A 55,896-nucleotide genomic window follows, 5' to 3' on the forward strand; every position below is an offset into this window, starting at 1 on the left:
GCACGCGGCATGTGTGGCGGGTGCGCTTCTACAATTCGCAGGACATGCTCATCCTCGACACCATCGAGGTGAGCGAGGTGCCGGAAGTCGCCTGCGCCGCCCGCGAGGATATCGCCGATTCCGCCGAGCGCCTCACCGAGGTGCTGGCGGCCATGCGGTGAGGTTCAACATGTCCCAGCACAGCTTCTTCGACGGCTCCTATCTCGGCGATCGCGCACGGCTCGCCCCCACCGCGCGGCTGGAATGCAAGGTCTGCTGGCACGTCTACGACCCCGCCGAGGGGTGCGAGGCGTGGCAGGTTCCCCCCGGCACGCCGTTCAACGCGCTGCCCGATCACTGGCGCTGCCCGGTCTGCGACGGCGCCCGCGACGCCTTCATGGTGCTGGACGGCGGCACGCCCGATTTGCCGGCCGTGATGCGCCCCGCCCCGGTCGATCCGGCGCTGGAGCGCCAGCTCGCCGAGGCCCCAAGCCTGTTCGAGGCGGTGTTCCGCGAGATCCATGCGGCGAAGATGAAGGGCGTGCCCTTCGTCAACGGCACCCTCGGCGTGAAGGCGGTGGGCTTCCGCATCCATGCGGGGCGGGTGATGGGCGTGCTGGTGACGCCCTGGTTCATGAACATCGTGCTCCTGCCCAATGCTTCCGACGACTGGTCGCAGCTCAAGACCGGCGAGCGCGAATTCATCGATTTTCCCTCGGGCACCTACGAATTCCTCGCCGCCAACCGGCCCGAGACCGGCCCCTACAAGGCCTGCTCGCTCTTTTCCCCCATGTTCGATTTCTCCTCCATGCTGCAGGCGGTGGAGACGGCCGAGGCGGTGATGCCCGGCCTGCTCGATGCAGCCAACCGGGAGGACGGCACCCGCTCCGGCGAAATCCGCCGCCGGGCGGAAGCGGAAGAAGCCGCGCGCATCGCCGCTGAGACGGCGGCGCTGACGCCCGAGGCCGAGGCGCCCGCCCGCCGCGAGGCGCCGGCGGAACTCTCCCGCCGCTCGCTCCTCCTCGGCCCGCGCGCTGGTGCCGAAGGATTGCGCGCCGAAGATCTGCGGGACGGCGCGGCATGACCGGCTCCCGCGCGCTCCGCAGCCTCACCCTCACGCCTGACGGGCGCGCGGGCGGCTGGCGCGTGGCGCGGGAGGAGGGGCCGGACCCCGCCGCGGCCCTGATCGGCCGCACGCCGGAGGAGGCGGCCCGTCTTGCTCCTCTGGTCTTCAACCTGTGCGGCGCCGCCCACGCCTTCGCCGCCCGCTCTGCCCTCGGCATGCCGGTGGCGGCAGATGCCGAAACGATGGCGCGCGAGACGGTGCGCGACCACGCGCTCGCGCTGCTCCACACCGTGCCCGTGGCGCTGGGCATGACGCCGGACCGCGCCGCCCTCGCGCTCCTCGCCCGGCCGGACGGCGCTGCCTTCCATGCCGCCCTTGTGGGCGACGCCAGCGATCTTTCCGCCTTCTCCCCCTCCGAGCTGGAAGCCTGGCTCACCGAAGCGCCCACCCCCACCGCCCGCGCCTTCGCCCGCATCCGCGAGGCCGATCCGGCGGAAGGGCGCGTGCATCTGCCGGAGCTGAGCGCGGATGTCCTCGCCGCTACCCTCGCGCGGCCGCCAGCCGCCATCGGCTCCCACCGCGAGACCGGCGCGCTCGGCCGCGTCTCTGGGACGCCGCTGATCTCAGCGTTGCTGAGTTCGGAGGGACCGAGCCTGTTCGTGCGGCTGCTGGCGCGGCTGGTGGATGGCCTTGCCCATCTCGCCCCACGCCCCGCCCCGCCCCTTCCGGCCGGCATCGCGCCGGCCGCGCGCGGGCTGCTGGGGCATCGGGCGGAGGTGGAGGCGGGGCGCGTCGTCGCCTATCGCATCCTCTCCCCCAGCGCCTGGAACCTTGCCCCCGGCGGGCTATTGGAACGGGCGTTCGCCGCCCTCTCGCCGGGCTGGCGGACGCGGTGGCTTGCGCCGCTGCTCGTTTGCGCCATCAATCCCTGCGTGCCCGTCACCCTCTCCTTCGCCACGGAGCCCGCCTATGCATGAGATGGCTGTGTGCGAGAGCCTGCTCTCGGCGATGGAAGAGGCGGCGAAGGCGCAGAGTTTCTCCCGCGTCACCCGCGTGCGCCTCGCCATCGGGCGCTTCGCCGGCATCGAGGTGGAGGCGCTGCGCTTCGGGTTCGACGTGGTGACGAAGGGCTCTCTGGCGGACGGCGCCGAGCTGGTGGTGATGGAGGAGAAGGGCACCGCCTGGTGCTTCGACTGCTCTGACACCGTGCCGCTCGATCACCGCCTCGCCCCCTGCCCGAAGTGCGGCGGGGAACGGCTCGTGCCCAATGGCGGCACGGAGATGAAGATCAAAGACCTGGAGGTGATGTGATGTGCACGGTCTGCGGCTGCAGCGGCGACGGCGCCACCATTTCCGAGGCGCACGGCCATTCCCATTCCCAAGGGCACGGCCATTCCCACGCCCATGGTGATGACCATCCGCACACCCACACCCATGCGGACGGCACCACCCACAGCCATGCCCATGATCGCGGCCATGATCACGCCCACGGGCATGACCACGACCATGGGCATCACCATCATCACCACGACGATCACCACCACTCCGCCCCCGATGCCGGCACGCTCGACTACGGCGCCGGCCCCGCCCGCGCCCATGCGCCCGGACTGACGCAGGCGCGCATGGTGGAGATCGAGACCTCCATCCTCGCCAAGAATGACGATTATGCCGGCCGCAACCGCACCCGGCTGAACACCGCGGGCGTGCTGGCGCTGAACCTCCTCTCCGGGCCCGGTGCCGGCAAGACCACGCTTCTGGTGGAGACGCTGAAGGCGCTGTCCGGCCGCATCCCCTGCGCCGTCATCGAGGGCGACCAGCAGACCGACAACGACGCCGCCCGCATCCGCGCCGTAGGCACCCCCGCGGTGCAGATCAACACCGGCAAGGGCTGCCACCTCGACGCCCACATGGTCGGTCACGCGCTGGAAAAGCTGCCCTTGCCGCCCGGCGGCGTGCTGTTCATCGAGAATGTGGGCAACCTCGTCTGCCCCGCCGCCTTCGACCTCGGCGAGACGAAGCGCGTCACGCTCATCTCGGTGGCGGAGGGCGAGGACAAGCCGCTCAAATATCCCGACATCTTCGAGGGCGCCGACCTCGTCCTCATCACCAAGGCCGACCTTGCCCCGCACGTGGATGCGGACATGGCGCTGCTGGAAGCCAACATCCGCCGCATCAATCCGACGGCGGACATCCTCACCACGTCTTCGCGTGGCGAGATCGGGCTCGCCCGCTGGATCGGCTGGCTGGAAGCCGCCCGCGCCGCGCGCCTGAACGAGCTTGCGAGCGCCCGGGAGGCGGAAGCCTCGGCCCTGCGCGCAGCGGCGGGAGGGGCGCGATGAACCGGCGCCCGGCCATTCTGGTGGTGGATGACGAGCCGCGCTCGGTGGAGGTCATCGCCCGCGTGCTCGACGAGGAGTTCGACGTCTTCACCGCCCTCAATGCGGAGGAGGCGCGGCGCATCCTCGAAAACGAGTGGATCCAGGTGATCTTCTGCGACCAGCGGATGCCGCAGACCTCCGGCGTCGCGCTGCTCACCGAAGTGCGCGAGCGCTGGCCGGACATCCTGCGCATCATCGTCACCGGCTATACCGAGCCGGAGGACATGATCGGCGCCATCAACGACGCCGGCATCTACCAGTTCATCCCCAAGCCCTGGCACCCGGACCAGTTGCTGCTGGCCGCGCGCAACGCCGCGCACCTGTTCCAGCTCCAGCGCGATCATGAGCGGCTGAACCTGGAAATGAAGCTCACCGCCGGCAATGCCGAGGCCCGCCTCGGCGCGCTGGAAGCGCGGGTGAAGCAGAATTTCCACTTCGACACCCTGGTGCGCGCCCCCGGCAGCCCGCTCTCGCAGGTCTGCACCCGCGCCGCGCAGGTGGCGACCTTCGACGTGCCGGTGCTGATCCATGGCGAGACGGGCACCGGCAAGGAATTGCTCGCCCGCGCCATCCATTATTCCAGCCTGCGCTCGGACCGGCCGTTCTTCGCGGTGAATTGCGGGGCGATCCCGGACGAGCTTCTGGAGTCCGAGCTGTTCGGCCACAAGAAGGGGTCGTTCACCGGCGCCCATGTGACCCGCATCGGCCTCCTCGACCAGGCGGACGGCGGCACCATCTTCCTTGACGAGATCGGCGATGTCTCCCCCGCCTTCCAGGTGAAGCTGCTGCGCTTCCTGCAGGAGGGCGAGATCCGCTCCGTGGGCTCCAACGAGGCGAAGCGGGTCAACGTGCGCGTGCTCGCCGCCACCCATCGCGATCTCAAGGGCGAGGTGGCCCGCGCCCGCTTCCGGGAAGACCTCTACTATCGTCTCTCGGCCATGGTGCTGACGCTGCCGGCCCTGCGCGAGCGGCGGGCGGACATTCCGGTGCTGGCCCAGAGCGTGCTCGATGCCCTCTCCAGCCAGCACGGCAAGCGGGTGCGCGGCTTCAGCGACGAAACGCTCGCCTGCATGTCCGCCTATGACTGGCCGGGCAATGTGCGCGAATTGCAGAACGAGGTGACGCGGATGCTCGTGCTCGCCGAGCGCGACACCCTCTCCGCCGATCTCCTCTCCCCCCACGTCGTGCGCGCCGCCGCCGCCGAGACGCGGGCGCCGGAGACCTTGGCCAATTCCTCCATCGCCCTGCCCGACAGCGGGCCGCTGAAGGACCGCATCGAGCGGATGGAAGCCACCATCCTCACCGAGACGCTGGTGCGCTGCCGCTGGAACAAGAGCCGCGCGGCGGAGGAACTCGGCCTTTCCCGCGTGGGCCTCAGAGCCAAGCTCGACCGCTACGGCATCGCCCGTGGCGGCGCGTTTGGCCAGCATTGAGGGGATGGGGGATGCGCCGTTTGAGCCAAGAGCCGGCCGATCTCCCCTCTCCCCTTGCGGGAGAGGGGTTGGGGGTGAGGGGTGAGCGGCGTTCGTTACTCTCACCAGCATCTGGACAGCCGGAGGGAACACCCCTCACCCCGACCCTCTCCCGCAAGGGGAGAGGGGGTTTCTTTCGCAGGTAGGAGCCCCGCCATGTGCCTCGGCATTCCCGGACAGATCGTCGCCGTCGCGGACGCGGAGGCCATGCTGTGCGTGGTGGACGTCTCCGGTGTCCGCCGCACCGTGGACGTGGTGTGCGTGGCCGAGCCCGGCGCGCCGCTGGATGACCTCGTGGGCGCCTGGGTGCTGGTCCATGTGGGCTTCGCCATGAGCCGCATCGACGAGGAAGAAGCCGCCGCCACCCTCAAGGTGCTTTCCGAGATCGGCGAGGCGGCGGTCGAGATGGAAGCCCTCACCCAAGGCAGCGTCGAGCTGCTGTCCACCCCGCGCTGAGGAGCCGGACATGCGCTTCGTCGACGAATTCCGCGACCCCGCCCTCGCAAGCGCCCTCGTGAAGGAGATCGGCGCCATCGCCGCGCGGCTGGAGCGCGGGCGGGATCGGCCCTTCGCCATCATGGAGGTGTGCGGCGGGCACACCCACGCCATCTTCCGCTACGGGCTGGAGGGTCTGCTGCCGGACCTCGTGGAATTCGTCCACGGCCCCGGCTGCCCGGTGTGCGTGCTGCCCATGGGGCGGGTGGACGACTGCGTCGCCATCGCCGAGCGGCCCGAGGTGATCTTCACCACCTTCGGCGACGCCATGCGCGTGCCGGGCTCGAAGAAAAGCCTCCTCCAGGCGAAGGCGGACGGCGCGGACGTGCGCATGGTCTATTCGCCGCTGGATGCGCTCACGCTGGCGAAGCGCAATCCCGACCGCGAGGTGGTGTTCTTCGGTCTCGGCTTCGAGACCACCATGCCCTCCACCGCGCTCACCGTGCAGCGGGCGGCGCGGGAGGGGGTGAGCAACTTCTCTCTCTTCTGCAACCACATCACCATCATCCCCACGCTGCGGGCGCTGCTGGAGCAGCCGGACCTCGGCATCGACGGCTTCATCGGGCCGGGGCATGTGTCCATGGTCATCGGCACGGCGCCCTATCGCTTCATCGCGGAAGAGTTCGGCCGGCCGCTGGTGGTGTCGGGCTTCGAGCCCATCGACCTGCTGCAATCCCTGCTCATGGTGCTGCGGCAGATCGAGACCCGGAAGGCGCTCATCGAGAACCAGTATGCCCGCGTGGTCCCGGAGCATGGCAACCCGGCGGCCCTGCGGGCCGTTCAGGAAGTGTATGAGCCGCGCGAGACGTTCGAGTGGCGCGGCCTCGGCTCCATCGCCGGCTCGGGCGTGCGGCTGACGGCGCCCTATGCGGCCTTCGATGCGGAAAAGCGCTTCGCCGTGCCTGATATCAAGGTGGCCGATCCCGCCCAGTGCCGCTGCGGCGAAGTGCTCACCGGCGCCGCCAAGCCGTGGGCCTGCCCCGAGTTCGGCAAGGGCTGCACGCCGGAGACGCCGCTTGGCGCGCTGATGGTGTCTTCCGAAGGTTCTTGCGCGGCTTACTATCAATATGGCGGTATACGGGGAGAGGCCGCATGAACATCCCGTTCTCCACCCCTACCGCCGCGCGCCGGCGGCCACTGACGCAAAAGACGGTGACGCTCGCCCATGGCGGCGGCGGCAGCGCCATGCGCGATCTCATCGACGACGTGTTCCTCTCCGCCTTTTCCGGCGAGGGCCGCGCCGCGCCGGAGGATCAGGCCCGCTTCGACCTCGCCGCCCTGATGGCGCGGGGCGACCGGCTGGCCTTCACCACCGACGGCTTCGTGGTGGACCCCCTGTTCTTCCCCGGCGGCGACATCGGCAAGCTCGCCGTGTGCGGCACGGTGAACGACCTTGCGGTGGGCGGGGCGACCCCGGTGGCCCTCTCCTGCGCCATCATCATCGAGGAGGGGCTGGAGGTGGAGACACTGCGCCGCGTCGTCCAGTCCATGGCCGAGACGGCGCACGCGGCGGGCGTTTCTATCGCCACCGGCGACACCAAGGTCGTGGCGCGGGGCGCCTGCGACAAGCTCTTCATCACCACCACCGGCATCGGTGTCATCCGCGCGGGCATCGACGTGGGCGTGACCAAGGCGCGGCCCGGCGACAAGGTGATCGTCAACGGCCTCCTCGGCGACCACGGCGCCGCCATCCTCAATGCCCGCGGTGACCTCGCCCTCGACACCGCCATCGAGAGCGACTGCGCCCCCCTCAACGGCCTGATCGACACTCTGATCGCCGCCGCCCCCGGCCTACGCATGATGCGCGATGCCACGCGCGGCGGCATTGCGGCGGTGGTGAACGAGCTGGCCGAGGCGAGCAAGGTCGGCATTCGCCTCGACGAGCTGAGCTTGCCCATGCGGCCGGAGGTGATGGGCTTCTGCGAGATCCTGGGCCTCGACCCGCTCTATCTCGCCAACGAGGGCAAGATCCTCGCCGTGGTGCCCGCCGAGGAGACCGAGGCCGCGCTGGCCGCGCTGCGTGCCCATCCGCTGGGGCGCGAGGCCGCGGTGATCGGCGAGGTCACGTCCGAGCGGCCCGGCCGGGTCGTCATGAGAACGCGCTTCGGGGGCGAGCGCATCGTCGACATGCTGGTCGGCGATCAACTGCCCCGCATCTGCTGACCCTTTTTTCGAACCTTCAAACACCGGGGAGAACTTCATGCACCGCACGATCCGCACGGCAGCCGCCGCTGCCGCCCTCACCCTCCTGCCGCAGCTCGCCTTCGCCCATACCGGCGTCGGCGACGTGCACGGCTTCAGCCACGGCTTCGCCCATCCCCTCGGCGGCCTCGATCATCTGCTCGCCATGGTCACGGTGGGCATCTTCGCCTGGCAGCTGGGCGGTCGCGCCGTGTGGGCAGTGCCGGCCACCTTCGTCGGTCTGATGGCCGTGGGCGGCGCCCTCGGCATCTCCGGCATCGACGTGCCGTTCGTGGAGCTGGGCATCGCCCTGTCGGTGATCGTGCTGGGCGGCGTGGTGGCCTTCGGTGTCAAGGCGCCGCTGGCGGCGGCCATGGCCATGGTCGGCTTCTTCGCCATCTTCCACGGCCACGCCCACGGTGCGGAAATGCCGGCGGATGCCTCGGGCGTCGCCTATGGCCTCGGCTTCATGTCGGCGACCGCCCTCCTCCATGTCGCGGGCCTCGGCCTCGGCATGGCCATCGGCCGCTTCGGCGAGCTGCATGGCGAGAAGTTCGTGCGCGGCGCGGGCGCGGCGGTGGCGGTGGCCGGCGTCGGCATCCTCGCCGGGCTCGTCTGAGCCCTCCAACATGCTATAGCGCCCGTCCGACACGCGTGAGAGGCCGGACGGGTGCTGTACGACGAGGCGTATCTGGCGCGGACCGAAGAGATGGTCCGGGCCCATCTGCCGGACTGGGGCCTGCCGCCGGATGCGGCGCTCCAGCTCCTCTCCATCTCCGAGAACGCCACCTTCCGCGCCACCGCGGGCGCGCAGGATATCGTCGTCCGCGTCTACCGGCCGGGCTATCACGCAGCGGCGGAAATCCGCTCCGAGCTCGCCTGGATCGAGGCGCTGCGCGCCAACGCCGTGGTGCCCACCCCCGCCATCATCCCCACACGCGACGACCGCCTCCTCAATGAGGTGAGCGCGGACGCCGCCCCGCGCCGGCTGGCCGCCTTCGCCTTCGTGCCCGGCGTCGAACCGCAGGAAAGCGCGGACCTGCCCGGCTGGTTCCGGCGCCTCGGCGCCTTCCATGCCCGCCTCCACGCCCATGCGAAGGGTTGGCGGCGGCCGGAGGGCTTCACCCGCAAGGTGTGGGATTTCGAGAGCATGCTCGGCGAACGCCCGCTCTGGGGGGACTTCCGCGCCGCGCTGGGCCTCGATGCGCCCGGCCGCGCGCTGCTGGAGCGCACGGCGCTCGCCTTGAGGGACAGCCTCGCGCCGCTGACGACGCCGGAGAGCTTCGGCCTCATTCACGCGGACCTGCGCCTTGCCAATCTGCTGGCGGACGGGGACAGCCTGACACTGATCGATTTCGACGATTGCGGCTTCTCCTGGTACCTTTACGACTTCGCCTCAGCCGTCTCCTTCATGGAGCATTCGCCGCTGGTGCCGGCAGTGAAGGATGCGTGGATGACCGGCTACCGCACCCTCGCGCCACTGCCGTCGGACGCCGATGCGCAGCTCGACGTGTTCGTGATGCTGCGGCGGATGCTGCTCACCGCCTGGGTCGCCTCCCACGCCGAGACGCCGACCGCACAGGCCATGGGCGCGCCCTATACCGGCGGGACGCTGGCGCTGGCCGAGGATTTCCTCAGCCGGCGAGGGTAGGCAATCTTGGCCCCTTGAACCGCCGTCATGGCCCGGCTCGTCCGGGCCATCCACGGCTGGACGGGTTCGGGTTTCCGGACAGCGTGCAGGCGGATGGGTGGATCGCCCGGACACGCCGGGCGATGACAGATAACAATGAGGGGTCGACGGACGAGGGCACGTGAACGGCGCTTTCCCCAGCCGCAACGTGACAGCGCCCCATTGCTCGGCTATGGGCGTGCCCCCGTCACCGCAGGAGAGGATGAGACAACATGGCCGCCGCACCGCAGGGCAACGCAGACGCCATCGCCCGCCTCATCGCCGCCGAGATCAACGCCCGCCCAGCGCAGGTCACGGCCGCCGTCTCCCTCATCGACGAAGGCGCGACCGTCCCCTTCATCGCCCGCTACCGCAAGGAGGTGACGGGCGGCCTCGACGACACCCAGCTGCGCACGCTGGAAGAGCGCCTCTCCTATCTGCGCGAGCTGGAAAGCCGCCGCGCCGCCGTGCTCTCCTCCATCGACGGGCAGGGCAAACTTTCCGACGAACTGCGCGGCAAGATCGAGGCGGCCACCACCAAGGCCGAGCTGGAAGACCTCTACCTCCCCTACAAGCCCAAGCGCCGCACCAAGGCGGAGATCGCCCGCGAGAAGGGCCTCGGGCCGCTGGCCGAGGCGATCCTCGCCGACCGCTCCATCGCCCCGGCCGACCGCGCGGCGGCGTTCCTGAATGAGCAGGTGGCGGACATCAAGGCGGCGCTGGATGGCGCGCGCGACATCCTCGTGGAGACCTTCGCCGAGAATGCCGAGCTGGTGGGCCGCCTGCGTGGACACCTGAAGGCCAACGCCATGCTCAAGGCCAAGGTGGCCGAGGGCAAAGAGGAGGCCGGCGCCAAGTTCCGCGACTATTTCGACCATGCCGAGAAGTGGGCCACCGCCCCGAGCCACCGCGTGCTCGCCATGCTGCGCGGGCGCAACGAGGAGATGTTGACTCTCGACCTCGTGGTGGACGAGGACGCCACCACGCCGGTGAAGCCCGCCGAGCGCATCGTCGCCGAGGCCTACGACATCCCCCTCGCCAACGGCGCGCCGGCGGATTCCTTCCTGCTGGAGGTGGCGCGCTGGGCGTGGCGGGTGAAGCTCTCGCTGCACCTCACCGTGGAGCTGATGGGCGAGATGCGCGAGCGCGCGGAGGAGGAAGCCATCCGGGTCTTCGCCCGCAACCTCAAGGATCTGCTGCTCGCCGCGCCCGCCGGCTCGCGCGCCACCATGGGGCTTGATCCCGGCATCCGTACCGGCGTGAAGGTCGCGGTGGTGGACGGCACGGGCAAGCTCATCGCCACGAGCACGGTCTATCCCTTCCAGCCGCGCAACGACGTGCAGGGCGCCATGGCGGAGCTGGCGCACCTCATCCGCCGGCACAATGTGGAGCTGATCGCCATCGGCAACGGCACGGCGAGCCGCGAGACGGACAAGCTCGCCGCCGACCTCATCGCCGCGCTGCCGCCGGACGCTTCGGGCAAGAAGCCCATCAAGGTGGTGGTGAGCGAAGCTGGCGCCTCGGTCTATTCCGCCTCAGCGACCGCCGCCGCCGAGATGCCTGATATCGACGTGTCCATCCGCGGCGCCGTCTCCATCGCCCGCCGCCTGCAAGACCCGCTGGCGGAGCTGGTGAAGATCGAGCCCAAGGCCATCGGCGTCGGCCAGTATCAGCACGACGTGGATCAGGCCCGCCTCGCAAAGGCCCTCGACGCGGTGGTGGAGGACGCGGTGAATGCGGTGGGCGTGGATCTCAACACCGCCTCCGCCTCGCTGCTCGCCCGCGTCTCCGGCCTCGGCGCCTCACTGGCGGAGGCCATCGTGGCGCATCGCAATTCGGTGGGCGCGTTCAAGACCCGCAAGGAACTCTTGAAGGTCTCCCGCCTCGGCCCGCGCACCTTCGAGCTGGCCGCCGGCTTCCTGCGCATCCCGGACGGTGCCGAGCCGCTGGATGCGTCGGCCGTGCATCCGGAAGCCTATGAGGTGGCGAAGAAGATCGTCGCCGCCTGCGGGCGCGACGTGCGCCAGATCATGGGCGACACGGCGGCGCTGAAGGCGCTGGACCCGCGCGCCTTCGTGGACGAGCGCTTCGGCCTGCCCACCGTGCGCGACATCCTCACCGAGCTGGAGAAGCCCGGCCGCGACCCCCGTCCCGCCTTCAAGACCGCCACGTTCGCGGAGGGCGTTCACGAGATGAGCGACCTCAAGCCCGGCATGGTGCTGGAAGGCACGGTGACCAATGTCGCCGCCTTCGGCGCCTTCGTGGACATCGGCGTCCATCAGGACGGGCTGGTCCACGTCTCGGCGCTGGCCGACCGCTTCGTGAAGGACCCGCACGAGGTGGTGAAGGCGGGCGACGTGGTGAAGGTGCGCGTGGTGGAGGTGGACGTGAAGCGCAAGCGCATCGCCCTCTCCATGCGCAAGGACGACGCCGGCACGCGGCCCTCGGGCGGGCGGCCGGAGCAGCCGCGCCAAGATGGACGCAGCAACGACGGGCGAGGCAACGACTTCCGGGGCAACGACGCCCGACGCCCGCAGCAGGGCAAGCCGGCCGACAAGGCCGGCGACAGGGGCGGCAATGGCGCCTTCGGCGCGGCTCTGGCCGAGGCCATGCGGCGCAAGGGGCAATAGGCCCTCGAACGAAAACGGCCGGGCGTCAGGCCCGGCCGCATTCAAAACGAGGAAGCGTCAGCGCCGGGCGTGGACCCGCGCGAGCTTCGGCACGAGGCGCGTCAGGCGGGCGCGGCGGCCGGAGGGCGGGCCATCCTCGTCGTCCATCAGCATGACGGCAAAGCCCATCTGCACACTGCCGAAGGTAATGCCCAGCGCCACCGTGAGCACGCCGAGGGCCAGCAGCCCATCCGGCGAATGCGCGAACAGGCTGGCGAGGTGCGCCACATCGAACGCGACCAGAAGCGCCACGAACACGGCAGCGACGCCGATGCCGATGGCGGCGTGACGGAGAAGGAAGCGGACCAGGAACGGCATGGCGGTATCCTCGGCAGGGCTGGGGCGCGTTCCGGCGATGCGACAGCACCATTACGCAGCGACATCTGGCGCCGATCACCTCAAGGATCGCCATCAGCCACTACCCTCAACGGAAGCGTCTCACGCCGGTTCCCGTGCGACAAGCGCCCGCTCCGTCGTCAGATGGTCGCAGATGACACGCGCGCGGTTTGTCTCTGGACAAAGCCCCGTCCCCTCCCATGTGACACAAGGACATGACCACCGGTCCGAAGAACGCTCAAGCCGGCGCTTCCGGTGCCGCGCGATCAGGGAGACAGGGACATGACAAAGCCCGACAAGATGAACCGCCTCGTGGTGGTGTGCGACGGCGCCAAGGCCGTCCTGCTCGCCGATGCCGGCATCGCCCCGGCGCCGCGCCTGTCGGTGCTGGAAAGCTTCAGCGAGCCCCATCCCGGCACCGCCGCCCTCGGCACCGACCGGCCGGGGCGCGTACACGAATCCGCGACCGTCGCTCGCAGCGCCGTCGAGACCACCGATCTGCATGCCGAGGCCGAGGCCGCGTTCATCGCCCGCGTCGCCAAGCGGCTCGATGCGCTGGTGGGAGCCGGCGAGGCCCCTGCCCGTATCCTGCTCGTCGCCCCGCCCAAGGCGCTGGGGGTGCTGCGGGAGGCGCTGACCCACCGCGTGAAGCCGCTGGTGGACGGCGAGATCGCCAAGGATCTGGTGAAGCTGCCGGTGGACGAGATCACGAGCCACATCGCCACCTGAGAGATCCCCGCCCCTACCGAGGTCGCGAAACGATCCATCGGGCGGTGGCGTTCGGATAAGGACAAACCGCCGCCCGCATGGACGGCGGTGGAAAGGTGTTGCCAAATGTCCGTGACTTCCACCCGTTCGCTCTCGCCCTGCGCCGTGTCGCGCCTGCGGCTGCTCGGCTGCCTCGTGCTGATGCTGGGCGTCGGCGGGGTCGGCGGGGCGGTGACCTCGCCGGCCATCCCTGCATGGTATCAAGGTCTGGTGAAGCCCGGCTGGACGCCGCCCAACGCCGCCTTCCCCATCGTCTGGACCCTGCTATATCTGATGATGGCGGTGAGCCTCTGGCGGCTGTGGGACAAGGTGCCTCCCTCCTCCGCGCGCACCGTAGCCATCGGCCTCTTCCTGGCGCAGCTGGCGCTCAACTTCCTGTGGTCGCCGGTCTTCTTCGGCCTGCACGCAATCCATGCGGGCCTCGTCATCATCATCGGCCTCGTGGTGCTACTGGTGCTGACGCTCCGCGCCACCTTCCCCCTGGACCGAACGGCGGGCTGGCTGCTGGTGCCCTATCTCGTCTGGGTGTGCTACGCCTCGACGCTCAATGCCGGCATCGCCGTGCTCAACTGAGCGCCAGGAGGATCAAGAGATGGTGCACTGGTCGATCTATCTGTTCATCCCGCTGGCGCTGGCGCTGGTGGCGGGCGTGCTCTTTCTGGGCCTCTTCAACTTCGCCTCGGGCGGATCGCCCCAGCGTTCGCAGAAGCTGATGCAGATGCGGGTGCTGTTCCAGTTTCTCGCCATCATCATTGTCATGGCCACCATCTTCGCCATGGGCCGCTGACGATTATGGTCAAGCTGAACAAGATCTACACCCGCACCGGGGACGACGGCACCACCGGGCTCGGCACCGGAAGGCGCGTCGCCAAGTACGACCTGCGCGTCGAGGCCTATGGCGCGGTGGACGAGACCAATGCCACCCTCGGCATCGCCCGCCTGCACCTGTCGGGCGAAACCCTGCTGGATGGCATTCTGGTGCGCATCCAGAACGATCTGTTCGATCTCGGCGCGGATCTGTGCGTGCCGCCCGCCGCCAATGAGGAGGACGGCGCGAGCCTCCGCATCGTGCCGGCGCAGGTGACGCGGCTGGAGGACGACATCGACCTCCTGAACGCCGAATTGTCCCCCCTCACCTCCTTCGTGCTGCCGGCCGGCACCGCCGCATCCGCCCACCTTCATCTCGCGCGCACCGTGTGCCGGCGGGCCGAGCGCATCATGGTCGCATTGTCGCACCAGGGTGAAGGCTCGGTGGGGGCGCCCGCGCTGCATTACGTGAACCGGCTCTCCGACCTCCTGTTCGTCGCGGGCCGCTATGCCAACGCCCGCGGCGCGGCGGACGTGCTGTGGGTGCCGGGCAAAAGCCGCACCTGAAAGAGCCGCGCCTGAAAGAGCCGCATCTGACGCTGGGTCCGTTGCGGGGGCGCTCCGCCCTGCTCTAAGCTTGCCCTAACGGGACAGGACGTACGCAGGCGGCGGACGGGTCCCCGGGACCCTCTGATGTTCGTTCCGATCGCCGACGCCAATCCGCTGGAGCATGTGCGCCGCCCCTACGTCACCTGGGGGCTGGTCGCGCTCAACCTCTTCGTCTTCGTCGCCCTCCAGCACGGCGCGTTCGGACCGGTGAGCGAGGCCGGCGTGCTGGGCTTCGGCGCCATCCCCGCCGTGGTGAGCGGCGTCGCCATTCTGCCCGAGGGCTACGAGCGGCTGCCGCCGGCCCTGACCCTCGTCAGCTACATGTTCCTGCACGGCGGCTGGCTGCACCTCATCGGCAACATGGCCTTCCTTTTGGTGTTCGCCGACAATGTGGAGGACGCCATGGGCCATGCCCGCTTCCTCCTGTTCTACCTACTGTGCGGGGTCATCGCCGGGCTGGTCCATGTGGTGGCCGAGCCGGGGTCGGAGGCGCCGCTGGTGGGGGCGTCCGGCGCCGTGGCCGGGGTGATCGCGGCTTATCTCGTGCTCCACCCCAACATCCGCCTGTGGGCGCTGGTGCTGATGAAGATCCCGCTGCGGGTACCAGCCTACTGGGCGATCGGCGCCTGGTTCGGCCTCCAGGTGTGGCAGATCCTGTCGAGTTCGGACCAGGAGACCGCATGGTGGGCGCACGTGGGCGGCTTCCTCGCCGGAGCCGTGCTGGTGGCGCTGATGCGCCGGCCGGGCGTCGCCCTGTTCGATCGCGATCCCTCCGGCGTACCGAGCGTCCGCGCACAGGGCGTCCGAACGCCGCGCCGGAGCGAGCGTTGACACACTTTCTGGCCCCTCCTACGTTGCCCGCCCGCAAGAAATGCTGCAATGCAGGGATAAGAGCGGAAGTCACGACCATCGGTGGATTTTGCGACCGTCGGTCGAGATTTCGGGAACGGGGAGCGTGTGTCGATGAAGATCCTGGTGCCCGTTAAGCGGGTGGTGGATTACAACGTTAAGGTCCGGGTGAAGTCTGACGGTTCGGGCGTGGAGCTTGCGAACGTCAAGATGTCCATGAACCCGTTCGACGAGATCGCGGTGGAAGAGGCGCTGCGCCTCAAGGAAGCCGGCAAGGCGACCGAGGTGATTGCGGTGTCCATCGGACCGGCCCAGGCCTCCGAGACGCTCCGCACGGCCCTGGCCATGGGCGCCGACCGCGGCATCCTGGTGAAGACTGACGGCGTGGTCGAGCCGCTCGCGGTCGCCAAGATCCTCAAGGGCGTGGTGGGCGAGGAAGCCCCCGGCCTGGTGATCCTCGGCAAGCAGGCCATCGACGACGACTGCAACCAGACCGGCCAGATGCTGGCGGCGCTTCTCTCCTGGCCTCAGGCCACCTTCGCCTCCAAGGTCGTGGTGGAGGACGGCGGCGTGGTCGTCACCCGCGAGATCGACGGCGGCCTGCAGACCATCAAGCTCAACGGCCCGGCCATCGTCACGACGGACCTGCGCCTGAACGAGCCGCGCTACGCCTCGCTCCCCAACATCATGAAGGCGAAGAAGAAGCCCATCGCCGAGAAGACGCCGGCCGATTACGGCGTGGACGTCGCCCCCAGGCTCGAGGTGCTGAAGACCGCCGAGCCGGCCGGCCGCAAGGCAGGCGTGAAGGTGGGCTCGGTTGCCGAGCTGGTGGCGAAGCTCAAGGATGAGGCGGGGGTGATCTGATGGCCGTTCTGCTCATTGCCGAACACGACAATTCGGCCCTCAACGGCGTCACCGCCAAGGCCCTCACCGCCGCCGCCGCGCTCGGCTCGCCCGTGCACGTGCTGGTCGCCGGCCAGAACGCCAAGGGCGTGGCCGAGGCCGCCGCGAAGCTCTCGGGCGTCGAGAAGGTGCTGCTCGCCGACGATGCGCTCTATGCGCACCGTCTCGCCGAGCCGCTGGCTGCGCTGGTCGTCTCGCTGGCGCCCGGCTACGACGCCATCGTCGGTCCCTCCACGGCCAGCGCCAAGAACGTGCTGCCGCGCGTCGCCGCCCTCCTGGACGTGATGCAGGTGTCCGACATCGTCAAGGTGGTCTCGCCCGACACGTTCGAGCGGCCCATCTATGCCGGCAACGCCATCCAGACCGTGAAGTCCAACGACGCCAAGAAGGTGGTGACGGTGCGCACCGCCTCCTTCGCCGCCACCGGCGAGGGCGGCTCGGCCGCCATCGAGACCGTGGGCGCGGCGTCCGACCCGGCGCTCTCCACCTTCGTGGAAGAGAGCATCGCCGCCTCGGACCGTCCCGAGCTGACCGCCGCGAAGATCATCGTGTCCGGCGGCCGCGCGGTGGGCTCGCGGGAGAAGTTCGCCGAGCTGATCGAGCCGCTGGCCGACGCGCTGGGCGCGGCGGTGGGCGCCTCGCGCGCCGCGGTGGACGCGGGCTATGCCCCGAACGACTGGCAGGTGGGCCAGACCGGCAAGGTCGTCGCCCCCGAGCTTTACGTCGCCCTCGGCATCTCCGGCGCCATCCAGCATCTCGCCGGCATGAAGGACTCCAAGGTCATCGTCGCCGTCAACAAGGACGAGGAAGCCCCCATCTTCCAGGTGGCGGACTACGGCCTCGTCGGCGATATCAACACCGTCATCCCCGAACTGAAGGCGGAAATCGCCAAGGTTAAGGGATAAGATCACTCTGACTGCGGCCGGATTACCCCCGGCCGCAGTTTCGGGGAGGCCCGCCCCGGTCACCGGCAACAAGGCGAAACGAGAGAATCATGCCGCTCGAGATCAAGAAGGTCGGGGTCATCGGCGCAGGCCAGATGGGCAACGGCATCGCGCACGTGTGCGCGCTCGCCGGCTATGACGTCGCGCTGCACGATGCGGACGCGGACCGCATCCGCTCCGGCCTCGCCACCATCAACGGCAACATGGCCAAGCAGGTGTCCAAGGGCGTCGTGTCCGAGACCGACCGGCAGGAAGCCCTCACCCGCATCGCCGTCGCCGAGAAGACCGAGGATCTCGCCGACTGCGACCTCGTGATCGAATCCGCCACCGAGCGGGAAGAGGTGAAGCGCAAGATCTTCTCCGCGCTCTGCCAGACGGTGAAGCCGGAGGCGATCCTCGCCTCGAACACCTCCTCCATCTCCATCACCCGCCTCGCCGCCGCCACCGACCGGCCGGAGCGCTTCATCGGCATTCACTTCATGAATCCGGTGCCGCTGATGGAGCTGGTCGAGCTGGTGCGCGGCATCGCCACCGACGACGAGACCTTCGAGGCCTCCAAGACCTTCGTCACCCGTCTGCACAAGACCTATGCGGTGGCCGAGGACTTCCCCGCCTTCATCGTCAACCGCATCCTGCTGCCGATGATCAACGAGGCCATCTACACCCTTTATGAGGGCGTGGGCTCGGTGGATTCCATCGATCGCGCCATGAAGCTTGGCGCCAATCATCCCATGGGTCCGCTGCAGCTGGCCGACTTCATCGGCCTCGATACCTGCCTCGCGGTAATGCAGGTGCTGCACGAGGGCCTCGCCGATTCCAAGTACCGGCCCTGCCCGCTGCTGGTGAAGTATGTCGAGGCCGGCTGGCTCGGCCGCAAGACGCAGCGCGGCTTCTACGACTACCGCGGCGAGAAGCCCGTCCCCACCCGCTGAGGCATCGGGCGGAGAGGCCGACAACCCGGCCTCTCCGCCGGTCAGCCCAGCCGAAGGGCGCCGGGCTCGTCACCCTCGCCGGCTGCAGCGGCCGGCAGTTCCACCTTTTGCAGCAGGCCGCCCCCCGGGCGGTTCGAGAGGGTGAGCCGCCCGCCGTGGCGGCTGATGATCTCGTTGGCGATGGCAAGGCCGAGGCCCGCACCCGGGATCTTCACATGCCGCGCCGGATCGACCCGGAAGAACGGCTCGAACACCTGCCCCATCAGCGCCTCGGGAATGCCGGGGCCGTCATCCTCGATCACCAGCACCACCCGCGTCGCATCGGCGCTGACGGCCAGCCGCGCGCCGCCGCCGAGGCTCGCGCCATGGGTGGCGGCATTGACCGCGAGGTTGCGTACCGCCCGCTTGAGCGAGAGCGGACGCCCCGCGACGCACGCTGGCGACGCTGCGAAAATGGCGACGCTGAGCCCGATCTCCCTCAATTCCATCGCCACGTCGGCCGCCAGGCGGTCGAGCCGCACCGTCTCCAGCGCGCCCCCTTCCACTTCCTCGCGCACGAGGCGGATGGCGCTGTCGGCGATGCGGTCCAGCTCGGCGAGATCGGAGAGCCACTGGGTGCGGTCCTCCCCATCGGGGATGAATTCCGCGCGCAGCCGCATCCGGGTGAGCGGGGTACGCAGGTCGTGGGCGGCGCCGGCAACGATGCGCATGCGGCTGTCCATGGAGGCCTTCACCCGCGCCGACAGCCGGTTGATGGCGGCCGCCGCGGCGCGCACCTCGGCCGGTCCCCGCTCCGGCAGCACGGGCAGCTCGCCGTCGGGGCCGATGCGCCGCGCCGCCTCCTCCACCAGGGCCAGCGGACGGGTGAGGCGGTGGACGGCGAGGATAACGACCCCGGTGACGCCGAGGATCATGAAGGCAAGCCACACCGCAAAGCCCACCGCGCCGCCTGGCGGGCCGGGCGGCGGTCGCGGCTGCCGGCGGCCGTCCACCACCAGCCAGCGCCCGTCCGGCAACCGCAGCGCCGTGATCCCCGTGATCTCGCCGGGGCCCCCCGGCGGTTCCGGGGCGGCCGAACCTGGTCCGCCGGGCGGCGGCGGGCGGCGCAGGACCTGAACGGGCAAAGTGGAGCCGAGCCTTGCCAAGGCTTCGGTCAGGAGACGCGTCTCTTCCGGATCGATCTCGCCCGCCGGCGGTTCCGGCCGTAGCAGTGGCCCCCCGACCTGCGACCGGACCTCGGTGCCCTGCGGAACGGCTGCCGCCAGATCGGCCATGAGGAGCAGGTCGGCGGCATGGGTGCCATGATCGCCGAAGGGCGGCCATTGGGGACGGACGATGAAGAAGGACGCTCCGTTGGCCAGCGCGATCACCACCAGTACGGCCACCACGAGGATGGCCGTGACCTGGGCGCGCAGGGTCCTCACGGCGCCTCCTCCATGTCCACCCGCACGGAGAGCTGGTAGCCGCCGTTGCGCAGGGTCTTGAGGATCTGGAACGCCCCCTGGTCACCGAGCTTGCGCCGGAGGCGGCTGACCAGCACGTCCACCGAGCGGTCGAACGGGCCGGCCTCCCGCCCGCGGGTGATGTCGAGCAGCTGGTCGCGGGAGAGGATGCGGCCGGGCCGCTCGAGAAAGGCCATCAGCAGGTCGAACTCGGCTCCGGTCAGCGCCACTTCCGAGCCATCGGCCGCCGTGACGCGGCGCAGGTCCGGCTCGGCGCGGAAGCCGGCGAAGCCGTAGGCGCGCACAGGGGAGGACGCCGGCTCGGTGGCGCTGGTGCGCCTGAGGACCGCGCGGATGCGGGCCACCAGCTCGCGCGGATTGAACGGCTTGCCGAGATAATCGTCCGCGCCGATCTCAAGGCCGATGATGCGGTCCACATCCTCCTTCAGGGCGGTGAGCAGGATCACCGGCACCCGCGAGCGGGCGCGCAGGGCGCGGCACAGGTCGAGGCCGGACGCGTCGGGCAGCATCAGGTCCAGCACCACGAAGTCGATGCGCTGGGTGGTGAGCTTGTCCTCCATCTCCCGCCCGTCGCCGGCGGCGGTCACGCGGAAGCCCTGCGCGGCGAGATAGCGGCTGAGCAGCTTGCGGATTTCGAGATCGTCGTCGACGACGAGAATGTGGGGTCCGTCCTGTTGCACCGGTTCCTCCGTTCGGGCCGATGCTAGCCCCTGGGCCCGGCCACCGCACGCTTGCATGCTTCCCAGCATTGCCATGCGGTGGCCGGCAACATTCAGTCACAAAATCCGCCCGGGGGGACATCTAGCGATACCTCCCCGACCTCTTTTGGCTACGAGCCGCCGCCATCCTCGCGTCAACCTGATGGACAGGAGGCGCGCCATGCCGTGCGAAGAGCCGATGCGGAAGACACCCCGCCAGAGTTTCCGGGCCCTCATTCTCGCTGGGGCGAGCGTGACCATCCTGGCGATTGCCGGGTTCATCGTGTCGTCTCCGGGATACGCCAAGGTGGACGATAACCCGATCCCGCAGGACCAGCACACCGCCGCAGCCGACGCTCCCCCGCCGCCCTTCGGCCCGCCGGGGCCGCCGCGCGGACCGGGTGGCGGACCGGCCGGCTTTCCCGGCGGCGGTCTTGCCGGTGGTCCCCCCCCGGGTGGCCCTGCAGGTGGCCCTCTCGCCGGCCCCATGGGCCTCGCCCGCAACCTTGCCGCCGCCGAGGCCGCCCTCGGCATCCGCGCCAACCAGCTCGACGCGTGGCGCGACTTCACCGATGCGCTGCAGGAGGCCTTGCCCTCCCCGCCGCCGCCCCCTCAGCCAGGCGCCGCGCCGCTCTCCCTCGTCACCGCGTTCGGTGCGCGCAGCGAGGAGGCCGGCAAGGCAGGAACCCGGCTCCTCAAGGCCGTGGACACCCTGAAAGCGCGCCTTTCGCCGGACCAGATCGAGAAGCTGGGCCGGCTCGAGTTCGCCCTTCTGCCGCCGCCCCCGCCGCCTCCGGGCGTGCCTTTCGGCGGCCACCCCGATCGCCCCACGCCGCCCCCCGCGCGTCCGTGAGGCCACGAGAAGGAAGGGAATCTCGCCGCCCTTGATCTTCCCTTCCCCGCAGCGGGCGTGCCTCGGCACGCCCGCTGTCCGCATTTCGACCCCGCGCCTACCCGCCCCCGTCACACGCCTGTCGCGCGCCCCCTTTACTGATCCTGAAAACGGTTTCACGCTCGAGTGAAGCCATTCGGGGTCGCACGTGCCGCGCATCGTCACCATCAGGACCGTCGCCGAGCGGGCGGGCTGCTCGATCGCAACGGTCAGCCGCGTCATCAACCGCTCGGCGCCCACCAGCGCCGACGTGGAAGCGCGGGTCCGCGCGGCCATCGACGAACTGGGCTTCCGCCCGAGCGAGATCGGCCGGGCGCTGAAGACGCTCAAGACCCGCACCGTTGGCGTCCTGATCCCGAGCCTGACCAATCCGGTGTTCGCCGCCTCGGTGGCGGGCATGCAGGCGGCCGCCCGCGAGCGCCGGCACACCCTCCTCCTCACCGCCACAGATTACGATCCCTCCGCGGAGGCGGAGCTGGTGGAAACGCTGGTGGCGCAGAACGTTGCCGGCCTGGTGCTCACCGTCGCCTGCGCCAGCCACAATGCCACCCTCGATCTGCTGGAGGCGGAGAGCATCCCCTTCGTCCTCGTCCACAACGAGCCGGAGGGCGATGCCCGCGCCGCCGTCTGCGTGGACAATGGCGCCGCCACGTCCGCCTTGACCGGGGCGATGATCGCCGCCGGGCACCGGCGCATCGCCTATCTCGCCGGCCGCTTCGCCACCTCCGACCGCTCGCTGAAGCGCTACGAGGGCTATCGCGCGGCCATGGAGAAGGCCGGGCTGGTGGCTGCGCCACCGCTGGAACTCGACTATCTCGGCGACGCCCCGAGCCATGCCGCGGCGCTCGCCGGACTGTTCGGCGCCATGTCCCCCCCAACCGCAGCGCTCTGCTCCAACGATCTGCTCGCCCTTTCCGTGACCGGCGCGCTGCGCGACCTCGGCATCCGCGTGCCGGACGATGTGTCCGTCGCCGGCTTCGACGGCATCGCCCTCGGCCGGGCCATGAGCCCGAGCCTCGCCACCGTGGACACCCCCACCCGCCGCATGGGCGAGCAGGCGGTGGAACTGCTGTTCGAGATGATCGAGACCGGCGCCGCACCTCGCGTGGAGCGCCTGGCTTTCAGCCTGCGGCCCGGCGGCACCCTCGCCGCCGCATCGAAGCGTACCCCCCGTCAAGACCCCACCCTGCCGACCCCACCCAACCCGTGAGGCCCGCCATGCGTCCCCTCAAGACCCTTTCCGCCGTGACGCTTTCCGCTCTCGCGCTCGCCGCCGTCGCGGCCATCGCCCCCGCCCGTCCGGCCGCGGCGGCCGACGCCATCTGCTACAATTGCCCGCCCGAATGGGCCGACTGGGGCGCCATGCTGAAGGCCATCAAGGCCGACACCGGCATCGACGTGCCGCAGGACAACAAGAATTCCGGCCAGTCCCTCGCCCAGATCCTCGCCGAGAAGGCGAGCCCGGTTGCGGACGTGGCCTATCTCGGCGTCACCTTCGGCATCAAGGCCAAGGATTCCGGCGTCACCCAGCCCTACGAGCCCAAGGGCTTCGCCGACATTCCGGACGGCCTGAAGGACAAGGACGGCAACTGGTTCACCATCCATTCCGGCACGCTCGGCCTGTTCGTGAACAAGGATGCGCTCGGCGGCGCCCCGGTGCCGGCCTGCTGGGCGGACCTGCTGAAGCCCGAATACAAGGGCCTCGTCGGCTATCTCGACCCCACCTCCGCCTTCGTCGGCTATGTGGGCGCGGTGGCGGTGAACGGCGCGCTGGGGGGCTCGTTCGACGACTTCAAGCCGGGCATCGAATACTTCAGGAAGCTCCAGGCCAACCAGCCCATCGTGCCCAAGCAGACGTCCTACGCCCGCGTGGTCTCCGGCGAGATCCCGATCCTGTTCGACTACGATTTCAACGCCTATCGCGCCAAGTACAACGAGAAGGGCAACTTCGCCTTCGTCATCCCCTGCGAGGGCTCCGTCGTCGTCCCCTACGTGATGACCATGGTGAAGGGCGCGCCGCACCCCGAGGCGGCCAAGAAGGTGCTCGACTACGTGCTCTCCGACAAGGGACAGGCCATGTGGGCCAAGGCCTACCTGCGCCCCGCCCGAAACATCACGCTGCCGCCGGAGATCGCCAGCCGCTTCCTGCCGGCCTCGGACTATGCCCGCGCCAAGCCCGTGGACTATGCCCGCATGGAGACGGCGCAGAAGGCCTTCTCCGACGCCTACCTCAACAATGTGAAGTGAGGCGGGCTCACCCTGACGCCATGCACAGCGCCGATCGCCTAGCCCGCCTGTTCCTGCTGCCGCTGTTCCTGTTCGTGGCGGCCTTCTTCCTGCTGCCCATGGTGCGGCTGATCGGCGTCGCGGGGTCCGGCCCCAACGGGATGGCGGAATATGTCGCCATCCTCCTCAACCCGCGCTACTTCGCAACGCTGGTCGCGACGCTGCTGCTGTCCGCGGCGGTGACGGCGGCGACCCTCGCCATCGGCACCGTCGTCGCCCTGTTCCTCGCCCGCAACCGCTTCTGGGGCCGGCCGCTGCTGGTCTCCTGCCTGACCCTGCCGCTGGCCTTTCCCGGCGTGGTGGTGGGCTTCATGGTCATCCTGCTGGCGGGGCGGCAGGGGCTGCTTGCCAGCCTTTCCATGGGTCTCGGCATGGGGCGGTGGGTGTTCGCCTATTCCATGGCCGGTCTGTTCGCGGGCTATGTCTATTTCTCTTTGCCGCGCGTGCTCGTGACCCTCATGGCCGCCGTGGAGAAGCTCGATCCCGCGCTGGAGGAGGCCGCCCGCTCGCTCGGGGCCGGGCGCTTCGAGGTGCTGCGGGACGTGACGCTGCCCGGCATCGCGCCGGCGCTGATGGCGTCGGGCGCCATCGCCTTCGCCACCGCCATGGGGGCCTTCGGCACCGCCTTCACGCTGGCGACGCGCATCGATGTGCTGGCGATGACGATCTATACGGAGTTCACCCTCAACGCGAACTTCGCCACGGCGGCGGCGCTCTCCATCGCCCTCGGCCTCATCACCTGGGCGGTGCTCGCCCTCTCGCGCAACCTCGCCGGCTCCGGCGTGGCGGCGGCCGGCTGAGGCGCGCCATGAAAACCCACCGCCTCACCTTCGCCTTCCAGCTGTTCGTGACGCTGCTGGCCGCCGCGTTCCTGATGGTGCCGGCCGGCGCCTCCATCCTCGCCGGCTTCACCGCCAATTACTTCCGCGGCGTCTCCTCCGGCCTCACGCTGGACTGGGTGAAGCAGGTGCTGGCGCTTTATTCCGACACCATCTGGCTTTCCATCGGCATTGCGCTCGGCACGCTCGCGGCAACCCTCGTCGTCGCCGTGCCCGCCGCCTGGGCGCTGGTGCGGCGGCCCTCGCGGCTCGCGCGCATCGTGGAAGAGGTGGTGACGCTGCCGGTGGCGGTGCCCGGCCTGGCGCTGGCGCTGGCGCTCATCCTCGCCTATGGCGCGATCCGCGAATTCCGCATGAGTCCGGCCTTCATCCTCACCGGCCACGTGCTTTACACTTTGCCCTTCATGCTGCGCTCGGTGATGGCGGTGCTCGCCGCCGTGGACATCCGCTCGCTGGAGGAAGGCGCGGCCTCCCTCGGCGCCTCGCCGCTGCAGCGCTTCTTCCATGTGGTGCTGCCCAATGCGAAGGGCGGCATCCTCGCGGGCTCGCTGATGGTGGTGACGCTCTCCATCGGCGAGTTCAACCTCACCTGGATGCTGCACACGCCGCTGACCAAAACGCTGCCGGTGGGCCTTGCCGACAGCTACGCCTCCATGCGCCTCGAAATCGCGAGCGCCTACACGCTGGTCTTCTTCGTCATGATCGTTCCCCTGCTCCTCGCCCTCCAGCTGTTCGGCCGCACCACGGGGAGCGCGCGATGACCAATCCCACAGGCGCCGCCATTTCCATCGCCGGCTGCGGCAAGACCTATCCGGACGGCACGCGCGCGCTCTCGCCCGTGGATCTGGAGGTGAAGGCCGGTGAGACGCTGGTGCTGCTCGGCCCCTCCGGCTGCGGCAAGACCACCCTGCTGCGTCTCATCGCCGGGCTGGAGACGCCCGACGCGGGCGGTCGCATCGCCTTCGACGGGGCGGACGTGACGGCCCTGCCGATCGAGAAGCGCAACGTGGGCATGGTGTTCCAGTCCTATGCCCTGTTCCCCAACATGAGCGTCATCGACAACGTGGCCTACGGCCTGCGCGTGCGCGGCGTGGGGACGGCCGCGCGGCGGACGCAGGCGGCCTCCGTGCTCACCATGATGCGCATCGAGGCGCTGGCGGAGCGGTCCATCGACCAGCTTTCCGGCGGCCAGCGCCAGCGCGTGGCCCTTGCCAGGGCGCTGGCCGTCCGGCCGCGCGTACTGCTGCTGGACGAGCCGTTGACCGCACTCGACGCTGCCCTGCGCGAGCATCTGCGCAGCGAGATCGACGCCCTGCTGCGCCGCCTCGCCATTACCGCCGTCTATGTCACCCACGATCAGGCCGAGGCGCTGGCGCTGGGAGACCGCATCGTGGTGATGAAGAACGGCGCCATCGCCCAGGTGGGCACGCCGCGCGAGGTCTATTTCCAGCCAGCGGACGATTACGTCGCCGGCTTCGTCGGCATCACCAACCGGCTGGAGGGCATCGTGCGCAACGGCCGATTCGAGACCGCCGCCGGCATCCTGCCCGTCGCGGCGCCGGACCAGTGCAAGGCGCGGCTGCTGTTCCGGCCCGAAGCGGTGCGCCTCGTGAGCCCAGCTGACGCGACGCTGGTATTCCAGGTGGCGCAGGTCGAGTTTCAGGGCCCGCGCCAGCGGGTGACGCTGAACGCCGGCGACGGGACCCGTATCATCGCCGAGGCCCCCGCCGACATGCCTCTTGCTGCCGGGGCGGCCATCGGCCTTGCCCTCGACGCCAACCGCTACTCTCTGGCCTGACCCATGCTGATCGCCCAGCTCACCGACACCCACATCCGCCGTCCCGGCACGCTGGCCTACGGGGTCGTGGATACCGCGACCTACCTGGAGGCGGTGGTGGCGCATATCCTTGCGCTCGATCCGAAGCCCGACGCGGTGATCGTCACCGGCGACCTGACCGATTTCGATGACCCGGAGGAATTCGCCCGCTTCCGTGCCATCGTCGCCCCCCTCGACCTGCCGCTGTTTCCCGTGCCCGGCAATCACGACAGCTCCGCCGGGCTGCTGGCCGCCTTTCCGGAAATTGCGGCGCGCTGCGCGGGCGGGCGGGTGAACTATGTGGTGGAGGATTTCCCGCTGCGGCTGGTGATGCTCGATTCCACCGTCTACGGCCGTCCCCACGGCACGCTGGGCGACGAGGGCCTCTCCTTCCTCGATGCGACGCTGGCGGCGGCGCCCGACAGGCCGGCGCTGGTGTGTGCCCACCACCCGCCGTTCCTCACCGGCATCCGCCACATGGACGTGCAGAACCTGTTCGATGCGGCGGGGCTGGAGGTGGTGCTGCGGCGGCATCCGCAGGTCGTGGGCTTCACCTGCGGCCACGTCCACCGGGCGGTGACGACCACCTTCGCCGGCATCGCCGCCACCATCGCCCCGGCGCCGGCCCATTCGGTGAGCCTGGCGCTGGACCCGGATGCGCCGCCGACCTTCCACATGGAGCCGCCGAGCCTGTCGCTGCACCTGTTCGCGGAAGGGCGGCTCGTGACTCACCGCAGCTTCATCGGCGCCTTTTCCGGCCCGCATCCTTTCTTCGGGCCGGACGGCAAGGCCATCGGCACGCCCGCCTGAGGCTCAAAAACAAAAAGCCCCGGACGAGCCGGGGCTTTTCAGTCTGGGAGAGATGGGGTCAGCCGCCCGCCACCGGCAGCGGGATCGGCGCCGGGCCGGCCGCGGTGCTGCGCGAGGCGGTGTGCTTCGCAACCCGGTCCGCATAAGGCAGTTCGAGGCGCTCCCACACGTCGGACAAAGCGGTCGCCAGATGGGCGATCAGCGCGTCGTCATGGAACGGGGTGGGGGTGATGCGCAGGCGCTCCGTGCCGCGCGGCACGGTGGGGTAGTTGATGGGCTGGATGTAGATGCCGTACTCGGCGAGCATCAGGTCGCTCGCCATCTTGCAGGCCTTGGCGTCGCCCACCATCACCGGGACGATGTGGGTGGGCGTCTCCATCTGCGGCAGGCCGGCGGCAGCGAGGGCCGCCTTGACCTTGGCGACCTGGGTGCGCTGGCCGATGCGCTCGGCCTGCGACGTCTTCAGGTGGCGCACCGAGGCGGTGGCCGCCGCGGCGACGGCCGGCGGCAGCGCGGTGGTGAAGATGAAGCCCGGCGCGTAGGAGCGCACGGCATCGATGATGAGGCGCTTGCCGGTGATGTAGCCGCCGACCACGCCGAAGGCCTTGCCCAGCGTGCCCTCGATCACGTCCACCCGGTGCATCACGCCGTCCCGCTCGGCGACGCCGCCGCCGCGCTCGCCATACATGCCGACCGCGTGCACCTCGTCGAGGTAGGTCATGGCGCCATAGCGCTCGGCGAGGTCGCAGATCGCGCCGATGGGGGCGATGTCGCCGTCCATGGAATAGACGCTCTCGAAGACCACCAGCTTGGGCCGGTCGCCGGCCGCCTTCAGCAGCTCTTCGAGATGATCGAGGTCGTTGTGGCGGAAGATGGCCTTCTGCCGGCCGCCGTGGCGGACGCCCTCGATCATGGAATTGTGGTTCAGCTCGTCCGAGATCACCACGCAGTCGGGGATCAGGCGGACGATGGTGGAGATGCCGGTGGCGTTGGAGATGTAGCCCGAGGTGAAGACGAGGCCCGATTCCTTGCCGTGCAGGTCGGCCAGCTCGCGCTCCAGCATCACGATCTCATGGCTGTTGCCCGAGATGTTGCGGGTGCCGCCGGCGCCGGCGCCGCGCGCCTTGGCCGCATCGCACATGGCGGCGACCACATCGGGATGGCTGCCCATGCCGAGATAGTCGTTGGAGCACCACACCACGATGTCGCGCGGACCGCCCGGCGAGTGCCACACCGCCCGCGGGAAGCGCGAGGCGTCCCGCTCGATCTCGGCGAAGGTGCGATAGCGGCGCTCCTTGCGCAGGGCGTCGATGGCGTCGGCAAAGAAATGGTCGTAGGTCATTCCGAACCCTGCGGCGGCAGACGGGATCGCGGGTGGATCCTCATTGTTCTAAGATTATGCAGCAAGCTTGCTCCTTGTATTGATACCAATCAAGGGCAGAGCGCGACGCGCGGCGATCCGGCGCAACCCGAACCGGCGCGGCACAATTTCCGCAATGCAATAACAGAGGCCCAACTCCGATGCCTCTGGCTGCCTCACCTGACGAGGTCTAGCAGACGCGGGAGGAAGTCATCGAAATTAGCCGACACTTGTTCCCGCGACAGCGCCAGGGTAACGACCGTAATTGAGGCCTGCGGACCGGGCAGTAGTGCATTGATGAGAAAAAGCTTTTTTCCATCGTCTTTTATGACGTCCTGCCAAGCCGTAAAAACCTCAATAGCGCCAACGGTGGAGACCGAACGCAGACTCACGGCCGATCGGCTGCCCTTCATGGTCTTCATCTCGTTATCGCTGTTAATGCGCTGCTGCTGCATGAACAGCTCGGGCGTAACACCCCGCAGGACCTCACGGTGCCGAACAATGCTAACGAATGCGTCAGTTCCACCGCATGATTGCGCACGGCAGACGAAAAGGAGATCACCCGAGCTGGACCGCTCGCGCTCCCACCCGACGACGTTCTGCGGCAGGACCGTCTGTGCCGAGGCCAAGACCGTCGAGAACATGAGGCCCGCGATAATACCGAGAATGACGCGCAGTCCGGGCATGAAAAGGATTCCATTATTTCAGGCGGGGGCGGCGGGAAGGGAGCCGCACGATCCACCGTCGCCTACACGGCGGCAAACCCGCCTTGCTTATCATCAAATTGCCCCTTGCGAAGGCGGTACGAATCCCCTACATCCGCGTTGCCCAAATTCGCACGTGCCTGTGGTCGCGTGTCGGTCGGTAGGATCTCCGGACAAGAGGCCGGAAAGCTGCCAGGACGATCGACAAGCCGGAGGGAACCGGCCCACCCCGCTCCTCAATGCGGGGGACGTGACTTGAAGCAACGACGTAAGGGCTTTTTTGGTCTCGGTCGGCCCTCCAAAGGTCGGCGTTACTAAAGAGGCACTACATCTTGCCGGCCGTGCGGAGCGGGACTCTCCCTCTCCAATCGTGCGCAGTCGTCCTCGCTCCTGCTTTGCCTTGCGGCCAAGCGGGCGGTTCTGCTGCCGTTCGGTCCGATGATGCGGCCGGGTAAAGCCCCGGCGAAGCGGGTACGGCCCGCAGACGTCCGGCGTGTCCACATCGCCGGGCGAATGCGAGCGCGTGCCCCGGGCTCTCCCAGAAGGAGCGTCCGTCCTGTCGTCGCGCAGTTCCCTGCGCTTCACTGGCTTCAGGTCACGGGGAGGTATCCATGACCGATCGCATCCGCGAATTCCTGCGTACCCGGCGAGAGGATGGCCCCTGCGTGGTGGTGGACCTCGACGTGGTCCGTACCAACTATCTCTCGTTCGCCCGCGCGCTGCCGGACACCCGCGTGTTCTATGCCGTGAAGGCGAACCCCGATGCCGCCATCCTGCAGGCGCTGGAGGAGCTCGGCTCCTCGTTCGATTGCGCCTCCACCGGCGAGATCGACATGGTGCTCGCCACCGGCGCGGGCGCCGACCGCATCTCCTTCGGCAACACCATCAAGAAGGAGCGCGACATCGAGCGCGCCTTCAAGCTGGGCGTGCGCCTGTTCGCGGTCGATTCCTACGAGGAAGTCGAGAAGATCGCCCGCGTCGCCCCCGGCGCCAAGGTGTTCTGCCGCATCCTCTGCGACGGTGCCGGCGCCGAATGGCCGCTGTCCCGTAAGTTCGGCTGCGAGCCGGAGATGGCCGCGGACGTGCTGGAGCACGCCCATCGCCTCGGCCTCGCCGCCTATGGCGTGTCCTTCCACGTGGGCTCGCAGCAGAAGAACGTGCACGCCTGGGACGGCGCGCTCGCGTCCGCCGCCGCGATCTTCCGCGCCTGCGCCGAGCGGGGCATCTCGCTGTCCATGGTCAACCTGGGCGGCGGCTTCCCCACCCGCTACCTGCAGGACGTGCCGGGCGCCATCTCCTATGGCGAGGCGATCTTCGCCTCCCTGCGCCGCCACTTCGGCAACGCCATCCCGGAGACCATCATGGAGCCGGGCCGCGGCATGGTGGGCAATGCCGGCCTCATCGAGACCGAGGTCGTCCTCATCTCGAAGAAGTCCGAGCAGGACGCCATGCGCTGGGTCTATCTCGACATCGGCAAGTTCGGCGGCCTCGCCGAGACGATGGACGAGGCGATCCGCTACCCGCTGCGCACCCCGCGCGACGGCGACGACACCGCCCCCTGCGTGCTCGCCGGCCCGACCTGCGACTCCGCCGACGTGATGTATGAGAAGACCCCGGTCGAGCTGCCGCTTTCGCTCTCCATCGGCGACAAGATCATCATCGAGGCGTGCGGCGCCTACACCACCACCTATTCGGCGGTGGCGTTCAACGGCTTCCCGCCGCTGAAGTCGTACGTGATCTGAGGGCGGCTCCCGCCCGAAGATCCCCAAGCCCGCGCGGCGCTTGAGCGAAGCCACGCACGACCACCAGCGCGGCGCTTGAGCGAAGCCGTGCAAAACCGCCCGCGCGGCGCCCGAGCGTATTCCGCGACCCGGCCGCACAAGGTCCCCCGGCATCGGCTTCCCGCCGTCCGGGGCGTGAGGAGGGGATGTATCCCCTCGTCTTCCGCACCCGTCCGAAAGGCATGTCGCCTGGCTGCAACGCAGCCGGGGCGGGCTTCTTCACCTCTCACGTTGGCGCAGGAGTTGCCGATGACCGAGATCGTGCTTGAATCCGTGGAAGATGTGGCCCCCCGCGAGGCCCTGCTCGACCTGTGCATGGGCGAGGGGCGCAAGGCCAAGTCCTCCGAGCGTCTGCGCGAGGGCCGCCTGCCGGCGGAAGGCCTCGCCTTCTCCGCCCACGGCCCGGACGGCCGTCTGGCGGGCACCGTGCGGCTGTGGAACGTGACGGCGGGCCCTGCCCGTCCGGCGCTGCTCCTCGGCCCGCTCGCGGTCCATCCCTGGTTCCGCACCCGCGGGCTCGGCGGCGCCATGATGCGCGCGTCCATCGCGGCGGCGCGGGCCAAGGGCCATGGCGCCATCCTGCTGGTGGGCGATGCGGCCTATTACGAGCGCTTCGGCTTCTCCGCGGAGAAGACCGGGGAGCTGTGGATGCCCGGCGCCTACGACCGCAACCGCCTGCTGGCGCTGGAGCTGAAGGCCGGCGTGCTGGATGGCGCCCGCGGCCTCATCAGCCCCACCGGCGCCCGCATTGCCCTGCCCTCGCTGGAAGAGCTGCTGGCACCGGCGCTGCTGAAGACCGCCTGAGCGTATCGCGCAAAGAAAATCCCCGGCTTGATGGATCGAGCCGGGGATTTTTGTTTCTGGACCGGGTTTGAGGTCAGCTCTTCCGAGGCCGCTTCGGCTTCGGCGCGGCGAGGCGGTGCGCCGCCTGGAGCGCCGAGGCCAGCGTCGCTTCATCCACCATGGTCAAGTCGCAGCGGGTCGCGCCCATCCGTCCCCATCCGCCCGGAACCGGCGCGAAGGCCGCAGGCTCCTGCTCGCAATAGAAATCGCGCAAATCGGGATCGAACATCAGATTAAGATCGCGCCCGCTCGGCCCCAGGGTCGCAAAGGTCTTGCGCGGCGTGCGGAATGCGCAGCGGTCGAAGTGTGGCGCCTCGCTCGCCTCGGGCAGAGCGAGGGCCATCTCCCGGACACGGGCGGCGTCGACAGCCATGAAGGCCTCCCATTGACGGGAGGCCTCCGTCAGCCTCACCGCACGATGATGTTCTTGAACTGCCAGGGATCCTCGAGGTCGAGATCCTCGGGGAACAGCTTCTGCCGGCCGGTGAGGGGCGTCCAGTCGGTATAGGTGCCGATCATCGGGCCGAGATAGGGCGTCTGCACTTCGAGGCAGCGGCGGAAGTCCATCTCGTCGGCCTCCACGATGCCCGCCTCGGGATTTTCCAGCGCCCACACCATGCCGGCCAGCACGGCGGAGGTCACCTGCAGGCCGGTGGCGTTCTGGTAGGGCGCGAGTTCGCGCGTCTCCTCGATGGAGAGTTGGGAGCCGAACCAGTAGGCGTTCTTGGCGTGGCCGTAGAGCAGCACGCCCAGTTCGTCGATGCCGTCGACGATCTCGTGCTCGTCGAGGATCTTCCAGCTCTCCTGGAAGTGCCCGCCGTTGCCGAACATCTCGTGCAGCGACAGCACCGCATCGTTGCAGGGATGGTAGGCGTAGTGGCAGGTCGGGCGGTAGACCACCTGGTCGCCGTCGCGCACCGTGAGGTAGTCGGCGATGGAGATGCTTTCGTTGTGGGTGACGAGGAAGCCGTACTGGGCCTGCGGCGTCGGCGTCCACGAGCGCACGCGGGTGGCGGCGCCGGGGGAGAGCAGGTAAATGGCCGCGCCGCAGCCCGCCTCATGCGTGCGGCCGTCCGGCGGCAGGCTCTTCTCGTGGGTGCCCCAGCCGAGCTCCGCCGGCTGCAGGCCCTCGGAGACGAAGCCCTCCACCGACCAGGTGTTCCAGAACTGGCCCATGACCTTGGGCTCGCGGGCGCGCTGGGTGTCGCGCTCGGCGATGTGGATGCCCTTCACGCCCACTGCGCGGGCGAACTGGGCCCACTCCTCGCGGGAGGTCGGCTCGGGCCGGTCGAGGCCGGTGTCGTGGGCGATGTTGAGCAGCGCCTGCTTCACGAACCAGGACACCATGCCCGGATTGGCGCCGCAGGTGGACACCGCGGTGGTGCCGCCGGGGTTGCGACGGCGGGCGGCGAGCAGGCTCTCGCGCAGCGCATAATTGGTGCGCGCGGCGGTGGGCATGTCCTCGTCGAAATAGAAGCCCTTCCAGGGCTCGACCACGGTGTCGATGTAGAGCGCGCCGATCTCGCGGCACAGCTCCATCACGGCCACCGAGGACACGTCCACCGAGAGGTTCACGCAGAAGCCCTGGCCGGCGCCGTTGGTCAGCAGCGGTGTGAGCAGGTCGCGGTAGTTCTCGGCGGTGACTTCGGACTGGACGAAACGGATGCCCCGGGAATCGAGCAGCTTGCGGTGGTCCGCCACCGGATCGATCACCACCATGCGCTCGCGGTCGAAATCGAAATGGCGCTCGATAAGCGGCAGGCAGCCCCTGCCGATGGAGCCAAATCCGATCATCACGATGGGGCCGTCGATCTTTGCGTGGACCGGCCAGTCGCTCATGGTGAAACACTCCTCGGGAGTAGCGGCGCCGGTTCATCGGGGCGCCGCGAAAGTCACAGGACGCGCGAAACCGGGGCAACCCGTGGACTCGCGCGGCGTGGAGACGATGCCGCGCACGGGCGCGGGGCGGAAACGCCGCCGCGCAGAGGCGCGGCGAGCGGGTCAAGGCCGCGCGGAAGCGCAGGCGCGCGCACCATGGGAAAAGCGCAGCCCGGCGTCAACCGGAGAGCTTGAGCAAAGCCGGCAAACCAAGCAGCGGCGCGGGTGCGGCGGGTTTGGATCAGCGCCGGGTTTCGACCTTCACCGGCATGGCGTCCACGTGGAACAGGGCTGGAAACAGCCGGGTCCAGAGTGCCACCACGAGGAGCGTTCCGACGCCCCCCACGACCCCTGCGCCCACCGCGCCGATGAGCGCGGCGACCATGCCGGATTCGAATTCCCCGAGCTGGTTGGAGGTGCCGACGAACAGGGAATTCACCGCGCTGACCCGCCCGCGCATCTCGTCCGGGGTGGAGAGCTGCACGAGGGAGGAGCGGATGACGACGCTCACATTGTCCGCAGCGCCCAGCACGAACAGCGCGCCCAGCGACAAAAGGAAGCTGGAGGAGAGCGCGAACACCACCGTCGCCACGCCGAACATCGCCACGGCGGCGAACATGACGTGTCCCACCTGCCGCGTGGGCGGCCGGCGCACCAGCACGATGGACATGAGCACCGCCCCCACCGCGGGCGCGGCGCGCAGCGCGCCGAGGCCCTGCGTTCCCACCTGCAGGATCTCGGCCGCATAGATGGGCAGCAGCGCAGTGACGCCGCCCAGCAGCACCGCGAACAGATCAAGGGAGATGGAGCCCAGCACCACCGGGCTGCGGCGGATGAAGGCGAGCCCGGAGAGCAGTGTCTCCAGGGTCATCGCGTTGCGCGGCCCCGGCGCATGCACATGGCGGATGAAGGCCATGGCAGCCGCAGCCACGGCGTAGCAGGCCGCCGCCAGCGTCAACGGCACGGCCGGCCCGAAGATATAGGCGAAGCCGCCCACCGCCGGGCCGGCGATGGTCGCCATCTGCATGGCGGAGGAGGCCACCGCCAGCGCGCGGGGCAGGACCTCGCCGGGAACGAGGCGAGGCAGCAGCGCCGCCATGGTGGGTGCCTCGAACGCGCGGCTCGCCCCGATGGTGACGACGGCAGCATAGATCGGCAGGAGGCCGGCATGGCCGGAGCCCTCCGCGAGGGCCAGCGCGCCGACCGTGAGCGCCGACACCGTCTGGCAGGCGAGCACGATACGCCGGCGGTCGAAGGTATCGGCCACGTGACCCACCAGCAGTGTCAGGCACAGGATGGGCAGGAACTGCGCAAGCCCCACGAGGCCGAGGGCGGCGGCGCTGCCGGTGAGGCTGTAGACCAGCCAGCCCACCACGACGCCCAGCATCTGGAAGGCAAGCGCCGAGGAGACGCGGCTGATCCAGAACAGGACGAAGGCGGGATGATCCCGCAGCCGCTGCGGCACGGCGGGCGCGGCGATGGTCACGACGGCGGCAAGGGTCGGAGCGGGGCAGTCACGGGGCAGATCCGTGTGGGAGGTCCGCGGGGCTGGGTCCGGGAAAAGGACCCTGCCCGAGTACCGTTACAGGCAGGGGTTGGCAACTCCTGCCCCAGCGTCCGCTCACGAACCGTTCAACCACTTGCCGTTCAACCGCTTGCCGTTCAGCCTCGCACCGTTCAATCGCTCGCCAGAATGTGGTTCTGGACGATGGGATAGACCTGACCCGCCCATTTGCGGCCCGAGAACACGCCGTAATGGCCGACGCCCGCCTGCATGTGATGGCGCTTCTTGTGCGGACGCAGCGCCGAGCAGATGTCCTGTGCCGCCATGGTCTGGCCGATGGAGCAGATATCGTCCCGCTCGCCTTCCACCGTCAGCAGCGACGTCTTGCGGATGGCGCGAAAATCGATGGGCCGGCCGCGGTAGGTCAATTCGCCCTTGGGCAGACGGTATTCCTGGAACACGTAGCGCACGGTCTCCAGGTAGAATTCGGCGGCCAGATCCAGCACGGCGAAATATTCGTCGTAGAAGGCCTTGGTGGTCTCGGCCTTCTCCTCGTCGCCCTCGGCGAGGGAGTTGTAGAGGTCGAGATGCGCCTTGATGTGCCGCGTGAGGTTCATGTTCACGAAGGCGGTGAGCTGGAGAAAGCCGGGATAGACCCGCCGCCCCGAGCCAGCAAAACCCTTGGGCACCGTCGAGATCAGGTTCTTCTCGAACCAGGAGATGGGCTTCGAGGTGGCGAGCTCGTTCACCTTGGTCGGGTTGATGCGGCAGTCGATGGGCCCGGCCATCAGCGTCATCGAGGCCGGCACCGCCGGATTCTTCTCCTGCGCCATCACCGCCGCGGCGACGAGAGACTGCACGCACGGCTGGCACACCGCCACGAGATGGGCGCCCGGCCCCATGATCTCCAGGAAGCGGATGACGTGCTCGACATAATCGTCAAAGCCGAACGGACCGGCCGAAAGCGGCACCTCGCGGGCATTGTGCCAGTCCGTGATGTAGACGTCATGGTCCGGCAGCATCGTCTTCACGGTATTGACAAGCAGCGTCGCGAAATGACCGGAGAGCGGCGCCACCACGAGGACGCGCGGCTGGGCGATGTCCACGTCCTTCTTGAACCGCAGCAGGGTGCCGAAGGGCAGGACGGCGGTGTTTTCCTCCGTCACCTGCACTTCGCGATTGCCGACTTCAACCGTTTTGATGCCGAAGGACGGTCGGCCATGGGTGAGGCCGGCCCGCTCGATCAGCTCGCAGGCGGCCGCGATCTGCCGGAAGCCGAGATGGCCGTAGCCGTTGACGAGGGGGCCGTTGAGGGTCTGCCGCGCGAGGCTGGCGAAGAACCTCATCGGGCTCATGAGGTCGGCCTGGGCCTGATAGGCGGAGTACATCATGGCAGCGTGCGCCGGACCGTCCGGCACCGCGGTGCCAGAGGAGTGAACCTGGAAGAAGTCTGCAGCATGATGCCGAAAGGTCCTTCTGCTCCGCGTCCCCCACGCCCGGCCCCCGACGGCCGGCGGAAGCATTAAGTAGTTGTCGCAGGCCCAGCTTTCCGCTTTGCAGCAAGCCTGAACAGATGTACCTGTTAAGTTGATATTGGAGCTATGCGTGGTGCATTGCAACACGCATCCTTAGCAGTAGGGCCGACGGCCGAGCGACCGCGCCGGATGCCCGATCAAAATCGAAGCCGCCGGCTGCGCCAAAAACAAACAAAGGCGGAAGGGTCGAGGGGAACGGTCAGGTCAGGGATCGCAAATCCGAGGCACGGGACAGGCATGGCGACGCTCACCATCTCCAGCAAGAATTACTCCTCCTGGTCCATGCGCGGCTGGCTGCTGTGCAAGATGGCCGGCCTCTCCTTCGAGGAGGAGCGGGTGCCCACCGACGATCCCGACGCCAAGGCGGAGCTGCTGCTGCTGTCGCCCTCCTTCCTCGTCCCGCGCCTGGTGCACGAGGACGTGACGGTGTGGGACACGCTGGCCATCGCCTCCTTCCTCAACGAAGTCTTCCCCGAGGCCGGTCTGCTGCCCGCCGACCGCGCGGTGCGCGCCCATTGCCTCTCCATCTCGGGAGAGATGCACTCGGGCTTCGCCAACATGCGCTCGGCGCTGCCGATGAACATCAAGGCGCACTATCCCGGCTTCAAGGTGTGGGCCGGCGCGCAGGCGGACATCGAGCGCATCACCGCCATCTGGCGCGGCTGCCTCACTGCCCACGGCGGGCCGTTCCTGATGGGCGCGGCGCCGACGCTGGCGGATGCCATGTATGCGCCGGTCTGCTCCCGCTTCACCACCTACGACGTGAAGCTCGATCCGGAATCCGAGGCCTATCGCGCCCGCATCATGGAGCTGCCGCTGGTTCGGGAGTGGATCGACGGCGCGTTCTCCGAGCCGGAAGAACTGGAAGAGCTGGACGCCGAATTCTGATCCGGCCGGACCCGTTCGGGTGATCGAAACGGCGGCCGCCGCCGTCTCCTCCATCAATCCGGGGCTGATCGCCGCCGGCTTCGCCGTGCTCGTGCTGGCGGGCATGGTGAAGGGCGTCATCGGCATGGGGTTGCCCACGGTCGGCATCGGGCTGCTCAGCGTGTTCCTTGCCCCGCCCGAGGCGGCCGCGCTGCTGATCCTCCCCTCCACCGTCACCAATTTCTGGCAATACTTCACCGGGCCAAACGTGCTCGGCATCGCCCGGCGCTTCTTCTGGATGATGGTGATGGTGGCGGCCGGCACGCTCGTCGGGGGCCTTCTGCTGGGCGGCCTCGCCTCGCCCGCGGCGCAGCCGGTGCTGGGGGCGACGCTGCTGGCCTACGCGGCGCTGGGCCTGTCCTCGGTGCAGCTGAAGGTGCCAGTGCGCCACGAACCCTGGCTGTCCCCGGTGATGGGCCTCCTCACCGGTCTCGTCACCGGCACCACCGGCGTCTCGGTGATGCCCTCTGCGCCCTATCTGCAGTCCCTGGGACTGGCGCGGGACGATCTGGTGCAGGCCCTCGGCCTCACCTTCATCGTCTCCACCACGGCCCTCGCGGTGGTGCTGTTCCATCCGGGAGACGGCGGCGGGGCATTGGCCGATCCCGCCACCGCGCTCGCCTCGGCGGCCGCGTTGCTGCCCGCCTTCATCGGCATGCAGCTCGGCGCCATGGTGCGCCGGGCGGCCTCGCCGCAGATGTTCCGGCGCATCTTCTTTTCCGGGCTCGGCCTGCTCGGCACCTACATGCTGGTGCGCGGCCTCATCTGATCCGGCCGCCCCTCACTCGGAGAGGCGGTGGATGTCGTGGATGACGATGCCGATGGAATCGTCCGGCTTCCTCAGCCATTCCTTGCGGCGCAGGGTCTTCACCGTGTCCTCGTAGCCGGTCTGCCAATGCTCGCGCATGGAGGTCTGCGAGAACTCGTAGTCCTTGGATTCCCGCTCGTAAGTCTTTTCCTGATAGATCAGGTGGCAGATGTTGACCGGGCCGGAGCTGGAATAATCGTCGATGAGGGCGATGTCCTCCTCGGTGCGCAATTGCTCGGGAATGCGCTGGAGTGCGTCGTAGAGCTTGGAGCGCAGGTCCTGCACGCGGCGGAACACGTCGGTGGTGTAGCGGGTGCGGCTCGAATAGGCGACGTCCTTCTGCCGCTCGGACACGTCGAACATGTCGCGCGGCAGCTGCCCGCGGGCGCTGAAGAGATCGACCTGGAACACCAGCGCGCTCGGATGGTCCGGCTGGTCGAGCAGGAATTGCAGCGGGGTGTTGGAGACGACGCCGCCGTCCCAGTAGAACTCGCCGTCGATTTTCACGGCCGGGAAGCCGGGCGGCAGCGCGCCGGAGGCCATGATGTGCTCGGGAGCGATCTTGTGCTCCTGATTGTCGAAATAGATGAAATTGCCGGTGCGCACATTCACCGCGCCCACGGAGAAGCGCTTCTCGCGGGAATTGATGCGGTCGAAATCGACGAGCCGCAGCAGCGTGTCGCGCAGGGGCGAGGTGTCATAGAAGGAGGTCGCGCCCGGCGCCCCCGACGGCAGCATCCAGGGATTGGGGAAGCGCGGCGTGAAGAAGCCGGGCTGGCCCTGAAGGATCGTGCGGGCAGCGCTCAGTTGGTTGCGCCACTGGCGGTAGATGTCGCCTTCGAGGTTGAACGGCAGGATCCGCTGGGAGGTGATGGTCTCCCAGAAGTCCCTGAGCTTGGTCACCCGGTCCTGCGGCGCATTGCCGGCGATGATGGCCGAGTTGATGGCGCCGATGGACACGCCGGAGATCCAGTTGGGATCGCACCCCACCTCCGACAGCGCCTCGTAGACGCCGGCCTGGTAGGCACCGAGCGCTCCGCCGCCCTGGAACACCAGCGCAACACGCTTGTATTCGTCGATGATGTCACACAGCTCGCTGGAGCGCTGGTTGGCAGCCTCGGTCATCGGCCTTCATCCCCTTGAAATTGTTCCCCCGGCCCGACGGTGCCCGGGGCGCCGCCGGAATCATCAGGTCAGGCGCCTTCCTTCATATAATCGTAGACCACCTGGCCGAGGCCGAGCGTCAGGTCGGCCTTGATGTGAACGGCGGAGAGGACCTCCAGCACCGGCAGGGCCGCGACGTTGCACAGCGCGTGCGGGAACAGGCCGAGCGCGCCAGGCCCGACCCAGCATTCCTTGAGCGTGACGTCCTCGAGATAGTAGCGGACCAGCTCGCAGATGCGGGGGGTCGCGTCCACGTCCGGGATGATCTTGAGCAGGAAGCTAGGGGTCAGGAGGGAGGCGAGCACCTTCTCCTTGTCGCCGGCCTTCCACTTGTAGCCCATGGAGCCGGAGGCGCAGAGCACGCTGCCGTAGTGGAGCGTGCCGACCAGCGTGTCGGTCTCCACCTCGAGCTTGGGACGCGCGTACTTCTTGGGGAAGCCCCACAGCTCGCGGCCGCCGGCGATGGGCGATTCATCGTCCAGATACATGGAGTGGACGTAGCCGCCCTCCTGGCCGTTGAAACGGACCGGGATGACCTGTCCGGTTTCGGTGTAGTCACCGAAGCCGGTGGAATCGGGCATGCGGATGAATTCGTACTTCACCACCGGCTCGGTGATCTCGAGCGGCTCGGGCACCACCTTGGCCAGGGCCTCCGGATCGGTCCGGTAGGTGATGATGAGATATTCGCGGTCAATGAAGCGATACGGGCCCGGCGGAAACGACGGGTTGGTGAGCGGCATCGAGTAGGCAGTGCGTCGAACGTCGGCGATCTTCATCGGCGGGTCTCTCGTGCGGCTGTCGCGTTTCGCACCTGCGAATGGACGGCCGTCAACGTAAAGCGGCGCGCCCGCCCTGAAAAGCCGCCCGGCCGCGCAATCCGCCTAACCGGCTAAGGACTTCGCTCCGATTCCCGCACGATTTGGCGCCGGAAGCACCGATGCGGTTCAGAAGGCGAGCAGCCCGCCCTTGCCCTTGTCCGTGCCGAACGCAAGCGCCCCGCCGGAGCCGTGCCAAGCCATGGCGGTCACGGGGTCGCTGTCGGGCGCGCGCAGCAGGATCTCCGCGCCGTCCGAGATGCGCACCATCATCACCATGCCGTCCTCATAGCCGATGGCGATGACCGGGTCCTTGGGGTGCGGCGCCACCACCGTCACCCGCGTGGTGGGCGAGGGCGCGAGCATCATGGGCTCCTTCCCCATCGGGCCGTCCTTGGCCTGGAACGGCCACAGGATGGCCTCGCCGGAGCCGGAGGTGGCCAGCCACTTGCCGTCGGCGGTGAAGGCGAAGGACTTCACCCGCGAGGGATAGCCGGACATGCGCATGTGCGCTCCGTCCACCACGCGCCAACCGTGCAACGCCGGCTCCTGCATGGTGCTGACGAGGAAGCGGCCATCGGGCGAGAACACCACCCCGAGGTGCGAGCCCTTCCAGCCGTAGACCTCCGGCTTGGCGCCCGCCGCATTGGGAAACCACAGCGTCACGCCGCCGTAATGCGCCACCGCGAGGCGCAGGCCCTTGGGGGCGAAGGCAAGCCCGCCCACCGTGGAGGGCACCTCCAGCGACCTCGCCTCGCCCTTCTGCTGCAGCACATGGGCGATCTTGCCGGCCGAATAGGCGATGGCCCCGTCCGGCCCCAGCGCCACCCGGTCGATCCAGCGGCCCTTCTGCTGCGCCAGTTCGCGGGTGGTGCCGTCGGCGCGCGTCTCCATCACACGCCCGTCGTCGCCGCCGGTGACGAGCCGCCTGCCGTCGGAAACCGCGGCGAGCACGCCGCCGTCGTGGACCGGAACCGGGACCGGCGTTGCCCCCTCCTCCAGCCCGATCAGAAACACCGCGCCGTCCGTGCCCACGAAGGCGGCCTTCGCATCGAGGAAGGCGAGGGCGACGATGCCGGCCTCGAAGGCGAGCGGCCGGACCTTGCTGGTAAGGCTGGATGGGGCGGAAACCATGGTGCTCTGATCCCGGTGATGGACGGGGCGTTCCTTAAGGCACCGATGCGCGCCGCTGGCAAGGTGGCCCTCCCCCTTGGCCTTCGCACGGCGCGGCCGCATAAGGGCGGCGCGCGCCATGTTCGATACCACGCTTCCCATCGACGCCGTGCTCGGCGACATCCGCTCGACGCTCGCGTCCAATCCCTGCGCCGTGCTGGTGGCCCCACCCGGCGCCGGCAAGACCACGCGTGTGCCCCTTGCTTTGCTGGACGAGCCTTGGGCCGCGGGCGGAAAGATCCTCGTGCTGGAGCCGCGCCGCCTGGCCGCCCGCGCCGCCGCCCGGCGGATGGCGCAGACCCTCGGCGAGGCGGTGGGTGGAACGGTGGGCTTCCGCACGCGGCTCGCCTCCGAGGTGTCGCGCCGCACCCGCATCGAGGTGGTCACGGAAGGCATCTTCACCCGCATGGTGCTCGACGACCCGGAACTTTCCGGGGTCGCCGCCGTGCTGTTCGACGAATTCCACGAGCGCAGCCTGGATGCCGATCTCGGCCTCGCCCTCGCGCTTGATTCCCAGCGCGGGCTGAGAGACGACCTCAGGCTCCTCGCCATGTCGGCGACGCTGGACGGCGCCCGTGTCGCCTCGCTGATGGGGGCGAGCGCGCCCGCTCCGGTGATCGAGAGCGAGGGCCGCGCCTTTCCGGTGGAGACGGCCTATCTCGGCCGCGATCCCCGCGCGCCCATTGACCGCCAAATGGCCGACGCCGTCCGACGCGCGCTGGACCGGGAAGACGGCTCCATCCTCGCCTTCCTGCCCGGTGCCGCCGAAATCCGCCGCACCGAGGCACTGCTTCTGGAGCAGGTGCGCGACCCCAAGGTCGATATCGTGGCCCTGTTCGGTGCTCTCGATGCCGCGGAGCAGGACCGCGCCGTGCTGCCGGCACCGGCCGGACGGCGCAAGGTGGTGCTGGCCACCTCCATCGCCGAGACCTCGCTCACCATCGAGGGCGTGCGGGTGGTAGTGGATAGCGGCCTTGCCCGCGTGCCGCGCTTCGAGCCCGACGTAGGACTCACGCGACTCGAGACCATCCGCGTCTCCCGCGCCGCCGCCGACCAGCGCCGTGGCCGCGCCGGCCGCACGGAACCCGGGGTCTGCTATCGCCTCTGGAGCGAGGGCGAGACGGCGAGCCTCCCCGCCTTTGCCACGCCCGAAATCCTTGCCGCTGACCTGACCGGCCTCGTGATTGATCTTGCCCGCGTGGGCGTGCGCGATCCTGCCGCCCTCCCCTTCCTCGATCCGCCCCCCGCGCCCGCCGTGACCGAGGCGAAGGCGCTGCTGCGCCTCCTCGGCGCGCTCGATGCCGAAGAGGCGGTGACGCCGCTGGGCCGCCTCATGGCGCGCCTGCCCTTGCCCCCGCGCCTCGCCCATATGGTCGCCATCGGCGCGGCGCGCGGTGTTGGCCGTCTCGGTGCGGAGATCGCCGCGCTTTTGGTGGAGCGCGGCCTCGGCGGCGACAGCGTGGACCTGCTGGCGCGGCTCGACGGCTTCCGCCGCGACCGCTCCCGCCGCGCGGAGGACTCCCGTCGCCTCGCAGCCCGTTGGGCGGAGATGGCGGGGCGGGAGGCGGCGGCGGGAGAGCATGGGGGAGGAGCGCCCCCCTCTCCCGCGGCGTTGCTGGCGCTCGCCTTTCCCGACCGTGTGGCCAAGGCGCGGGAGGGACGGGCCGGCGAGACGCAGATCCGCTTCCTGATGGCCAACGGCCGGGGCGCGGTGCTGGAGGGCACCTCCCCGCTCGCACGCGCCCCGTTCCTTGCGGTGGCGGAAGCCTCCGGTCGCGCGGAAGGCGCCCGCATCACCCTCGCCGCCGCGCTCCCGCCCGAGGAGATGGAAGCGCTGTTCGCGGACGATATCACCTCCGGCCTCGAAATCGCCTTCGATCCGGCCGCCATGGCCGTGCGGGCGCGGGAGGTGCGGCGGCTCAGGGCGCTGGTGCTCGCGGCGCGGCCGCAGCCGGTGCCAGCGGACGGAGAAACCGCGCGCGCCCTCGCCCGCGGCATCGCCGACGCTGGAATCGAGCGCCTGCCTTTCTCGGCAGCCTCGCGGCAGTGGCGTGAACGGGTCATGTTCCTGCGCGCGGCCGAGGGCGAACCCTGGCCCGACCTCTCCGATGCGGCGCTGGCGGCATCGGCGGAGACGTGGCTCGCGCCCTTCCTCACCGGCCGAACGTCGCTGGCCGACATCTCGGGCGCGGACGTGGGCAATGCCCTTCACGCTTTGCTGCCCTATGAACTGACGGCCCGGCTGGAGGCCGAGGCGCCAACCCATTTCACAGCGCCCACCGGCTCGCGCCTCGCCATCGACTATGGGGCCGAGGGCGGGCCGGCCGTGGAAGTGAGGGTTCAGGAGCTGTTCGGCCTCACCGCCCATCCCACCATCGCCGGCGGGCGGGTGCCCCTCACCCTCGCGCTGCTCTCACCCGCGCACCGGCCGATCCAGGTGACGAAGGACCTGCCGCAATTCTGGCGCGGCTCGTGGCGCGACGTGCGGTCTGACATGCGCGGCCGGTATCCCAAGCACCCCTGGCCGGAAAACCCGGCCGAGGCGCCCCCCACCACCCGGGCCAAGCCGCGCGGGACGTGAGGGGTTTGCCGCGGCTCACTCCGTCGGAATGGCCCGCGGCCGACCCTCGCCATCGATGGCGACGAAGGTGAAGACGGCCTCGGTCACCTTGGTGGACTGCTCGCTCTCGCGCGCCCGGCGCCAGGCCTCGACCTCGATGCGCAGCGAAGTGCGGCCGACGCGCGCGATGTTGGCGAACAGGCTCACCTCGTCGCCCACCGCCACCGGGGAGAGAAAGCTCATCGCCTCGACCGCCACCGTGGCCGCGCGGCCGCGCGAGCGCCGGGCAGCCACGTTTCCGGCGGCAAGGTCCATCTGCGACATCAGCCAGCCACCGAAGATATCGCCGCTCGGATTGGTGTCCGCCGGCATGGCGATGGTGCGGATGACCGGAATCCCGTCCGGCATCTGCGACTCCTTGTCGTGCATCCCTTCTCCCCGCACGCCTGAGGCGTGCTCACTCCAACGTTCCGCCGAAGCTGATAGCAAAATTTCGCCGCAGCGCAGCCAAATTTGATCCATCTCAGAGAATCGGAAACGCGGGCGTGGTTTCTAGCACTTGTCCATGTCTTTTCGGGGCAGACAGGGCATGGATGACCGGCTCCGCCTTGCTGTGTGGGCGGAGCCGGTATCTCTTTCAGCCGAACCTTTTCACAAGGCCGGCACATGATTCCGCCGGAACGAGGCTTCCTCGTTACCGGCGGTTTTCATTTGGGGCCGTCCGCATCGGAGGCCGCCATGGTCCAGATCCGTCCCGAAAGCCGCATCCGCCGCCGCGCCCTCGCCGCCACGGTGCTGGCTGGAGCGCTCGCCTCCGCGCTCGCCCCGATGGCGCAGGCCTGCACGCGCGCGGTCTATCTGGGCTCCGACGGCATCGTCATTACCGGCCGGTCCATGGACTGGATGGAGGACATGCGCACCAATCTGTGGGCCTTCCCGGCCGGCATGGCGCGCGATGGGGCGGCGGGAGCCAACACGCCGAAATGGGTGTCGAAATACGGCAGCGTCATCGCCTCGGGCTATGACGTGGGCTCGGCCGACGGCATGAACGAGAAGGGCCTCGTCGCCAACCTGCTCTACCTCGCCGAATCCGAATATGAGAAGCCCAACGGCAAGCCGGCCCTCTCCATCAGCGTCTGGGCGCAATACGTGCTCGACAATTTCGCCACCGTCGCCGAGGCGGTCACGGCCCTTTCCGCCGAGCCGTTCGTGGTGGTCACGGCGAACCTGCCCAACGGCTCCGGCGCCCAGCTCCACCTCGCCATCTCCGATCCATCCGGCGACAGCGCCATCTTCGAGTATCTCGGGGGCAAGCTGGTGGTGCACCACGGCCGGCAATACCAAGTGATGACCAACTCGCCGAGCTACGACCAGCAGCTCGCGCTGAACAGCTACTGGCAGGAGATCGGCGGCACCGTGTTCCTGCCCGGCACCAACCGCGCGGCAGACCGCTTCGCCCGCGCCAGCTTCTTCATCAAGGCCATCCCCACCAAGGCGGCGCCGGAAATCCTGTCCGCCGTTCCGGACAAGACCTACGCCAATCAAGCGGTGGCGAGCGTCGCCAGCGTGATGCGCTCGGTGAGCGTGCCGCTCGGCCTCACGACGCCGGGCGAGCCGAACATCGCCTCCACTCTGTGGCGGACGGTGAGCGACCAGAAGGACAGGGTCTATTTCTTCGATTCCGCGACCAGCCCGAACACCTTCTGGGTGCCCCTCGCCGACCTCGACCTGAAGGTCGGCGCGCCGGTGAAGAAGCTCGATCTCACCGGCGGCAAGGTCTATGGCGGCAACGCGGCCGCGCGGTTCGTTCCGGCACAGCCCTTCACCTTCCTGCCCGTCAAGGTTGACTGACCGGCGCGCCCGGGCCTCCGGTCACTGAGGCGGCGGCGAGAAGGTGCTGGTGGAGGGCGGCGGAGCAAAACCGCCGCTCGACGGGGGCGGTGCGAACCCGCCGCCACTGGTGCCGCCGCCCGACGGGGGCGGGCCGAACACGTCCTTGGAGCCGGAAGACGAGCTGGAGGATGACGTGCTTGCGGGCGGCGCGCTCGCGGCGGCCGGTGCCGGGGCGGGCTGCGCGGCGGTCGCCGGAGGCTTCGGCTTCGGCCGCGAGGCGGACGGCTTGGGCCGCTCGCGCACCTCGGGCGTGCCCTGCGGGTCGAAGCCCACATAGATGATGTAGCGCTCCATCTCGTTCGGCTTCAGCAGCGGGAACGCGATCTGGTCCTCCACCACGGTGAAGGGCGCGTGGCCCGGATCGGCCGGAACATCGACGGCAACGGCGAAGAACTTGGTGGTGACGGTCTTGGGCGAGGGCCCCTCGTTCACCACGGCAATGCGAACGGGCACCTTCACCTGCCCGGGGCTGCCCTTTTCGCCCATCAGGACGCGGCCTTCGATACCCACCTTCACCATCATCATGCCGTTGGCGATGGTGCATTCGCGGGCGAGGCGGCCGATGGTGGCCTGGTATCGCAGCCCGCCGCCGGTGGTGACCTGCCAGCTCCCGGCGCCGGTGCGCACGGTGAGCATGGGGCAATCGTAGGACACTTGATCCGGACCGGCACCGACCACGAGCGAGCCGGAGGTGGCGCTGTTCACGACACCGGCAGAGGTGGCGCCCGGCGTCGCAATGGTGGTGCCGCCGGCGACGCCGGTGTCCTGCGCACCGAAGGAGCCATCGAGGCCTTCGCCGCCAGCGCAGCCGGCGAGGACGGCCGCCATGAGGCCGGGCAGCATCAGCCGCGCGACGGGCAGCCGGAGGAACGTGAAGCCGCGGACAGCCGGCGGAGACGACAGGGGTGCGGACACGCGCCTGGGCACCGTCACGGGCCCGTCGGTGGCCCGGATCTGCGCGACCGTCCGTGTTGCACCCGCCATATCGTCAACTCCATGGGCGCCCTGGATCGCGCGCTTATAGCAAAGGGAAGCCGGCATGAGGACTCCCCGCCCGCCCCTGCGGGTCCCCGGCGCCGGCTCCGTGAAAGTAAGGTTACCGGGCCCCGTCAGCCCCCGAGACCGACGGGCTTGCCCACCACCACCGTGAGCGCATCCTTCGCCGTGGCCAGCCGGCCGGCGACGCGCTTGAGGTCGTCGAGGGTGACGGCGGCGATGAGGGCGTTGCGGCGGTCGATGTAATCGATGCCGAGCTCGTCGAGCTGGATCTGCAGCAGCTGGCCGGCGACCTTGGACGAGGTGTCGAAGCGCAGGGCATAGCTGCCCATCAGATAGCTCTTCGCCTCCTCCAGCTCCTTGGCGGTCGGCCCGTCCTTCAGGATCTGGCCGAACTCGTGGGTGATGAGGGAGATGGATTCCGCCGCCCGCTCGTTCTTGGTGGCCGTGCCGGCGAACCAGAGGCCCACGTGGGAGAGGGCCACCTGATAGGAATAGACCGAATAGGCGAGCCCGCGCGCCTCGCGCACTTCCTTGAACAGGCGCGAGGAGAAGGCGCTGCCGCCGAGGATGTGGTTGAGCACATAGGCCGGGATGAAATCCGGGTCGCGCCGCTCCAGTCCGCCGGTGCCCATCACCACCACCGACTGCGAAACGTCGAGGGGGATGACCTCCACCGTGCCGATCTTCTGCGGCGTCACATTGGCGACGGGAACGAGCGTCGCCTGGGCCGGAAGCTTGCCGAACACCTCGTCGAGCCGCTTGCCCAGCTCCTCGGCGCTGATGTCGCCGACCACGGCGACGCGCAGATTGGAGCGGGCGAAAGTCTTGCCGATGAAGCCGGCGATGTCCTCGCGGGTCAGCTTGGCGACGCTATCCAGCGTGCCATCCACCGGGCGGCCATAGGGATGGCCCGGGAAGGCGAGCGCGAACCAGCGGTCGTTGGCGATGGCATTGGGCTCGGTGGAGCGGCGGCGCAGCATTGCGAGCTGGGAGGCGCGGATGCGCTCCACCGCCTCACCATCGAAACGCGGCTCGTTCACGGCGAGGCGCAGCAGCTCGAAGGCCTTGTCGCGGTTTTCCGAGAGGGTGCGCAGGGACCCGCGCATCTCGTCGCGGCCGGCGTCGAAATGCAGTTCCACCGCATGATCGGCCAGCGCCCGCTGGAAGGCGTCGGAATCCATCGCACCGGCGCCCTCGTCCAGCAGCGAGGAGGCGAGGTTGGCAAGGCCCGCTTGCTCCGGCCCGTCCTGGGCCGCGCCGCCGAGGAAAGCGAACTCGAAGGCAATGAGCGGAAGCGTGGTGTCGTGGACCAGCCAGGCCTTGATGCCGCCGGGGCTCGTCACCTCGGTGATGCGGCTCGACTGGGACTGCGCCGTATCAGCGGCGAGAAGGGAAAGGGCCATCGTAACCATCGCAAGAAAGAGCCGGGCGGCAGGGCGAAGGCCCGCGCCCGCGAAAAAGGCGCGCCGGCCCGAACGGGCCGGCGAACGGAACGCGAAAGCCGGGACGGCCGTCGTCACGAGCGATTGTCCTTCTTGCCGTCCTTGCCCGCCTCGCCCGCCTTCGGCTCGGCCTGCTTGAGGTAGCCGGTCACGGCACGATCGGTGACGAGGTAGCGGCGAGCCACGTCGCGGACCTGATCTGCGGTCACCGCCTTGAGCCGCTCTGGCCACTCGCGGACGTCCTTGGCAGAAAGGCCGGTGGCCCAGGAGGCGCCGTAGATGCGCGCGAGCGTCGCCTGGTTGTCCTGCGCGTAAATGGTGTCGGCGATGAGCCGGGTCTTGGCGCGGGCCAGTTCCAGGTCATCGACCCCCTTGTCCTGCAGCTCGGCCACCACCGCATCCACGGCGGCCTCCAGCGTCTCGAGGCTCACGCCCGGGCGCGGCGAGGCATAGGCGACGAAGCGCGTCGCGTCGTAGGCCGTCCCCTGATACCAGGAGCCGGCACCGGCCGCGAGGCCCTTCTCCGCCACCAGCGTGCGGTACATGCGGCTGGTCTGTCCGCCGCCGAGGATGTGGGAGAGCACTTCCAGCGCTTCCGCATCACCCGGCGCGGCGGTGCGAGCGGACGGCACGAGATAGGAACGCTGCAGGCTGGGCTGGGCGACGCGCGGGTCGGCGAGCGACACCCGCCGGTGGGCACGCGGCTCCGGCTCCTGCGGCCGGCTGCGCGGCGGAGTGTCGGCCTGGGCGACCTTGCCGTAAGTCTTTTCCGCCAGAGCCTTCACCTCGGCGGGGTCGACGTCGCCGGCCACCACCAGAAGGGCGTTGTTGGGGGCATAGAAGCGGCGGTAGAAGGCCAGGGCGTCCTCGCGGTTGAGGCCCTTGATCTCGTGCTCCCAGCCGATGATCGGGTGCTGGTAGGGATGGTTCACGTAGGTCGTGGCCTGCAGCACCTCGGAGAGACGGGCGCCGGGATCGTTGTCCGTGCGCATGCGGCGCTCTTCCAGCACCACGTCGCGCTCGGGCAGCACCACCTCGTCGGAGAGCTTGAGGCCGCGCATGCGGTCGGCCTCGAAGCCCATCACCGTCTCAAGGTGCTCCTTCGCCACGCGCTGGAAATATGCGGTGTAATCCTGCGAGGTGAAGGCGTTCTCCTGCCCGCCGAGCCGCGCCACCTCGGCCGAGAACTGGCCCTGCGGGTGCGCATCCGTGCCCTTGAACATCAAATGCTCGAGGAAATGGGCGATGCCGGACTTGCCCGGCTGCTCGTCGGCCGATCCCACCTTGTACCACACCATGTGGGTGACCACCGGTGTGCGGTGATCGGGGATGACCATGACCTGAAGGCCGTTGGCGAGCTTGAATTCGGTGACTTCGGGGCCCGCCGCGTCGGCAAGGCGGGGAGAAAATGCGGCCGCTCCAGCGGCGAGAATGGCAACCATGGCGAGACGGCTCATCTGCACGTGACGATCTTTCGGCATTCGACGCACCCGCGGGCGCGTCCGTCAAGGAAAGATAGGAGGCCCGCCGCCGCCGAAAAGGACCGGCCGGAGCGGTATCGGGCCGCGCCTGCAGACCGTTCGACCCTCGCGTCCGTCACTGGCGATCGAACAGGGTCGGCATCTTCCAGGGCTCCTTCTTCTCCTCCACCACGCCATAGGGGGCATTGGGGGCGGGCGTCTGGTAGCCGGGCGGCGGCTGGATCAGGTTTTCACGGTTCGGCTCACCGTTGAACGTGAGCTGCTCCTGCTTGGCACCACCGAGCCCGGGGAAGCTGAACGAGCCCAGCTGGCTCGGCATCAGCACGTCGCGCGTGGAGCCGGCGCCCACCGGCTCGGTCGGCGCCGTGCTGTTGCCCACCGCCCGCTTCTTGCTGCGGTTCAGTTCGGACGGCATCAGCGGCTTGCCCGGATCATCGCGGAGGATCGGCTGCTTCGCCGCCTGCGCCGCGGCGGCGCGGCGCTGCTGGTCGTAGTCCTTCGGCCAGTTGGGATTGACCTCGGCGGCGCTCTTCTGGGGCGCGGGCAGGGCATCCGGAACGCGCGGCGGCACCACGAGGGGCGCGCGCTCGCGATAGTCGATCTCCGGCTTGTCCTCTTCCTCCTTGAGGCCGAGGATCTGCATCGCGCTCTCGAAGATATTGGTGCTGCCGTCGAGGCTCTGCGCGGCGGCCGGGGCGGGCGCGGCGAGCATCACGGCAAAGGCGGCCAGCAGCACGCCGCCGCCGAGACGGCGCGGAGCCAGATGGAGTGCGGGGGACAGGATGGCGCCAGCCGCGCGCGGCGCGGCATCAGCGCTATGCGGGAAAAGGGAAATCTCTCGCATGGGTCTCACGTCCTCGATGCCATCCTCTAATGCGTTCTCAAAGCATGCGCTCTCACAGCTCGCGCTCGGCCTTGGACCGGGGCGCCATTGGCGCGGCCGAGGGCGGCGATTTTGAGGCGCCACCGAGAAATGCATCGTAAAGAAGCAGGCCCACGCCCACAACAACCGCCACATCGGCCAGGTTGAACACGTACCAACGGTACCCGAAGGCGTGGAGCGACACGAAATCGAACACCGCGCCATAGACCACGCGGTCCACCGCATTGCCGATGGCGCCGCCGATCAGCAGGCCCAGCGCGAACGCCTCGAACCGGCTGCGGGCGCGGGCCAGCCACACGGCGAACAGGATGGCCGCCGCCACCTTGATGGCCACCAGCACCCAGCGCCCGGTCTCCCCCTGGGGAAACAGGCCGTAGCTGATGCCGTAATTCCACAGCGCGGCGAAGTCGATGAAGGGCGCGACGGGCTTGATCGGCGCATTCCAGGAGGCCGACCATGCGAGCACGAGGCCCTTGGAGGCCTGATCCGCCACCAGCACCGCGAGTGCGACGAGAAGACCGAAGAAGATGGGACGGCGCTGCAAGGGGCCTCTCTCAGGAACGGCCGCTCTGACCGATGGCCGGACGCGATCCGCCGTTCATAGACGAGCCCGCCCGCCCCGGCAACGCGAGGGCGGGCGGGGTTCGCTTCACTCCGCCGCAGCGCGGGCGGCGTAGAACTCCCTAAGCGCGGCCGCATCGCGCGGCGTCACATCGGGGAATTCCGCGTCGCTGCCCACCTCGGGCGAGACCTTCCACGAGCGGGCGCACTTGGTGCCTTCCGCGCGAACCGGCACAACGGCCACGCCGGGCACATCGGCAAGGCGGAAGGCATCGGCCGGCCCCTCGCCGCGGATCAGCTTTGCGTCCGAGGTGATGGCGATCTCGGCAAGGTCGAGGCCGGTGAGGGCCTCGGCCAGCGCGTCGTCGCTCACATGGACCTCGGGCGCGGCCTCAAGGGACGAGCCCATGCGCTTGGCGGCGCGCTCCACTTCCAGCGCGCCGAGCACGACGCGACGGATCAGGCGGACCTTGCGCCACTGCTCCGCCAGAGCCTCGTCGCGCCACGCGGCTGGGGTCTCCGGGAAGGCGAGCAGATGGACCGAGCCCTCTTCATCCCCGGTGCGGGCGATGTAGGCCTCCTCGCAGGTGAAGGCGAGGATGGGCGCGAGCCAGGTGATGAGGCGGTTGAACACCTCGTCCAGCACGGTCAGGCAGGCCCGCCGCGTCACCGAGGAGATGGGATCGCAATAGAGCGCATCCTTGCGGATGTCGAAGTAGAAGGCCGACAGCTCGATGTTCATGAACTGGGCGAGCGTCGCGTGCACCTTCTTGTAGTCGAAGGCGCGGTAGGCGGCGCGAATCTCCCCGTCCAGCTCGGCGAGCCGGTGCAGGATGAAGCGCTCCAGCGACGGCATGTCCGCCACCGCCACCTTCTCCTCCGGCCGGTAGTGGTGCAGCGAGCCGAGCAGCCAGCGCAGGGTATTCCGCAGCTTGCGGTAGGTATCGGCCGTGGTCTTGAGGATTTCCGGGCCGATGCGCAGATCGTCCGCATAGTCGGAGGCGCACACCCACAGGCGCAGGATATCGGCGCCGGACTGCTTGATGACGTCCTGCGGCGAGGTGACGTTGCCGAGAGACTTGGACATCTTGCGGCCGTCCTCGTCGAGGACGAAGCCGTGGGTCAGCACCACGTCATAGGGCGGGCGGCCGCGGGTGCCGCAGCTCTCCAGCAGCGAGGAATGGAACCAGCCGCGGTGCTGGTCCGAGCCCTCCAGATACATCACCTTGTCCCGGCCCTCGGGGGCGCGATCGGCCTTGAGGTCGGGACGCATTTCCAGGGTGAAGGTGTGGGTGGAGCCGGAATCGAACCACACGTCGAGGACGTCATCCACCTTCTGCCAGCCCTCGGACGCGCGCTCGCCCAGGAAGCGGGCAGTGGCGCCCTCCTTGAACCAGGCGTCGGCACCCTCGGCGGCGAAGGCCTCGGCGATGCGGGCGTTGACGGCGGCATCCTTCAGGATCTCGACCGTGCCGTCGCCGTTGTCCTTCACGAACACGGCGATGGGCACGCCCCAGGCGCGCTGGCGCGAGACCACCCAGTCGGGCCGGTTCTCGATCATGCCCGTGATGCGGTTCTCGCCGGCCGCCGGCACCCACTCCACCGTCTTGATGCCGGCGAGCGCACGGGCGCGCAGGGTATCGGGCGCATTGCCGGGGAGCGTCGCAGGACGCGGCGCCGCCTTGCCATCCGCCGCGCGGATGTCCTGGTCCATGGCGATGAACCATTGCGGCGTGTTGCGGAAGATCACCGGCTTCTTGGAGCGCCAGGAGTGGGGATACTGGTGCTTCACCCGGCCGCGCGCGAGGAGGTTGCCGGCCTTGGTGAGGGCGTCGATGACGGCGCCGTTGGCATCGCCCTTCTCGCCCTTCTCGGTGATGACGCGCTTGCCCTCGAAGCCGGGGGCCTGGGACGTGTAGAAGCTGTCCTCGTCCACCGTGTAGGGGATCGCCGGATTGATGCCGCGCTCCTCCAGCCAGCGGCGATGGTTCACCCACGCCTCGAAGTCCTCGCGGCCATGGCCGGGGGCGGTATGGACGAAGCCGGTGCCGGCATCGTCGGTAACGTGCTCGGCTTCCAGCAGCGGCACCTTGAAGGTGTATCCGCCGAGCCCGAGGTCCGCGAGCGGGTGGGCGAGGATGAGGCTGCCCACCACATCGGCCGGCACGTCGCCGCGCCGCTCGAAGGCGGTGACGCGGGCGGCCTTGAACACGTCGTCCGCCAGCTTGTCGGCGAGGATCAGGCGGTCGCCCGCCTTGGCCCAGTTGTCGGCGGGGGCGTCGGTGACCTCATAGACGCCATAGGCGATCTTCGGCGCGTAGGTGACGGCCCGGTTGCCGGGCATGGTCCAGGGGGTGGTCGTCCAGATGACGACGGTCGCACCCTTCAGCTCGCCTTCGGACACTACCGGGAACTTCACCCACACCGTGTCAGAGGTGAAATCCTGGTACTCCACCTCCGCTTCGGCCAGCGCGGTCTTCTCCACCACCGACCACATGACCGGCTTGGAGCCGCGATAGAGCAGGCCGTTCTCGGCGAACTTCATGATCTCGCGGGCGATCTGCGCCTCGGCCATGAACGCCATGGTGGTATAGGGGCGGTCCCAGTCGCCCTCGACACCGAGGCGCTTGAACTCCTTGCGCTGCTCGTTCAGCCAGTGCTCGGCATAGGCGCGGCATTCCTGGCGGAAGGCGACCATGGCAGCGGCGTCGGAGAAGTCGGGCTTCTGCTTGCCCTTTTTCCGGTAGTTCTCTTCCTCGATCTTCCATTCGATGGGAAGGCCGTGGCAGTCCCAGCCGGGCACGTAGTTCGAGTCATAGCCCAGCATCTGCTGGGAGCGCGTCACCACGTCCTTCAGGATCTTGTTGAGCGCGTGGCCGATGTGGATGTTGCCGTTGGCATAGGGCGGGCCGTCGTGCAGCACGAAGCGGTCGCGACCGCGGCCGGCCTCGCGCAGGCGCTCGTAGAGGCCGATGCGCGCCCAGCGGGCCAGCAGCTCCGGCTCCTTCTGGGGCAGGCCGCCGCGCATGGGGAAGGCCGTCTCCGGCAGGAACAGGGTCTTGGAATAGTCCGGGGCGGACGCCTTGGTCTCGGTGGCGCCGGACGTGCTGGTATCGGTCATGGAAGGCTCGGGGGAAGAGGGCAGGGATCAGGCGAAAACACCCGGCGTCCCCCGCGCGCTCAAACGCGCCGGCGGGGGGCCGGGCCGATAATTCGCGCGCCGATGGCGAAGCCGGGGACGGCCGGGCCGCAGGCGCAGCGCAAGCTGATCCCGCCTATGGGCAGAAGGTGACGCATCGCACGGCTTATATCCGGCAAGCCCTGCGGAAAAAAGCCCACTGAGCACGCGCCGATCAGCTTGCGTCGCAAGCTGATGGGACAACGCGTTCTCTCTCTTCAAGTTAGAGGGCGATTCACCGATCAAATTGATCCAATTTGATCGGATCGCGCTCTAGTGGCCGCAGCGCCTGTGCGCCTGCCCCGGAACGGAAAAAGCCCCGGCGCCGTGGCGCCGGGGCTCTTCCTGGTTCCCCTCTTTTTGAACCTGAACGGGGCGGTTTTGACCGCTCCCGAACCCTTGAACCGGGACGGCCGTGGCCGCCCCGGACCCGAGCCGAAGCTCAGGAGTGGTACGCGCGCTCGCCGTGCTCGTTGATGTCGAGACCCTCGCGCTCCACGTCCGTGGAGGGACGCAGGCCGACGATGACCGAGATCACGAACAGGATGACGGCGGTGCCGACGCCCGACCACACCACGGTCACGCCGACAGCCTTGAGCTGGGCGATGACCTGGGCGGTCATGTCGTAGGCCGCGACCGCACCGGTGGTGTAGTCGTAGATGCCCGTGCCGCCCAGCGAGGGGCTCACCAGGATGCCGGTGGCGATGGCGCCGACGATGCCGCCGATGCCGTGCACGCCGAACACGTCGAGGGCGTCATCATAGCCCAGCGCGTTCTTCACGGCGGTGCAGAAGATGAAGCAGATCGGCGACACGACGAGGCCGAGGACCAGCGAGCCCATGATGCCGGCGAAGCCCGACGGGGGGGTCACGGCGACGAGACCGGCGACGATGCCCGAGGCGAGGCCGAGCATGGAGGGCTTACCCTTCACCAGCCACTCCACGAACATCCAGGACATGCCGGCCGCGCAGGTGGCGATGAAGGTGTTCATCATCGCGAGGGCGGTGGTGGCATTGGCCTCGAGGTTGGAGCCGGCGTTGAAGCCGAACCAGCCGACCCACAGGAGGGAGGCGCCGACCATGGTGAGCGTCAGGGAGTGGGGCGAGAGCGCTTCCTTGCCGAAGCCCAGACGCTTGCCGACCATGATGCAGGCCACGAGACCGGCGATACCAGCGTTGATGTGCACCACGGTGCCGCCGGCGAAGTCGATGGCGCCGAGCTGGAAGATGTAGCCCGAGTCCGCGTTCACGGCGTCGAGCGCAGCCTGCGCGGCGGCCTTGGCGGTGCCGTCAGCGGCGGCGGCGAGGGCCTTGGCGGCGGCATCGATCGCATCCGGGCCGGCCCAGTACCAGACCATGTGGGCAATGGGGAAGTACACGAAGGTGACCCACAGCGGCACGAACAGCACCACGGCGGAGAACTTCATGCGCTCGGCGAAGGCGCCGAAGATGAGGGCCGGGGTGATCATGGCGAAGGTCATCTGGAAGGCGATGTACACCCACTCCGGAATGGCCACGCCCACCGAGAAGGTGGCGGCGAGGGATTC

Annotated in this window: 53 protein-coding genes (2 of these 53 only partly in view); 33 read left to right on the forward strand and 20 right to left on the reverse strand. The window is 69.0% G+C overall.

Annotation, left to right across the window (positions count from 1 at the left end):
* The 12 genes from ACT535_RS23060 to ACT535_RS23115 all read left to right on the forward strand — a co-directional run.
* Positions 1–161, forward strand: partial view of a hydrogenase expression/formation protein gene (locus tag ACT535_RS23060; protein WP_476366179.1) — the final stretch only. The gene continues 694 nt to the left of window position 1, outside the view; the window shows 161 of its 855 coding nt (coding positions 695–855); the start codon falls outside the window, past its left edge; it ends in the stop codon at positions 159–161.
* An 8-nt stretch (positions 162–169) separates the two neighbouring features.
* Positions 170–1,063 carry a [NiFe]-hydrogenase assembly chaperone HybE gene (locus ACT535_RS23065; protein WP_476366180.1) on the forward strand — a complete coding sequence of 298 codons (894 nt, stop codon included), beginning with the start codon at positions 170–172 and terminating at the stop codon, positions 1,061–1,063.
* The gene (locus tag ACT535_RS23070) at positions 1,060–2,022 is read left to right on the forward strand and encodes a hypothetical protein (RefSeq protein WP_476366181.1); all 963 of its coding nucleotides are present in this window, start codon (positions 1,060–1,062) and stop codon (positions 2,020–2,022) included. Before ACT535_RS23065 ends, ACT535_RS23070 begins: the two co-directional genes overlap by 4 nt.
* The gene (gene hypA / locus ACT535_RS23075) at positions 2,015–2,356 is read left to right on the forward strand and encodes a hydrogenase maturation nickel metallochaperone HypA (protein WP_476366182.1); all 342 of its coding nucleotides are present in this window, start codon (positions 2,015–2,017) and stop codon (positions 2,354–2,356) included. Before ACT535_RS23070 ends, hypA begins: the two co-directional genes overlap by 8 nt.
* Entirely contained in the window at positions 2,356–3,384 is a 1,029-nt protein-coding gene (hypB, locus tag ACT535_RS23080; RefSeq protein WP_476366183.1) for a hydrogenase nickel incorporation protein HypB, read from the forward strand. The genes hypA and hypB overlap by 1 nt, the downstream gene beginning before the upstream one ends.
* A complete protein-coding gene (locus ACT535_RS23085) occupies positions 3,381–4,856 on the forward strand; it encodes a sigma-54-dependent transcriptional regulator (protein ID WP_476366184.1) in 1,476 nt (491 codons plus the stop codon). The genes hypB and ACT535_RS23085 overlap by 4 nt, the downstream gene beginning before the upstream one ends.
* Before the next feature lie 195 nt (positions 4,857–5,051).
* The gene (locus ACT535_RS23090; protein ID WP_024276815.1) at positions 5,052–5,351 is read left to right on the forward strand and encodes a HypC/HybG/HupF family hydrogenase formation chaperone; all 300 of its coding nucleotides are present in this window, start codon (positions 5,052–5,054) and stop codon (positions 5,349–5,351) included.
* 10 nt (positions 5,352–5,361) lie between these two features.
* Positions 5,362–6,486, forward strand: coding sequence for a hydrogenase formation protein HypD (hypD, locus tag ACT535_RS23095; RefSeq protein WP_476366185.1), 1,125 nt, complete (start codon positions 5,362–5,364; stop codon positions 6,484–6,486).
* On the forward strand, positions 6,483–7,553 hold the full coding sequence (hypE, locus tag ACT535_RS23100; RefSeq protein WP_476366186.1) for a hydrogenase expression/formation protein HypE: 1,071 nt from the start codon (positions 6,483–6,485) through the stop codon (positions 7,551–7,553). The genes hypD and hypE overlap by 4 nt, the downstream gene beginning before the upstream one ends.
* Before the next feature lie 37 nt (positions 7,554–7,590).
* Entirely contained in the window at positions 7,591–8,190 is a 600-nt protein-coding gene (locus ACT535_RS23105; protein WP_476366187.1) for a HupE/UreJ family protein, read from the forward strand.
* Between the two features lie 51 nt (positions 8,191–8,241).
* Positions 8,242–9,222 carry a phosphotransferase enzyme family protein gene (locus tag ACT535_RS23110; RefSeq protein ID WP_476366188.1) on the forward strand — a complete coding sequence of 327 codons (981 nt, stop codon included), beginning with the start codon at positions 8,242–8,244 and terminating at the stop codon, positions 9,220–9,222.
* Between the two features lie 251 nt (positions 9,223–9,473).
* The gene (locus ACT535_RS23115) at positions 9,474–11,870 is read left to right on the forward strand and encodes a Tex family protein (protein WP_476366189.1); all 2,397 of its coding nucleotides are present in this window, start codon (positions 9,474–9,476) and stop codon (positions 11,868–11,870) included.
* Positions 11,871–11,927: 57 nt separating this feature from the next.
* Here the strand turns inward: ACT535_RS23115 and ACT535_RS23120 are convergent, their stop codons facing one another.
* A complete protein-coding gene (locus tag ACT535_RS23120) occupies positions 11,928–12,227 on the reverse strand; it encodes a hypothetical protein (RefSeq protein ID WP_476331228.1) in 300 nt (99 codons plus the stop codon).
* 300 nt (positions 12,228–12,527) lie between these two features.
* Between ACT535_RS23120 and ACT535_RS23125 the strand changes: the two genes are divergently transcribed.
* The 8 genes from ACT535_RS23125 (at position 12,528) to ACT535_RS23160 (ending at position 18,057) form a co-directional block, all read left to right on the forward strand.
* Entirely contained in the window at positions 12,528–12,974 is a 447-nt protein-coding gene (locus tag ACT535_RS23125; RefSeq protein WP_476366190.1) for a host attachment protein, read from the forward strand.
* 105 nt (positions 12,975–13,079) lie between these two features.
* On the forward strand, positions 13,080–13,586 hold the full coding sequence (locus ACT535_RS23130; protein WP_476366191.1) for a TspO/MBR family protein: 507 nt from the start codon (positions 13,080–13,082) through the stop codon (positions 13,584–13,586).
* Positions 13,587–13,605: 19 nt separating this feature from the next.
* On the forward strand, positions 13,606–13,800 hold the full coding sequence (locus ACT535_RS23135; RefSeq protein ID WP_476331219.1) for a twin transmembrane helix small protein: 195 nt from the start codon (positions 13,606–13,608) through the stop codon (positions 13,798–13,800).
* Between the two features lie 5 nt (positions 13,801–13,805).
* Complete coding sequence (locus ACT535_RS23140; RefSeq protein ID WP_476366192.1) at positions 13,806–14,387, forward strand: cob(I)yrinic acid a,c-diamide adenosyltransferase; 582 nt, start codon at positions 13,806–13,808, stop codon at positions 14,385–14,387.
* A 126-nt stretch (positions 14,388–14,513) separates the two neighbouring features.
* Positions 14,514–15,260: a rhomboid family intramembrane serine protease gene (locus ACT535_RS23145; RefSeq protein WP_476366193.1), complete on the forward strand. Its 747-nt coding sequence runs from the start codon at positions 14,514–14,516 to the stop codon at positions 15,258–15,260.
* Positions 15,261–15,392: 132 nt separating this feature from the next.
* A complete protein-coding gene (locus tag ACT535_RS23150; protein WP_476331210.1) occupies positions 15,393–16,142 on the forward strand; it encodes an electron transfer flavoprotein subunit beta/FixA family protein in 750 nt (249 codons plus the stop codon).
* Complete coding sequence (locus ACT535_RS23155) at positions 16,142–17,086, forward strand: electron transfer flavoprotein subunit alpha/FixB family protein (protein ID WP_476366194.1); 945 nt, start codon at positions 16,142–16,144, stop codon at positions 17,084–17,086. Before ACT535_RS23150 ends, ACT535_RS23155 begins: the two co-directional genes overlap by 1 nt.
* Before the next feature lie 89 nt (positions 17,087–17,175).
* Positions 17,176–18,057: a 3-hydroxybutyryl-CoA dehydrogenase gene (locus tag ACT535_RS23160; RefSeq protein WP_168457186.1), complete on the forward strand. Its 882-nt coding sequence runs from the start codon at positions 17,176–17,178 to the stop codon at positions 18,055–18,057.
* 41 nt (positions 18,058–18,098) lie between these two features.
* Here ACT535_RS23160 and ACT535_RS23165 read toward each other — a convergent pair whose 3' ends face one another.
* Positions 18,099–19,481 carry an ATP-binding protein gene (locus ACT535_RS23165; RefSeq protein WP_476366195.1) on the reverse strand — a complete coding sequence of 461 codons (1,383 nt, stop codon included), beginning with the start codon at positions 19,479–19,481 and terminating at the stop codon, positions 18,099–18,101.
* The gene (locus ACT535_RS23170; RefSeq protein WP_476331203.1) at positions 19,478–20,200 is read right to left on the reverse strand and encodes a response regulator; all 723 of its coding nucleotides are present in this window, start codon (positions 20,198–20,200) and stop codon (positions 19,478–19,480) included. The genes ACT535_RS23165 and ACT535_RS23170 overlap by 4 nt, the downstream gene beginning before the upstream one ends.
* Before the next feature lie 217 nt (positions 20,201–20,417).
* Here ACT535_RS23170 and ACT535_RS23175 point away from each other — a divergent pair, with 217 nt between their 5' ends.
* The 7 genes from ACT535_RS23175 to ACT535_RS23205 all read left to right on the forward strand — a co-directional run bounded on the left by ACT535_RS23175 (position 20,418) and on the right by ACT535_RS23205 (position 26,861).
* The gene (locus tag ACT535_RS23175; protein WP_476366196.1) at positions 20,418–21,071 is read left to right on the forward strand and encodes a hypothetical protein; all 654 of its coding nucleotides are present in this window, start codon (positions 20,418–20,420) and stop codon (positions 21,069–21,071) included.
* A 187-nt stretch (positions 21,072–21,258) separates the two neighbouring features.
* Complete coding sequence (locus ACT535_RS23180; RefSeq protein WP_476366197.1) at positions 21,259–22,320, forward strand: substrate-binding domain-containing protein; 1,062 nt, start codon at positions 21,259–21,261, stop codon at positions 22,318–22,320.
* An 8-nt stretch (positions 22,321–22,328) separates the two neighbouring features.
* Positions 22,329–23,357, forward strand: coding sequence for an ABC transporter substrate-binding protein (locus ACT535_RS23185; protein WP_476366198.1), 1,029 nt, complete (start codon positions 22,329–22,331; stop codon positions 23,355–23,357).
* 20 nt (positions 23,358–23,377) lie between these two features.
* Complete coding sequence (locus ACT535_RS23190; RefSeq protein WP_281804680.1) at positions 23,378–24,196, forward strand: ABC transporter permease; 819 nt, start codon at positions 23,378–23,380, stop codon at positions 24,194–24,196.
* A gap of 8 nt (positions 24,197–24,204) precedes the next feature.
* Positions 24,205–24,996: an ABC transporter permease subunit gene (locus ACT535_RS23195; protein ID WP_168457179.1), complete on the forward strand. Its 792-nt coding sequence runs from the start codon at positions 24,205–24,207 to the stop codon at positions 24,994–24,996.
* Positions 24,993–26,033 carry an ABC transporter ATP-binding protein gene (locus ACT535_RS23200; protein ID WP_476366199.1) on the forward strand — a complete coding sequence of 347 codons (1,041 nt, stop codon included), beginning with the start codon at positions 24,993–24,995 and terminating at the stop codon, positions 26,031–26,033. Before ACT535_RS23195 ends, ACT535_RS23200 begins: the two co-directional genes overlap by 4 nt.
* Positions 26,034–26,036: 3 nt before the next feature.
* Positions 26,037–26,861 (forward strand): phosphodiesterase, encoded by an 825-nt coding sequence (locus ACT535_RS23205; RefSeq protein ID WP_476366200.1) that lies wholly within the window; start codon positions 26,037–26,039, stop codon positions 26,859–26,861.
* Between the two features lie 58 nt (positions 26,862–26,919).
* Here ACT535_RS23205 and hemA read toward each other — a convergent pair whose 3' ends face one another.
* On the reverse strand, positions 26,920–28,203 hold the full coding sequence (hemA, locus tag ACT535_RS23210) for a 5-aminolevulinate synthase (RefSeq protein ID WP_168457176.1): 1,284 nt from the start codon (positions 28,201–28,203) through the stop codon (positions 26,920–26,922).
* Positions 28,204–28,397: 194 nt separating this feature from the next.
* Positions 28,398–28,907, reverse strand: coding sequence for a hypothetical protein (locus tag ACT535_RS23215; protein ID WP_168457175.1), 510 nt, complete (start codon positions 28,905–28,907; stop codon positions 28,398–28,400).
* A gap of 629 nt (positions 28,908–29,536) precedes the next feature.
* Here ACT535_RS23215 and ACT535_RS23220 point away from each other — a divergent pair.
* Entirely contained in the window at positions 29,537–30,667 is a 1,131-nt protein-coding gene (locus ACT535_RS23220; protein WP_168457174.1) for a type III PLP-dependent enzyme, read from the forward strand.
* Between the two features lie 288 nt (positions 30,668–30,955).
* Positions 30,956–31,510, forward strand: coding sequence for a GNAT family N-acetyltransferase (locus tag ACT535_RS23225; protein WP_476366201.1), 555 nt, complete (start codon positions 30,956–30,958; stop codon positions 31,508–31,510).
* A 73-nt stretch (positions 31,511–31,583) separates the two neighbouring features.
* On the opposite strand, the gene ACT535_RS23230 is transcribed toward ACT535_RS23225, so the two are convergent.
* From ACT535_RS23230 to ACT535_RS23245, 4 genes are all read right to left on the reverse strand, one after another.
* Positions 31,584–31,922, reverse strand: coding sequence for an MmcQ/YjbR family DNA-binding protein (locus ACT535_RS23230; protein WP_476366202.1), 339 nt, complete (start codon positions 31,920–31,922; stop codon positions 31,584–31,586).
* 35 nt (positions 31,923–31,957) lie between these two features.
* The gene (locus ACT535_RS23235; RefSeq protein WP_476366203.1) at positions 31,958–33,388 is read right to left on the reverse strand and encodes a homospermidine synthase; all 1,431 of its coding nucleotides are present in this window, start codon (positions 33,386–33,388) and stop codon (positions 31,958–31,960) included.
* Between the two features lie 280 nt (positions 33,389–33,668).
* Entirely contained in the window at positions 33,669–34,907 is a 1,239-nt protein-coding gene (locus ACT535_RS23240; protein ID WP_476366269.1) for an MFS transporter, read from the reverse strand.
* Between the two features lie 197 nt (positions 34,908–35,104).
* Complete coding sequence (locus ACT535_RS23245) at positions 35,105–36,322, reverse strand: polyhydroxyalkanoate depolymerase (RefSeq protein WP_168457171.1); 1,218 nt, start codon at positions 36,320–36,322, stop codon at positions 35,105–35,107.
* Between the two features lie 381 nt (positions 36,323–36,703).
* On the opposite strand from ACT535_RS23245, the gene ACT535_RS23250 reads away from it, so the two are divergent.
* Complete coding sequence (locus ACT535_RS23250) at positions 36,704–37,354, forward strand: glutathione S-transferase family protein (protein WP_168457170.1); 651 nt, start codon at positions 36,704–36,706, stop codon at positions 37,352–37,354.
* 19 nt (positions 37,355–37,373) lie between these two features.
* On the forward strand, positions 37,374–38,162 hold the full coding sequence (locus ACT535_RS23255; RefSeq protein ID WP_476366204.1) for a sulfite exporter TauE/SafE family protein: 789 nt from the start codon (positions 37,374–37,376) through the stop codon (positions 38,160–38,162).
* A gap of 12 nt (positions 38,163–38,174) precedes the next feature.
* Here ACT535_RS23255 and ACT535_RS23260 read toward each other — a convergent pair whose 3' ends face one another.
* The 3 genes from ACT535_RS23260 to ACT535_RS23270 form a co-directional block, all read right to left on the reverse strand.
* Entirely contained in the window at positions 38,175–39,326 is a 1,152-nt protein-coding gene (locus tag ACT535_RS23260; protein ID WP_168457169.1) for a patatin-like phospholipase family protein, read from the reverse strand.
* Between the two features lie 68 nt (positions 39,327–39,394).
* A complete protein-coding gene (locus ACT535_RS23265) occupies positions 39,395–40,141 on the reverse strand; it encodes an acetoacetate decarboxylase (protein ID WP_168457168.1) in 747 nt (248 codons plus the stop codon).
* Between the two features lie 168 nt (positions 40,142–40,309).
* Entirely contained in the window at positions 40,310–41,314 is a 1,005-nt protein-coding gene (locus ACT535_RS23270; RefSeq protein WP_476366205.1) for a WD40 repeat domain-containing protein, read from the reverse strand.
* A 118-nt stretch (positions 41,315–41,432) separates the two neighbouring features.
* Between ACT535_RS23270 and hrpB the strand changes: the two genes are divergently transcribed.
* Positions 41,433–43,934, forward strand: coding sequence for an ATP-dependent helicase HrpB (gene hrpB, locus ACT535_RS23275; RefSeq protein ID WP_476366206.1), 2,502 nt, complete (start codon positions 41,433–41,435; stop codon positions 43,932–43,934).
* A gap of 15 nt (positions 43,935–43,949) precedes the next feature.
* On the opposite strand, the gene ACT535_RS23280 is transcribed toward hrpB, so the two are convergent.
* Positions 43,950–44,342 (reverse strand): acyl-CoA thioesterase, encoded by a 393-nt coding sequence (locus ACT535_RS23280; RefSeq protein ID WP_168457165.1) that lies wholly within the window; start codon positions 44,340–44,342, stop codon positions 43,950–43,952.
* Between the two features lie 309 nt (positions 44,343–44,651).
* On the opposite strand from ACT535_RS23280, the gene ACT535_RS23285 reads away from it, so the two are divergent.
* Positions 44,652–45,764 carry a linear amide C-N hydrolase gene (locus ACT535_RS23285; protein WP_476366207.1) on the forward strand — a complete coding sequence of 371 codons (1,113 nt, stop codon included), beginning with the start codon at positions 44,652–44,654 and terminating at the stop codon, positions 45,762–45,764.
* A 21-nt stretch (positions 45,765–45,785) separates the two neighbouring features.
* Here the strand turns inward: ACT535_RS23285 and ACT535_RS23290 are convergent, their stop codons facing one another.
* From ACT535_RS23290 to ACT535_RS23320, 7 genes are all read right to left on the reverse strand, one after another.
* A complete protein-coding gene (locus ACT535_RS23290; RefSeq protein WP_476366208.1) occupies positions 45,786–46,721 on the reverse strand; it encodes a hypothetical protein in 936 nt (311 codons plus the stop codon).
* 194 nt (positions 46,722–46,915) lie between these two features.
* A complete protein-coding gene (locus tag ACT535_RS23295; protein ID WP_476366209.1) occupies positions 46,916–48,208 on the reverse strand; it encodes a M16 family metallopeptidase in 1,293 nt (430 codons plus the stop codon).
* 113 nt (positions 48,209–48,321) lie between these two features.
* Positions 48,322–49,728, reverse strand: coding sequence for a M16 family metallopeptidase (locus ACT535_RS23300; protein WP_476331147.1), 1,407 nt, complete (start codon positions 49,726–49,728; stop codon positions 48,322–48,324).
* A 115-nt stretch (positions 49,729–49,843) separates the two neighbouring features.
* Complete coding sequence (locus tag ACT535_RS23305) at positions 49,844–50,572, reverse strand: hypothetical protein (protein ID WP_476366210.1); 729 nt, start codon at positions 50,570–50,572, stop codon at positions 49,844–49,846.
* A gap of 52 nt (positions 50,573–50,624) precedes the next feature.
* Positions 50,625–51,155, reverse strand: coding sequence for a signal peptidase II (gene lspA, locus ACT535_RS23310; RefSeq protein WP_168457160.1), 531 nt, complete (start codon positions 51,153–51,155; stop codon positions 50,625–50,627).
* Between the two features lie 105 nt (positions 51,156–51,260).
* Complete coding sequence (gene ileS, locus ACT535_RS23315; protein WP_476366211.1) at positions 51,261–54,293, reverse strand: isoleucine--tRNA ligase; 3,033 nt, start codon at positions 54,291–54,293, stop codon at positions 51,261–51,263.
* A 499-nt stretch (positions 54,294–54,792) separates the two neighbouring features.
* Positions 54,793–55,896: the 3' portion of an ammonium transporter gene (locus ACT535_RS23320; RefSeq protein WP_168457158.1), read on the reverse strand. 393 nt of this gene lie beyond the right edge of the window; 1,104 of the gene's 1,497 nt are visible here — the last part of the coding sequence; the start codon falls outside the window, past its right edge; it ends in the stop codon at positions 54,793–54,795.

It is taken from the genome of Xanthobacter sp. DMC12 (genome assembly GCF_056314105.1).

Excerpts from the sequence above, each read along its gene's own strand:
- ACT535_RS23065 (WP_476366180.1), top strand. The coding sequence starts at position 170 with ATGTCCCAGCACAGCTTCTTCGACGGCTCCTATCTCGGCGATCGCGCA.
- ACT535_RS23070 (WP_476366181.1), top strand. The coding sequence starts at position 1,060 with ATGACCGGCTCCCGCGCGCTCCGCAGCCTCACCCTCACGCCTGACGGG.
- hypA (WP_476366182.1), top strand. The coding sequence starts at position 2,015 with ATGCATGAGATGGCTGTGTGCGAGAGCCTGCTCTCGGCGATGGAAGAG.
- hypB (WP_476366183.1), top strand. The coding sequence starts at position 2,356 with ATGTGCACGGTCTGCGGCTGCAGCGGCGACGGCGCCACCATTTCCGAG.
- ACT535_RS23085 (WP_476366184.1), top strand. The coding sequence starts at position 3,381 with ATGAACCGGCGCCCGGCCATTCTGGTGGTGGATGACGAGCCGCGCTCG.
- ACT535_RS23090 (WP_024276815.1), top strand. The coding sequence starts at position 5,052 with ATGTGCCTCGGCATTCCCGGACAGATCGTCGCCGTCGCGGACGCGGAG.
- hypD (WP_476366185.1), top strand. The coding sequence starts at position 5,362 with ATGCGCTTCGTCGACGAATTCCGCGACCCCGCCCTCGCAAGCGCCCTC.
- hypE (WP_476366186.1), top strand. The coding sequence starts at position 6,483 with ATGAACATCCCGTTCTCCACCCCTACCGCCGCGCGCCGGCGGCCACTG.
- ACT535_RS23105 (WP_476366187.1), top strand. The coding sequence starts at position 7,591 with ATGCACCGCACGATCCGCACGGCAGCCGCCGCTGCCGCCCTCACCCTC.
- ACT535_RS23115 (WP_476366189.1), top strand. The coding sequence starts at position 9,474 with ATGGCCGCCGCACCGCAGGGCAACGCAGACGCCATCGCCCGCCTCATC.
- ACT535_RS23120 (WP_476331228.1), bottom strand. The coding sequence starts at position 12,227 with ATGCCGTTCCTGGTCCGCTTCCTTCTCCGTCACGCCGCCATCGGCATC.
- ACT535_RS23125 (WP_476366190.1), top strand. The coding sequence starts at position 12,528 with ATGACAAAGCCCGACAAGATGAACCGCCTCGTGGTGGTGTGCGACGGC.
- ACT535_RS23130 (WP_476366191.1), top strand. The coding sequence starts at position 13,080 with ATGTCCGTGACTTCCACCCGTTCGCTCTCGCCCTGCGCCGTGTCGCGC.
- ACT535_RS23135 (WP_476331219.1), top strand. The coding sequence starts at position 13,606 with ATGGTGCACTGGTCGATCTATCTGTTCATCCCGCTGGCGCTGGCGCTG.
- ACT535_RS23140 (WP_476366192.1), top strand. The coding sequence starts at position 13,806 with ATGGTCAAGCTGAACAAGATCTACACCCGCACCGGGGACGACGGCACC.
- ACT535_RS23145 (WP_476366193.1), top strand. The coding sequence starts at position 14,514 with ATGTTCGTTCCGATCGCCGACGCCAATCCGCTGGAGCATGTGCGCCGC.
- ACT535_RS23150 (WP_476331210.1), top strand. The coding sequence starts at position 15,393 with ATGAAGATCCTGGTGCCCGTTAAGCGGGTGGTGGATTACAACGTTAAG.
- ACT535_RS23155 (WP_476366194.1), top strand. The coding sequence starts at position 16,142 with ATGGCCGTTCTGCTCATTGCCGAACACGACAATTCGGCCCTCAACGGC.
- ACT535_RS23160 (WP_168457186.1), top strand. The coding sequence starts at position 17,176 with ATGCCGCTCGAGATCAAGAAGGTCGGGGTCATCGGCGCAGGCCAGATG.
- ACT535_RS23175 (WP_476366196.1), top strand. The coding sequence starts at position 20,418 with ATGCGGAAGACACCCCGCCAGAGTTTCCGGGCCCTCATTCTCGCTGGG.
- ACT535_RS23185 (WP_476366198.1), top strand. The coding sequence starts at position 22,329 with ATGCGTCCCCTCAAGACCCTTTCCGCCGTGACGCTTTCCGCTCTCGCG.
- ACT535_RS23190 (WP_281804680.1), top strand. The coding sequence starts at position 23,378 with ATGCACAGCGCCGATCGCCTAGCCCGCCTGTTCCTGCTGCCGCTGTTC.
- ACT535_RS23195 (WP_168457179.1), top strand. The coding sequence starts at position 24,205 with ATGAAAACCCACCGCCTCACCTTCGCCTTCCAGCTGTTCGTGACGCTG.
- ACT535_RS23200 (WP_476366199.1), top strand. The coding sequence starts at position 24,993 with ATGACCAATCCCACAGGCGCCGCCATTTCCATCGCCGGCTGCGGCAAG.
- ACT535_RS23205 (WP_476366200.1), top strand. The coding sequence starts at position 26,037 with ATGCTGATCGCCCAGCTCACCGACACCCACATCCGCCGTCCCGGCACG.
- hemA (WP_168457176.1), bottom strand. The coding sequence starts at position 28,203 with ATGACCTACGACCATTTCTTTGCCGACGCCATCGACGCCCTGCGCAAG.
- ACT535_RS23215 (WP_168457175.1), bottom strand. The coding sequence starts at position 28,907 with ATGCCCGGACTGCGCGTCATTCTCGGTATTATCGCGGGCCTCATGTTC.
- ACT535_RS23220 (WP_168457174.1), top strand. The coding sequence starts at position 29,537 with ATGACCGATCGCATCCGCGAATTCCTGCGTACCCGGCGAGAGGATGGC.
- ACT535_RS23225 (WP_476366201.1), top strand. The coding sequence starts at position 30,956 with ATGACCGAGATCGTGCTTGAATCCGTGGAAGATGTGGCCCCCCGCGAG.
- ACT535_RS23230 (WP_476366202.1), bottom strand. The coding sequence starts at position 31,922 with ATGGCTGTCGACGCCGCCCGTGTCCGGGAGATGGCCCTCGCTCTGCCC.
- ACT535_RS23235 (WP_476366203.1), bottom strand. The coding sequence starts at position 33,388 with ATGAGCGACTGGCCGGTCCACGCAAAGATCGACGGCCCCATCGTGATG.
- ACT535_RS23245 (WP_168457171.1), bottom strand. The coding sequence starts at position 36,322 with ATGATGTACTCCGCCTATCAGGCCCAGGCCGACCTCATGAGCCCGATG.
- ACT535_RS23250 (WP_168457170.1), top strand. The coding sequence starts at position 36,704 with ATGGCGACGCTCACCATCTCCAGCAAGAATTACTCCTCCTGGTCCATG.
- ACT535_RS23260 (WP_168457169.1), bottom strand. The coding sequence starts at position 39,326 with ATGACCGAGGCTGCCAACCAGCGCTCCAGCGAGCTGTGTGACATCATC.
- ACT535_RS23265 (WP_168457168.1), bottom strand. The coding sequence starts at position 40,141 with ATGAAGATCGCCGACGTTCGACGCACTGCCTACTCGATGCCGCTCACC.
- ACT535_RS23270 (WP_476366205.1), bottom strand. The coding sequence starts at position 41,314 with ATGGTTTCCGCCCCATCCAGCCTTACCAGCAAGGTCCGGCCGCTCGCC.
- hrpB (WP_476366206.1), top strand. The coding sequence starts at position 41,433 with ATGTTCGATACCACGCTTCCCATCGACGCCGTGCTCGGCGACATCCGC.
- ACT535_RS23280 (WP_168457165.1), bottom strand. The coding sequence starts at position 44,342 with ATGCACGACAAGGAGTCGCAGATGCCGGACGGGATTCCGGTCATCCGC.
- ACT535_RS23285 (WP_476366207.1), top strand. The coding sequence starts at position 44,652 with ATGGTCCAGATCCGTCCCGAAAGCCGCATCCGCCGCCGCGCCCTCGCC.
- ACT535_RS23295 (WP_476366209.1), bottom strand. The coding sequence starts at position 48,208 with ATGGCCCTTTCCCTTCTCGCCGCTGATACGGCGCAGTCCCAGTCGAGC.
- ACT535_RS23300 (WP_476331147.1), bottom strand. The coding sequence starts at position 49,728 with ATGCCGAAAGATCGTCACGTGCAGATGAGCCGTCTCGCCATGGTTGCC.
- ACT535_RS23305 (WP_476366210.1), bottom strand. The coding sequence starts at position 50,572 with ATGCGAGAGATTTCCCTTTTCCCGCATAGCGCTGATGCCGCGCCGCGC.
- ileS (WP_476366211.1), bottom strand. The coding sequence starts at position 54,293 with ATGACCGATACCAGCACGTCCGGCGCCACCGAGACCAAGGCGTCCGCC.